Origin of the sequence: Streptomyces sp. NBC_00667, from assembly GCF_036226825.1 — a bacterium.
GTDB lineage: Bacteria > Actinomycetota > Actinomycetes > Streptomycetales > Streptomycetaceae > Streptomyces.
The window spans coordinates 1-57,671 of record NZ_CP109022.1 but is presented as its reverse complement, the minus strand read 5'-3'; the positions used below and the strand labels follow the sequence as shown (position 1 = coordinate 57,671).

The 57,671-nt window shown below is 68.2% G+C and carries 40 protein-coding genes and 6 pseudogenes (1 of these 46 running past the window's edge); 29 read left to right on the top strand and 17 right to left on the bottom strand.

Going from position 1 to position 57,671, the window contains the following annotated elements; all coding sequences use genetic code 11:
- The 5 genes from OHA81_RS00225 to OHA81_RS00205 all read left to right on the top strand — a co-directional run.
- Positions 1-401, top strand: the end of a protein-coding gene (locus OHA81_RS00225; protein ID WP_329191541.1) for a sensor histidine kinase. The gene continues 1,255 nt to the left of window position 1, outside the view; 401 of the gene's 1,656 nt are visible here — the last part of the coding sequence; its start codon lies beyond the left edge, outside the window; its stop codon occupies positions 399-401.
- 47 nt (positions 402-448) lie between these two features.
- Positions 449-1,072, top strand: coding sequence for a response regulator (locus OHA81_RS00220; RefSeq protein WP_443056738.1), 624 nt, complete (start codon positions 449-451; stop codon positions 1,070-1,072).
- A gap of 242 nt (positions 1,073-1,314) precedes the next feature.
- Positions 1,315-2,094: an ABC transporter ATP-binding protein gene (locus OHA81_RS00215; protein WP_329191537.1), complete on the top strand. Its 780-nt coding sequence runs from the start codon at positions 1,315-1,317 to the stop codon at positions 2,092-2,094.
- Positions 2,095-2,150: 56 nt separating this feature from the next.
- Positions 2,151-4,718: an FtsX-like permease family protein gene (locus OHA81_RS00210; protein ID WP_329191535.1), complete on the top strand. Its 2,568-nt coding sequence runs from the start codon at positions 2,151-2,153 to the stop codon at positions 4,716-4,718.
- Positions 4,719-4,821: 103 nt separating this feature from the next.
- Positions 4,822-5,805: an IS481 family transposase gene (locus tag OHA81_RS00205; protein ID WP_329191533.1), complete on the top strand. Its 984-nt coding sequence runs from the start codon at positions 4,822-4,824 to the stop codon at positions 5,803-5,805.
- Here OHA81_RS00205 and OHA81_RS00200 read toward each other — a convergent pair.
- On the bottom strand, positions 5,802-6,863 hold the full coding sequence (locus OHA81_RS00200; protein WP_329191531.1) for an outer membrane protein assembly factor BamB family protein: 1,062 nt from the start codon (positions 6,861-6,863) through the stop codon (positions 5,802-5,804). The genes OHA81_RS00205 and OHA81_RS00200 overlap by 4 nt on opposite strands.
- 812 nt (positions 6,864-7,675) lie before the next feature.
- Between OHA81_RS00200 and OHA81_RS00195 the strand changes: the two genes are divergently transcribed.
- Positions 7,676-8,398: a YoaK family protein gene (locus OHA81_RS00195; protein ID WP_329191529.1), complete on the top strand. Its 723-nt coding sequence runs from the start codon at positions 7,676-7,678 to the stop codon at positions 8,396-8,398.
- A 346-nt stretch (positions 8,399-8,744) separates the two neighbouring features.
- The gene (locus OHA81_RS00190) at positions 8,745-9,251 is read left to right on the top strand and encodes a hypothetical protein (RefSeq protein WP_329191527.1); all 507 of its coding nucleotides are present in this window, start codon (positions 8,745-8,747) and stop codon (positions 9,249-9,251) included.
- Between the two features lie 304 nt (positions 9,252-9,555).
- On the opposite strand, the gene OHA81_RS00185 is transcribed toward OHA81_RS00190, so the two are convergent.
- From OHA81_RS00185 to OHA81_RS00175, 3 genes are all read right to left on the bottom strand, one after another.
- Entirely contained in the window at positions 9,556-9,786 is a 231-nt protein-coding gene (locus tag OHA81_RS00185) for a hypothetical protein (protein WP_329191525.1), read from the bottom strand.
- A 218-nt stretch (positions 9,787-10,004) separates the two neighbouring features.
- Complete coding sequence (locus tag OHA81_RS00180; protein ID WP_330261939.1) at positions 10,005-10,655, bottom strand: DUF3223 domain-containing protein; 651 nt, start codon at positions 10,653-10,655, stop codon at positions 10,005-10,007.
- A gap of 316 nt (positions 10,656-10,971) precedes the next feature.
- The gene (locus tag OHA81_RS00175) at positions 10,972-11,973 is read right to left on the bottom strand and encodes a hypothetical protein (RefSeq protein ID WP_329191521.1); all 1,002 of its coding nucleotides are present in this window, start codon (positions 11,971-11,973) and stop codon (positions 10,972-10,974) included.
- A 182-nt stretch (positions 11,974-12,155) separates the two neighbouring features.
- Here OHA81_RS00175 and OHA81_RS00170 point away from each other — a divergent pair, with 182 nt between their 5' ends.
- The 7 genes and pseudogenes from OHA81_RS00170 to OHA81_RS00140 form a co-directional block, all read left to right on the top strand.
- A complete protein-coding gene (locus OHA81_RS00170) occupies positions 12,156-12,944 on the top strand; it encodes a DUF6461 domain-containing protein (protein WP_329191519.1) in 789 nt (262 codons plus the stop codon).
- Positions 12,945-13,243: 299 nt separating this feature from the next.
- The gene (locus OHA81_RS00165) at positions 13,244-13,699 is read left to right on the top strand and encodes an SseB family protein (protein WP_329201924.1); all 456 of its coding nucleotides are present in this window, start codon (positions 13,244-13,246) and stop codon (positions 13,697-13,699) included.
- Complete coding sequence (locus OHA81_RS00160; protein ID WP_329191518.1) at positions 13,699-14,268, top strand: hypothetical protein; 570 nt, start codon at positions 13,699-13,701, stop codon at positions 14,266-14,268. The genes OHA81_RS00165 and OHA81_RS00160 overlap by 1 nt, the downstream gene beginning before the upstream one ends.
- On the top strand, positions 14,268-18,926 hold the full coding sequence (locus OHA81_RS00155; RefSeq protein WP_329191517.1) for a putative T7SS-secreted protein: 4,659 nt from the start codon (positions 14,268-14,270) through the stop codon (positions 18,924-18,926). The genes OHA81_RS00160 and OHA81_RS00155 overlap by 1 nt, the downstream gene beginning before the upstream one ends.
- Positions 18,914-19,408, top strand: coding sequence for a barstar family protein (locus OHA81_RS00150; RefSeq protein WP_329191516.1), 495 nt, complete (start codon positions 18,914-18,916; stop codon positions 19,406-19,408). The genes OHA81_RS00155 and OHA81_RS00150 overlap by 13 nt, the downstream gene beginning before the upstream one ends.
- 2,063 nt (positions 19,409-21,471) lie before the next feature.
- Positions 21,472-21,747 (top strand): DUF6368 family protein, encoded by a 276-nt coding sequence (locus tag OHA81_RS00145; RefSeq protein WP_329191515.1) that lies wholly within the window; start codon positions 21,472-21,474, stop codon positions 21,745-21,747.
- 275 nt (positions 21,748-22,022) lie between these two features.
- Positions 22,023-22,268, top strand: a pseudogene (locus OHA81_RS00140) (hypothetical protein); the annotation flags it as partial.
- Between the two features lie 78 nt (positions 22,269-22,346).
- Here the strand turns inward: OHA81_RS00140 and OHA81_RS00135 are convergent.
- Complete coding sequence (locus tag OHA81_RS00135) at positions 22,347-22,922, bottom strand: hypothetical protein (RefSeq protein WP_329191513.1); 576 nt, start codon at positions 22,920-22,922, stop codon at positions 22,347-22,349.
- 244 nt (positions 22,923-23,166) lie between these two features.
- Here OHA81_RS00135 and OHA81_RS00130 point away from each other — a divergent pair, with 244 nt between their 5' ends.
- Positions 23,167-23,445: a hypothetical protein gene (locus OHA81_RS00130; RefSeq protein WP_329191512.1), complete on the top strand. Its 279-nt coding sequence runs from the start codon at positions 23,167-23,169 to the stop codon at positions 23,443-23,445.
- A gap of 205 nt (positions 23,446-23,650) precedes the next feature.
- On the opposite strand, the gene OHA81_RS00125 is transcribed toward OHA81_RS00130, so the two are convergent.
- Positions 23,651-24,574 (bottom strand): LuxR C-terminal-related transcriptional regulator, encoded by a 924-nt coding sequence (locus OHA81_RS00125; RefSeq protein ID WP_329191511.1) that lies wholly within the window; start codon positions 24,572-24,574, stop codon positions 23,651-23,653.
- A gap of 494 nt (positions 24,575-25,068) precedes the next feature.
- Here OHA81_RS00125 and OHA81_RS00120 point away from each other — a divergent pair, with 494 nt between their 5' ends.
- From OHA81_RS00120 to OHA81_RS00100, 5 genes are all read left to right on the top strand, one after another.
- On the top strand, positions 25,069-25,308 hold the full coding sequence (locus tag OHA81_RS00120) for a hypothetical protein (protein ID WP_329191509.1): 240 nt from the start codon (positions 25,069-25,071) through the stop codon (positions 25,306-25,308).
- A 48-nt stretch (positions 25,309-25,356) separates the two neighbouring features.
- Positions 25,357-25,653 (top strand): hypothetical protein, encoded by a 297-nt coding sequence (locus OHA81_RS00115; protein ID WP_329191507.1) that lies wholly within the window; start codon positions 25,357-25,359, stop codon positions 25,651-25,653.
- 243 nt (positions 25,654-25,896) lie between these two features.
- Positions 25,897-29,484 (top strand): LamG domain-containing protein, encoded by a 3,588-nt coding sequence (locus OHA81_RS00110; protein WP_329191505.1) that lies wholly within the window; start codon positions 25,897-25,899, stop codon positions 29,482-29,484.
- A gap of 100 nt (positions 29,485-29,584) precedes the next feature.
- Positions 29,585-36,184: an RHS repeat domain-containing protein gene (locus OHA81_RS00105; protein WP_329191503.1), complete on the top strand. Its 6,600-nt coding sequence runs from the start codon at positions 29,585-29,587 to the stop codon at positions 36,182-36,184.
- A gap of 42 nt (positions 36,185-36,226) precedes the next feature.
- The gene (locus OHA81_RS00100) at positions 36,227-36,682 is read left to right on the top strand and encodes a hypothetical protein (RefSeq protein WP_329191501.1); all 456 of its coding nucleotides are present in this window, start codon (positions 36,227-36,229) and stop codon (positions 36,680-36,682) included.
- Positions 36,683-36,739: 57 nt separating this feature from the next.
- Here OHA81_RS00100 and OHA81_RS00095 read toward each other — a convergent pair whose 3' ends face one another.
- The gene (locus OHA81_RS00095; protein WP_329191499.1) at positions 36,740-36,895 is read right to left on the bottom strand and encodes a hypothetical protein; all 156 of its coding nucleotides are present in this window, start codon (positions 36,893-36,895) and stop codon (positions 36,740-36,742) included.
- A gap of 462 nt (positions 36,896-37,357) precedes the next feature.
- Between OHA81_RS00095 and OHA81_RS34500 the strand changes: the two are divergent.
- Positions 37,358-37,548, top strand: a pseudogene (locus OHA81_RS34500) (hypothetical protein); the annotation flags it as partial.
- A 296-nt stretch (positions 37,549-37,844) separates the two neighbouring features.
- On the top strand, positions 37,845-38,048 hold the full coding sequence (locus OHA81_RS00085; RefSeq protein ID WP_329191495.1) for a hypothetical protein: 204 nt from the start codon (positions 37,845-37,847) through the stop codon (positions 38,046-38,048).
- 35 nt (positions 38,049-38,083) lie between these two features.
- Here OHA81_RS00085 and OHA81_RS00080 read toward each other — a convergent pair whose 3' ends face one another.
- From OHA81_RS00080 to OHA81_RS00050, 8 genes and pseudogenes are all read right to left on the bottom strand, one after another.
- Positions 38,084-38,428 carry a YybH family protein gene (locus OHA81_RS00080; RefSeq protein WP_329201922.1) on the bottom strand — a complete coding sequence of 115 codons (345 nt, stop codon included), beginning with the start codon at positions 38,426-38,428 and terminating at the stop codon, positions 38,084-38,086.
- A 69-nt stretch (positions 38,429-38,497) separates the two neighbouring features.
- Positions 38,498-38,764 (bottom strand): annotated as a pseudogene (locus OHA81_RS00075) (muconolactone Delta-isomerase family protein); the annotation flags it as partial.
- Positions 38,765-39,009: 245 nt separating this feature from the next.
- Complete coding sequence (locus OHA81_RS00070; RefSeq protein WP_329191493.1) at positions 39,010-39,849, bottom strand: MFS transporter; 840 nt, start codon at positions 39,847-39,849, stop codon at positions 39,010-39,012.
- A gap of 214 nt (positions 39,850-40,063) precedes the next feature.
- Positions 40,064-40,444, bottom strand: a pseudogene (locus OHA81_RS00065) (MFS transporter); the annotation flags it as partial.
- A 92-nt stretch (positions 40,445-40,536) separates the two neighbouring features.
- On the bottom strand, positions 40,537-41,280 hold the full coding sequence (locus OHA81_RS00060) for a thioesterase II family protein (protein WP_329191491.1): 744 nt from the start codon (positions 41,278-41,280) through the stop codon (positions 40,537-40,539).
- A gap of 11 nt (positions 41,281-41,291) precedes the next feature.
- Positions 41,292-45,317 carry an acyltransferase domain-containing protein gene (locus tag OHA81_RS00055; RefSeq protein ID WP_329191489.1) on the bottom strand — a complete coding sequence of 1,342 codons (4,026 nt, stop codon included), beginning with the start codon at positions 45,315-45,317 and terminating at the stop codon, positions 41,292-41,294.
- A gap of 66 nt (positions 45,318-45,383) precedes the next feature.
- Positions 45,384-45,743: pseudogene (locus tag OHA81_RS34495) on the bottom strand (ketoacyl-synthetase C-terminal extension domain-containing protein); the annotation flags it as partial.
- Positions 45,744-45,873: 130 nt separating this feature from the next.
- A pseudogene (locus OHA81_RS00050) lies at positions 45,874-46,848 on the bottom strand (polyketide synthase); the annotation flags it as partial.
- 154 nt (positions 46,849-47,002) lie between these two features.
- Here OHA81_RS00050 and OHA81_RS00045 point away from each other — a divergent pair.
- Both OHA81_RS00045 and OHA81_RS00040 read left to right on the top strand, forming a co-directional pair.
- Positions 47,003-47,752, top strand: coding sequence for a transposase family protein (locus OHA81_RS00045; RefSeq protein WP_329201918.1), 750 nt, complete (start codon positions 47,003-47,005; stop codon positions 47,750-47,752).
- 1,081 nt (positions 47,753-48,833) lie between these two features.
- On the top strand, positions 48,834-49,286 hold the full coding sequence (locus OHA81_RS00040; protein WP_329191487.1) for a hypothetical protein: 453 nt from the start codon (positions 48,834-48,836) through the stop codon (positions 49,284-49,286).
- A gap of 605 nt (positions 49,287-49,891) precedes the next feature.
- Here OHA81_RS00040 and OHA81_RS00035 read toward each other — a convergent pair.
- Complete coding sequence (locus OHA81_RS00035) at positions 49,892-50,296, bottom strand: type II toxin-antitoxin system PemK/MazF family toxin (protein WP_329191485.1); 405 nt, start codon at positions 50,294-50,296, stop codon at positions 49,892-49,894.
- A gap of 362 nt (positions 50,297-50,658) precedes the next feature.
- On the opposite strand from OHA81_RS00035, the gene OHA81_RS00030 reads away from it, so the two are divergent.
- On the top strand, positions 50,659-51,705 hold the full coding sequence (locus OHA81_RS00030; protein ID WP_329191483.1) for an IS701 family transposase: 1,047 nt from the start codon (positions 50,659-50,661) through the stop codon (positions 51,703-51,705).
- A gap of 10 nt (positions 51,706-51,715) precedes the next feature.
- Here the strand turns inward: OHA81_RS00030 and OHA81_RS00025 are convergent.
- A protein-coding gene (locus OHA81_RS00025) for an IS5 family transposase (protein ID WP_443056384.1) occupies positions 51,716-52,551 on the bottom strand; the annotation gives its coding sequence in 2 pieces (ribosomal slippage) (positions 51,716-52,194 and positions 52,194-52,551; 837 coding nt in all).
- Between the two features lie 82 nt (positions 52,552-52,633).
- Here OHA81_RS00025 and OHA81_RS00020 point away from each other — a divergent pair.
- From OHA81_RS00020 to OHA81_RS00005, 4 genes are all read left to right on the top strand, one after another.
- Positions 52,634-53,448 (top strand): IS5 family transposase gene (locus tag OHA81_RS00020; protein WP_329201916.1). Its coding sequence is split into 2 segments (ribosomal slippage): positions 52,634-52,976 and positions 52,976-53,448, totalling 816 coding nucleotides; the frame shifts between segments, so codons are not numbered across the junction.
- Between the two features lie 79 nt (positions 53,449-53,527).
- A complete protein-coding gene (locus OHA81_RS00015; protein ID WP_329191480.1) occupies positions 53,528-54,064 on the top strand; it encodes a GNAT family N-acetyltransferase in 537 nt (178 codons plus the stop codon).
- A 1,406-nt stretch (positions 54,065-55,470) separates the two neighbouring features.
- A complete protein-coding gene (gene gcvH / locus OHA81_RS00010) occupies positions 55,471-55,854 on the top strand; it encodes a glycine cleavage system protein GcvH (protein ID WP_329191479.1) in 384 nt (127 codons plus the stop codon).
- 954 nt (positions 55,855-56,808) lie between these two features.
- The gene (locus OHA81_RS00005) at positions 56,809-57,228 is read left to right on the top strand and encodes a hypothetical protein (protein ID WP_329191478.1); all 420 of its coding nucleotides are present in this window, start codon (positions 56,809-56,811) and stop codon (positions 57,226-57,228) included.
- Positions 57,229-57,671 lie beyond the last annotated feature (443 nt).

Here is a 57,671-nt window from a genome sequence, read left to right as displayed (position 1 = left end):
ACACCGCCGCAGGGACCCTAGCGCACGCTCCTCGGACCGTCAGGGCCTTGGCGTCCGGTCTGGGGGCCGTGGCGCTGTGGGTGCTGATGGCGCTCTCGATCAGCCTGGTGTACGGCCAGCCGAGGGGCGTCGTCCAGCCGCCGAAGCCCCGCCTCGGCATGAGCTACGAGGAGTTGAAGGGGGTCTTCGACAATCCGGCCGTACGTGCCGCGGCCACTGGACACGAACCACCGCGCCCCGTCGCCGCGACGGGGTGCGTGTACCCGCCCGCGGGAACCGGCCCCCGCCCCGGTGCCTTCGCCGTCACCCGCTACTGCTTCGACGCCTCGCAGCGCCTCATCTCCATCGACCGTTTCACCGTCGCGTCCGTACGGGACGCACCGCCCTGGGAGACCAAGTGAACCAGCCCACCGAGCCGATCCGCGTCCTGCTCGCCGACGACGAGGCGATGATCCGGCACGGGGTCCGGCTGATCCTGCGCCATGCCGAGGGCATCGAGGTGGTGGCAGAGGCCGCCGACGGCCACGCGGCGGTCGTGGAGGCGGCCGCGCACCGACCGGACGTGGCTCTGGTAGACATCCGGATGCCGGTGTGCGACGGGCTGGCCGCGATCGCGCCGCTGCTCGCCCTCGACCCCGCGCCCCGCGTGGTGATGCTGACGACCTTCGGTGACGACGACAACGTGCTGCGGGCACTGCGGGAGGGAGCCGCCGGGTTCTTGCTGAAGGACGAAGGACCGCAGGAGCTGATCAGCGCCGTCCGATCGGCCGCAGCCGGGGACGCCGTGCTCTCGCCGGGCGTGACCGGGACGGTCATCTCCCGGATGCTGCGCTCCGAGCCCGTGCAGGACGCCGAGGCCGAGCGGGACGAGCGGATCGGCCGGCTCACCACCCGGGAGCGGGAGGTCTTGGCGATGCTCGGGCAGGGGTTGTCGAACCAGGACGTCGCGCAGCGGCTCGGCATCGGGATCGGCACGGTGAAGACCCATGTGGGGGCCATCTTGGACAAGACCGGTTCGGCGAGCCGGGTCCAGGCCGCGCTGCTGGCGCACCGGGCCGGTCTGGCTTCCTGACGCGGTCGCGCAGGCCGGCAGCCCGCCCGCCGCGCCTCTGCCCCGGGGCGGAGTTCCCCGGCCGGGTCCCAGACCTTCGGCAGAGCTGAGGCGGCGCCGGCCGGTCCTTCGGCAGAGGCCGACTGCCGTCCGCAGGACGATGTCTGCGCAGTTCAGGGCCGTGAGGATGGAGGCGTCCCCGGCTCGCGGCGCTCGTCGCGGGCCGTCGCACGCCATGCCAGGCCACGCCAAGCGGAGTTCCGATGTCCACTGCCTCCCTCCCCTCCCCCAGCAGCTTTTCCCCGGAGCCGGCCGCACGTGCGTCCGGCCTGACCAAAACGTACGGCAAGGGGGAAACCCGGGTCACCGCGCTCGACGCGGTGTCCGTGGAGTTCGCGCGGGGCCGGTTCACCGCCGTGATGGGCCCCTCGGGCTCCGGCAAGTCCACGTTGATGCACTGCATGGCCGGCTTGGACCCGGTCAGCTCGGGATCCGCCCGGATCGGCGGTACCGAACTGTCCGCGCTGAACGACCGACAGCTCACCGAGCTGCGCAGGGAGAAGATCGGCTTCGTCTTCCAGGGTTTCAACCTGCTGCCCACCTTGACCGCACTGGAGAACATCCTGCTGCCGCTGAGGCTGGCGGGCCGCCGCCCGGAGGAGGCCTGGCTGGACACCGTCGTCGCCACCGTGGGGCTGGCGGGCAGGCTCTCGCACCGCCCGTCCGAGCTCTCCGGCGGCCAGCAGCAGCGGGTCGCGGTGGCCCGTGCACTGCTGCCCCGCCCGGAGATCGTCTTCGCTGACGAGCCCACCGGCAACCTCGACTCCCGGTCCGGGGCGGAGGTGCTGGGCTTCCTGCGCGACTCGGCGCGGGAACTGGGCCAGACCGTGGTGATGGTGACGCACGACCCGGTGGCGGCGGCCCATGCGGACCGGGTGGTCTTCCTCGCGGACGGCCGGCTCGTGGACGAGCTGCGTGACCCCACCGCCGACGCCGTGCTCGACCGGATGCTCGCGTTCGAAGCCCAGGGCCGCACCGCCTGACGCGTTCCCCGCTCGTCACCGACCTCCCGCACCCCCGCACTCCCGGAAAGCCCACCATGCTGCGAACATCCCTGCGCAACGTCCTCGCGCACAAGGCGCGACTGATCATGACCGTGCTCGCGGTCTGCCTCGGCGTCGCGTTCATCACCGGCTCCCTGGTCTTCGCCGACTCCACCACCGCCGCCTACCGCGCCTCCATGTCACAGGACTACGCGGGCATCGACGTCAGCGTGACCGCGAAGTCCCGTCCGGGCGCTCAGGAGAACGAGCAGTACGGCGCGCTCGACGAGCTTCTCGTACGCCGGCTGTCCGCCGTTGCCGGTGTGGCCTCCGTCAGCCCAGCGGCGGACGGTTCGGTCACCCTGGCCGCCAAGGACGGCTCACCGATGCGGGCCACGAGCATGATGGGCCGGTTCGGCGCCGCCTACGTTCCCGGGCCCGACGGCAAGGACGACCGCCACCCGCTGACCGCCGGGCGCGCCCCCCGCAACAGCGGTGAGGTCGCCCTGGACCGCGGGACCGCGGCCGCGGCGGGTTACGTCCTCGGCGACACCGTCACCCTCGCCAAGGACGGACCGGTCCTCAGGATGCGCCTGGTGGGCCTGGTGTCCACCGAGGACAGCCGGGTCAACGCCGGCGGCACGCTGGCGGTCTTCGACAAGGACACGGCGCAGAACCTGTTCGCCGCGCCGGGGCACTACGGGCGCATCGACCTGACCGCCACGGCCGGCACCAGCCAGTCCTTGCTGTCCCAGCGGGTCACGGCGGTGCTGCCGCCCGACCGCGCCGAGGCCGTGACCGGCGCCGCGCAGGCCGACCAGCAGTCCGTCTACGTCAACAGCCGGATCCACAGCTACGAACGGCTGCCGGTGCTCTTCGCCGTGGTCTCGCTGTTCATCGGCGCGCTGCTCATCGTCAACACGTTCACCATGCTCGTGGCACAGCGCGGCCGGGAGATCGCGCTGCTGCGCGCGATCGGCGCGACCCGCCGGCAGGTGGTCCGCTCGGTCCTCGCCGAGGCCGCCCTGGTCGGGCTCGCCGCGTCCGTCCTCGGGTTCGTGGCGGGCCTCGGGGTGGCGGTGGTGCTGCCGGGCGTACTGGGCACCTCCGGCGACCTGCTGCCCGACGGGCCTCTCGTGATCGGACCGGTCACGATCCTCGCCTCGCTGGTCGTGGGCGTCGGCGTCACCGTGCTCGCCGCGTGGCTGCCGTCGCGGCGCGCGGCCCGGATCGCTCCCATCGAGGCGATGCGCACGGCCGAGCAGGCGCCGTCCGCCGCGGCGTCCCGCGTCCGCGCCGGCATCGGGCTGGTCCTGGTCGCGCTGGGCGCGGGGCTGTTGTTGTCGCTCGGCGGCGCCACCAGCGCCACCGACGCGAACCTGCGGAACGCGATGTGCGGCGCCGGCCTCCTCGTGCTCGGTCTGATCATGAGCGCCCCGCTGCTCGCCGCCCCGGTGATCCGCTCCCTGGGCCGGTTTACCGGGCGCTTCGGCGTCGCGGGCGACCTCGCCCGCGAGAACACCCTGCGCGACCCGCGCCGTACCGCGGCCACCGCCGCCACCCTGCTGCTCAGCACGGCTCTGGTCTCCGGCCTCGCGGTCATCGACCGGTCCACCAGCTCGGCCCTCAACGCGCAGGCCGCCGCCGGGCTGAGCGCCGACTACGTCATCAGCGCCCGCGACACCACCACGGCCGTCGCCGCCGCCGACGTCCGGCGCGTCGCCGACGTGTCCGGGGTGCGGACCGCCTCCGCCGTGGCGGACTCCACCATCGACGCCGACGGCCGCGTCAGGACCATCTCCGGGATCGATCCGAAGACCGTCGGCGAGGTGATGGAGCTGCGCTTCCTCAGCGGTTCCGCCGCAGCCCTGCGCCCGGGCGCCATAGCCGTCTCCCAGACCTTCGCTCGGGACCTGCACGTCACCACTGGCGGGCGGATCCGAGCGGGCATCGGCCCCGGATCCGGCGACCGCGAGGAGTACTACACCGTCGTCGGCGTCTACCGGGACAACCCCACCGCCCAGGACGCGATCGGATACCGCGGCGACGTGCAGGGGCGCAGCTTCCTGCCCGACTCCGTGCAGCGCATCCTGGTCCGCACCGCCGACGGCGCGGTGTCGAAGGACCTGGAGAAGCGTCTACGCGCCGCGGTGAGCGACAGCCCGCTGCTGAAGGTCCAGAGCCGCGCGGAGCTCGTCGAGGAACAGGCCGGCGTCGCCGGCGACCTGATGGCCATGGTGTTCGGGCTGCTCGCGATCGGAGTACTGGTCTCCGCACTCGGCATGGTCAACACCCTGGCCATGTCGGTCTCGGAACGCACCCGTGAGATCGGCGTCCTGCGGGCCATCGGCATGGACCGCTCCGGTGTCCGCTGGATGATCCTCCTGGAGGCCGTCTGCGTAGCCGCCTTCGGCACCCTGCTCGGGCTGGCCGGTGGTCTGTTCGGGGCGTGGAAGGTCAGCGGACTGGCCAACGGTGCGATCCCGCAGTACTCCTTCACCGTGCCCTGGGGCACCCTCGCCTGCGTGGTGCTGCTCTCCCTGGGCGTCGGCGCCGCCGCAGCCGCCCTCCCCGCCCGCCGGGCCGCGGCCCTCAGCCCCCTACGAGCCGTCACGGAGGCCTAGGTGTATTGATCACGAGCGTTGTTGACATTCGGCTGGTCTTGAACATGACGAAGACCTCCGGTGAGGTGGGAGCTGTCTAGGAACTCACCGCACGGAGGCCTTCGTGTCCCACCGTAATGCCCGGTTGACTGTCTTCGGTAGGCGGCTACTGGTCGAACGTGTCCTCGCCGGGCGTCCGGTCGCCCATGTGGCGGCCGAGATGGGCATATCGCGGGCCACCGCCCACAAATGGGTCCGCCGCTGGCGAACGGAAGGCAACGCCGGGCTTCACGATCGCTCCAGCCGCCCCCGCTCGACCCCCCACAGGACGCCGCCCTCGACCGAGGCCCAAGTCTGTGACCTGCGACGAAGCCGCAAACTCGGCCCCGCACGAATCGGCCCGATCCTCGGCCTGCCCGCCTCGACCGTCCACCGGATCCTGACCCGGCACAGCCTGCACCGCCTGGCCTGGCTGGACCGGCCCACCGGAGAGCCGATCAGGCGATACGAGCGTGCCCGGCCCGGCGAGCTGGTCCATGTCGACATCAAGAAGCTCGGCAACATCCCCCACGGCGGCGGCTGGCGGGCAGTGGGCCGAACTGACGGCGACCACAACCGTCAGGCCACCACCACCCAGCGCAAAAACAGTACGCCAGTGATCGGCTACAGCTACGTCCACTCCGCCGTCGACGACCACTCCCGCCTTGCCTACAGCGAAGTCCTCACCAACGAACGGCAGGAGACCGCCGCCGGCTTCTGGCAACGGGCTCACGCCTTCTTCACCGCCCACGGCATCACCGTCGAACGCGTCCTGACCGACAACGGCGCCTGCTACAAGTCGAAACTCTTCACCCAGACCCTGACCGCGGCCGGCATCACCCACAAGAAGATCAGGCCCTACCGGCCCCAGACCAACGGCAAGGTCGAACGCTTCAACCGCACCCTCCTGGACGAATGGGCCTACCAGCGGCCCTACACCAGTACCAGCGAGCGAACCGCAGCCCTGACAGACTTCCTCCACACCTACAACCACCACCGCTGCCACACCGCACTCGACGGACACCCACCCATCACCCGTGTGAACAACGCTGCGAGTCAATACACCTAGGCCGTCTCTTTCGGATCTTGCCGAGTGGGCTCGCAGACGGAGAGGGCTCCCGCGCTGGCTGCTGATGTGGTTGGCCGCCGGGTTTTCGGGGTGAAGGTGAAGGAGCCGAAGGTGCCCTTCGCCGCGAAGAACAGCCCGCCGTCGCCGGCGGCGGCCAGCGCGTCCAGGCGCCGACCCGGCAGGGAACACCCCTCTACCGTCCGGCCGTCGGGTCCCAACCGCCGGATGCCGCCGTTGGCGTCCCCCACCAGGAGGCCGTCGGCGTACGGCAGCGGGTCGACCACCATCCGCCGATCCGCCTTGACCGACAACTGTGACGTCCCATCGGCGGGATCCACCGCGTGGAACCCCCTGCCTGACCGCAGCATCCAGACCGACCCGTGGACGTACCCGACCGCCCCGAACGGATCGTAGGATCCGAGCCGGGCGGGCTCGTCCCCGCCGATCCCGAAGGTCACCAGTGAAGAGGCCTCACAGACCGCCACCACCCGCTCCGAATCCACCGGGACGAACGCCTTCGTGTCGGGTCCCGCGAGCGGGTTCGGCAGCCGCCACCGCGCCAGGTCGCTCCCGTCGGCCGGATCGAGGAGCACCGCCTCGGACCCGCTGCCGGTCAGCACCCCGCCGGCCCACGCGAGAGTTCGTACGGACGCCACCGGCGACTGTGTCGTCCACCGGAGGCTCCCGTCGGCGAGGTCCAGGCCACTCATCGGGGTGTAGCCGCGCCAACCGCCTATCACCACCGTGTCCGAGTGGACCGCGAGGTTCCCCGTCCACCTCGGTGTCGGGGCGCTCCACAGCGTCGCACCCGTCCGCAGATCGATGCAGGACAGCAGGTTCGGTGCTTGCGGCAACCCCAGCACGCGGTCCCCCACGAGGACGATCCCGCGCGGCCAGGTACCGAGCGGGACGTCCCAGCGCACCGCGCCGTCGGTGCGCTCCAGGCAGACCAGCCGGGTGTGCCGTTCGTGCAGGACGACACAGTCCGGCCCCACGACGAAAGCGGAAGTGCCGCCCCGCTGGTGCAGTTCGCGCTCCCAGAGCACTGTGGCGATCATTGGGCCATCCCAGCACAGGCGGCCCCCGACGACGGTGTCCCAGGACCGGGATCCGGTCGCGGCCGCGTTCGTCGAGCACCCCGGGCCGCAGCGCGGCGCCGAGCTGCTCGTCGGTCATCTCGGGCAGGGTGCGCTCGTCGCCGGCGCGGACCCGCGCGGCCTCGAACGGGTCCGACCCCGGGCCGCTCGGCGTACCGGGGCGGCCCGCGGTGCCGCTCGCGTAGGGCCGAAGCGCAACACCCTGCGAGCGGATGGTTATGACCTGACCATCAACGGCATGCACCCCGCCCCATCTGGCCCCGGTAGCGGGCACCCGAGGTGCCGTGCTGACGCCTTGCGTCGAGTTCGTCGATGGCGCCGACGCGTAGTCGGAAAAGCCTGTCCTGTGTTTTCTGCGTGCTCGCCGGCCGGGACGTCCTGGTGCGCGCCGTACGGCTGCGCTGGGCTCTGGGAGCTCAGCGCAGCCGAAATCGTCGCCGAGGCGTCCCGCGGCGAGGCAGAGGAAGGTCCTCTGGTCTGGGCCGCGGGGACGCGCTGCGGCGCCACATCGGCGAGGAGGCCGCGGCCGACTACCTCTACCGGCTGGCTGACCCTGGCGGCCTGACCGCCGAAGCGACACGCGAGAGGAGGCGCCCCCACCAGCAATCGTGATGTGTTGCAGGTGTAGGTCGCTACGATCTCCAGGACCGGAGGCCCTTTCTCCCGCGCCCTCGCTCTCGCCGGGAGTCCACGAGTCCCGAGCCCCGTTCGCTCCGGCAGAGCCGTCATCCGGGACCCGACTCGCCCGCGCCATGACCAGAGGGGAGGACCCCATGACCCCCACCCGGCGCCGACGCGGGATCCTGCTGCCGCTGGCCGCGCTGCTGTTCCCGCCGGAGCCGGGCGGGGCGCGGTCCCCGCACGAGGTGTTGGCGCCGCTGCTGATCGTCCTCACCTTCGTGAGCGGTGTCGTCGACGCGGTGAGCTACCTCGGGCTCAGGCACGTATTCGTGGCCAACATGACGGGCAACGTCGTCTTCCTCGGCTTCGCGCTGGCCGGGGACCGGTCCCTGTCGGCCCCCGATTCCCTATTGGCCCTGGGCGCCTTCCTGGCCGGCGCCGCCGCGGCCGGGCGACTGCGGCGCGCCACCGGGGCCGCCCGGATGTTCGCGCCGCTCGTCGGAGTGCAGACCCTGCTTGTGGGCGGCGCGCTCGCGCTGAGCGCGGCCGGCGGCGGACCTCCGGGCATGATCGCCTTGCTCGCGCTCGGAATGGGGCTCCAGAACGCCGTCGTGCACCGGCTGTCCATCCCCGATCTGACCACCACCGTCGTCACCAGGGCCCTGACCGGTCTGGCAGCCGACCGGTGGGGGCCGGCGCCGCTGCGCCGGCTCGTGACGGTCGTGGCCCTGCTGCTCGGAGCCCTCGCCGGCGCGCTGCTGACGCTCCGCCACGGCGCCGCGTGGGCCCTGGCCCTGGCCGTCGCGCTGCTGGCCTGCGTGGTCCTGGCCAGGGCCCGGGAGAGCGGCGAGAGCGCCGCCGACGGCCCGGGGTGAGGACTTAAGGCCGTGCCACCTGGTGAAGTCTCGATCGCCCCTCTTGCAGACAATGGCCTGATTGCGGGGCCCTGGGCCGAACGGCAGGTCCGTCACCTGTTTCCGGACCTGACCTCGCGCGTCGAGCCGGACCGGCAGTTCCTGTCGCCCAGCAGCTGAAACCTCCCACCGGCGGGGCGGCGGCCCACGGAGCGGCCGCTGGCCCCGGCCTGCCGTTGCCGGCCCCGAAGCGGCACTGCGCACCGCGGCCAGCCCTACTTCGAGAGTGCTCCGATGCCGCCGCCTCAAGTCCGTGGGCACCGCTACTATCCGGAATGCCTCACGGGACGACGAACGGAGTCGGGGAATGAACGACGTCAACGAAGCAGCGCTCAAACGGAAGTTAGGCATCCCGAACTGGCGGAACCTGTCCAAGGACAAGGTGCTCAGGTTCGCGGCAGCGATGCCTGAGATGGCCGCTGAGGTGCGGCTCAAGCTCATCGAGCAGTTCCCAGCCTTCAAGGACCTGGGCAAGGCCGACATTGATGCGGTCACAGAGGCCCACAAGGCCACCCTCGCAGCCAATGAGAACAGTCAGAAGCACTTCTACCAGGCTTCACAGGACCAGCGGGACGCCCTGCGGGCCGACCTTGGTCGGGACGACCTCAGCTGGGAGCAGCGGGAAGCCCTCCACGACCGCCTCGATCAAAACGTGCGGCAGGTGAACGAGAAGGACAGCGAGAGCAAGCAGTTCCTGGGGGCGGGGATGAAGGTGGTCGCAGCCGCCGGTGTAGCCGCCCTCGGGCTGGGCGTTGTATTTGTCGGCGGCAAAATCGGTGGAGTGAGCGAGGGCGATCCCGAGGAATCCAAGTAGGACTGTCATGCAGTGGGGTGGCCTGCGAGACGGACTGAAATCGCTTCCACCCCGTCGCCTGGGCGTTCAAGATGTTCCTCATGACCCATCGTGCCGTATTCTTCCGGTCGTGCCCGAGTCCTTGGACAGAGGACTATGCGATCCTCGGCGGGCGGCCTGTTGTCTCGCCCTCTGGGGCTGCTGTGCCGGAGCTGGAAACCGATGCGGAGCTTGCGTTCGCGTTCCGTACGGCTGCCGACCTTCTGGCTGAACGCTGGTCCGCCAAAGGTATGGACGATTCGTTGGTGTTGGTCGTGTTGTACAACTATCGGCACGCTCTCGAACTGGGGCTCAAAGTAGTGTTGCGCGCCTTGGTCGACAGCATCAGGTCGAGGTTGCGCCGGGCGATGAGGCGCCCGAGATCGTGGAGAAAGTCGGCAAGAATCTCGCTAAGACTCATCAGCTGAGCGTCTTGGGCGGCTATCTCGTCGACCTCGCGCCGATGTTCCGGATGCGGCTGCAGGGCGACGTCACATCGCTCTGCGACGAGGTCCATTCCTTGGACCCGAGCGGCCAGGCTCTGCGCTACAGCATGGTCAAAGATCAGGGTGGAGCGATGGTACCGGGCCGCCCTGACCTCTCTACGTCGACGTCCCCGAGTTCGCCCGCCGAGCGGGTGAGGCGTGCACCGCGCTGGACCTGCTCTCGATCAGATCACCAACGTGCAGGACTAGCAGGCAACTGGGCCCGGATCACCTGAGGCAGCGGAGCTAGTCACCTGCGTGGGCGGCGCAGGTTCTCCTGTGAGGACAGCAGCCCGAGGACCGCGTGCTCCTGGTGGTACTTGCGCCACCGCTCAGCGAGCGCGCGGTCGGTGAACTGCCCCCGACCTGGGTCGCTCGACGTGGTCAGCTCGATCGCGCCCCATCCGCCGACTTCCTCAGTGAACGCCGCCGCGAGTTCCGCGAACGACGGGCCTCGGAAGTAGCTGACGTGGGTGTCGGTGATGTCCAGCTCCCTCCCAGATTCGTCCGAGACCAGGGTGTCCGCCGCCACCCGGGAAGTGAAGTAGGCGCTCACCTCGTCCTTGACTTCGAAACGCATCGCGGCAGAGACCTGCTGGCGATAGGTCGGCGGTTTCAGGCAGGCCAAGTAGGAGAAGTCGATCCGGGTGCTGTCGGTGCGGATCACTTCGAATCCCGGGTACGGCCCCTGCAGCGGTGGCGCGATCGCGAAGGCCTCCACGCCCACGCCGATCTTGATGTCGGCCTCTGCGTGCAGGTCGAGCAGGTCCAGTAGGAGCAGGTGATCCGCCTCCTGGTCCACAATGCTGCCCACGCTGTATCCGTACAGCACGTCGCGGACAGCTTCCTGCGCGGCCCTTTTCGACGGGTACTCCCGCGATCCGATCCAAAACTTGGGCAACGTGTCCCCTCCTAATCCTGTGTGCGGCAGTGTTGCCCACCCAGGCTCTGGTCTATTCGGCTGTCGCTGAGGGGGAGTCCAGCTGGGGTGTGGGGTAAGCGATTGAGCTGGGGTGTTGCAGGTTGGTTGAGAGGGGCTTGTGCACGCTCGGAGGGGGCTCGCCTGGTGTTGTTGCAGGTTGCCTGAGGATCCGGGCGGTGTTGGAGATAGCGCTTCGGTCTAAAGACACCGAAGCGCTTTTCCGGTTCGCGGACCGTGTTTGTGCCGGTCAGGAGGGTGATCGGCGGGTGTGTGGACTGGTGTCGCTTTCGAGCCGCTAACGCCAGGGGGCGTGTGCGCGTTGTTCTTCTTGTTTTGTGGTCTGGGCATCGGAGCGTGCCATTTGGATGAGGTGTTCCAGACGGCGTGCGGCACTTGTGGCCCACCAACAGCGGGCGTCTGGTGAGAAGGCCGCCTTGGGAACGTTGCTGATGGCTTCTTGGTACACGGCAGGGGAGTCCTGCCAGGTGGCGGCGCCGATCACTGCCAGGGACCGGTGCGAGAGGCTGTCGAGGAGAGTGAAGAGTCGGGGGACGGCTGTCAGGTGGTGCTGGGTTGTGCCGACATGGCGGGTGCCTCCGGGGTACTGAGCCCAGAGCAGGAACTGTGCCGGCCACGGGAGGTCGATCACCTCGCGCCCGTCGTAGACCACGACGACATGCTCGCTGGTTGAGGCCGCGATGCCGGTGACCATTCCGCGGCCTACGTCATGCAGGCGGTCGGCCAGCTTGGCTACCCAGGGCTCATCCGGAATGTCTTGCTTGATTTCGTGTTCAAGCGTGTGCCTGGCTCGTGCCCACCGGGCCGCGGTAGGTGAGGCGTGGCCCTGGGACTCGACCGGTGAAAGAGAGACGAGCTCCTCGAGCCACCTCTGGCACCAGCGATCGAAGTCGTACCGGAAGCCCGTCCGTGATGTGCCGATGGCCCCCTGCGTCAGCTCCCAGTGTGTGATGGCTTCGTCGCAGAGCTCCTCCCAGGCAGCCTGCCAAGGGCGTCGGAAGCGTCCTGGTTGACGTCGCTTGAAGTCATTGGTGAGGAGTGCTGCTGTGCCGATCACCAACAGCTCGTCCTGGGCCTGCGTGCCGCAGTAGGTACGGGCATGGTGTGCGGCCAAATCGCCGTGTGCGCTGTCCAGGGCGGTGAGCGGTTTGCGTAGCTGGCGGTCGAGGTCTTTGGGTTCGAGGCCTCCAGGTCCGTCGATCTTGAAGGGCAGTACCGCCGGGCCGCCCCAAGCCGGCTTGGGGCTGGGCAAGCCGGGCTTGCCCAGCCTTCCCTCCATGTCTGTCCCCTGTCTGTACCGCTGCCTCGACACCTCTCTTTCCACGGTCTTGGACGGAGGTCGGTGTCGATGCGGGGCGGGGAGGTGTCCGGGACGACGTCAGAACGTCAGTGGGTGGCGACGTGAGATGCCAGCGGTCGGCGACATGAGGTGTGTCAGTAGGTGCTGACAGGATGCGCTGCATGACTTCCGCCACCGCAGCCGATTACAGCTGGATACGTTCCCCGGCCTCGCCGTTCGCCTACGGGCTGGAGGTCGGGTACACCCTGACGCTGGTGCGTGGCCTCTCGCCTTCGGAGTTGTTCCGGATCGTGGGGGCCGAGCCGCGCGATGAGGAGTGCGAGGGGCTCGGCGATCTCATCTTCGAGCAGCAGGAGTTTCTCGACGGGTTCGAGGAGTGGCCCGATGCCTTCCTTGCGGGAGCGTTCACTGTGCCGGGTGAGGACGGCCAGTGGACGCTCGCTCTGGAGTTCGGAGGGGATCTGGGCACGCGCCCGCGCCTCATGGAGGCATTGTCCGCCGGGACGCGTGCTGTCTCGCATTCGAGCAACGGGGGGAAGCCCATGGACTTCTTCCACTGGTATGAGAACGGCGAGCTGCGGACCACCTTCGAATGGCCGGCGGACCGGTCCGGCAGCACCCCCGATGAACTGAACGCCATGATGGGGGCGGTCGGCCTCAACTCCTCAGGGGACACGGATCCGAGCGTCGACACGAAGGCGGCGGTCATGGCGCTTGCGGAGCGTCTCACCGGTGTTCGGGTGACCGCGCAGCTGCTGGCGGAGTCCGAGTACCAGTTGGGGGTAGTCCCGGAGGAACCCGTCGTGGGAGAGCGTCACTATCGACATCACGGACGCGCACGGCGAGCGGACATATACACAACTGCGGCGAGATCAGCTCTGACACACGAGGTGTCGCCAATCACCGACACTTTCGTGTCGCCCGACAGGAGGGGCACGCGGTGCCGGTGACGACAACACGCAAGTACGGCTCGACGGGCAAGACCCGGACCCAGGTCCTGGAGGCCGCGGCGGTGGTGTTGGAACGGCCTGTGCGGGAGATGGGCGGCACGGCGAAAGCGGCCGAAGGGGAACGTGACGCCGGCGACGTCGGCCGGCTCGTGTGGCAGGGCGACGCCGTACGGGCGCAGGCAGCGCTCGTCGGACCGGTCCGGTACCGGTCACGCAGCCGGGATGTCCTGGTATTCGCTGGGCTGGTTGGTCGGTGGCTTGTTCGTCTTAGTCGTTAATGTTCGGTTTTCGGGTTGTTGATGGCCTTGTGGGGGCGAGGGGTCGTGGGTTTGGCTGCGGAGATAGCGGCGTTCCGTTCGGGATCGGGGGATCCGGGGAGTTTGGTGGGGGAGTTTCGGCGGGCTCTGTTGCTCGTCCCGTTTGCCGTGGGATCAGCCGGTGGCGAGGACGGGTTGATGTCGGCGATGTCGGGGGGTGTGCGCTGGCTGTACGCGTTCACCGACGAGGAGGCACTGGCCCGGTTTGCCGTGGCGCGGGGGGACGCGGGCCGGGAATGGCCGTATCTGGCGGTCCTGGGTGCGCGTTTGGTCGACGCGATCGTTCCCCAGGTGGGTGGTCCTGCCGGTGTGGCGGTGAATGTCGCGGACGGGAACGGGTCGATGCTCTTCCCCCCAGTTGCCGGGATCGTTCCTGACGTGTGCGCCGTGGACATCGGACCCGAGGCCGACCACGAGGCTGCGGCGGGGGTGGCGTGATGGCCGCTGACGGTGATGGTGACCTTGAGGTGTCGCCGCAGGCGGTGGCCGCGATCCAGAAGGGGTTGCGGGCGGCGATCTCCGAGCTTCGCGAGTCGGGGGACGCGGCTGGCGCCGAGATGGGAGCGGGTTTCGAGAATCTGTCGATGACAGCGATGGAGACTGGGCACAGCGGGTTGTCGAAGGACTTCGAGGACTTCTGCGAAGGCTGGGAGTGGGGTGTGCGCTCCCTCATCCTGGACGCATCAGCGCTCGCCGCCAATCTGGGGATCGCCGCGGGGACGGTGTGGGAGGAAGACCACTATCTCCAGGGTGCGTTCAAGGTCGGTGCGAACTCCTTGTACGGCAATCCGCACGCCGCCGAGGACGAGATCGAGGAGAAGTCCTGGGGTGACATCTTCCGCGCCGACGTCTACAAGCCGGACCTGAGCCCGCAGTCGTTCCTCAAGAGCAACGAGGACATCGGCAAGACCTGGTCGGACACCAAAGACACGGTGACCTCGACGGGGAAGATCGGCTCGATCAAAGACCTGCTCGAGCAGGCCGAGAGGTATGGGGAAAACCGCTGATGGGCTGGGGTGACTACATACCGGACTTCGTCGAGGACATCGCGGAAGACAGCGCGGAGAAGGTCGGCGTCGTCGTCCAATGGGGCGGGAACAAGGTCGCCGACCTCGCCGATGACGTCGGCCTGGACGACGCCGGGAACTGGATCCGCGACAAGAGCCGCTCCGCCGCCAACCAACTCGGCGCGAACGTCACCGAACTCGAACTCGGGCAGACCCAGGATCCGAGGAAGCTGGTCTACGGCAGCGTGCCGAAGATCCGCGCACAGGTCTCCCACCTGAACGATTTCCAGACGGCGTTCGAGTCGGTCGGCAACGGGCTGAAGGCCATGACCGAGCCCGCCGGCCTAAAGGGCAAGGCGGCCGAGGCGTTCGCCAAGGCGGTGTCCAAGCAGCCGCCGCGCTGGTTCAAGGCGGCGGAGGCGTTCGGGAAGGCCGCCGACGCTATGGGCCGCTTCGCCGACACCGTCGAATGGGCACAAGGCCAGGCCAAAGAGGCCTTGGAGGAGTACAACCAGGCCAAGAAGGCGTCCCAGGACGCCTACGACGCGCACAAGAAACTCGTCGACACCTACAACGACGCCATCCGCGCCAAGAAGGACCACCTGCCGCCGCGCCCGTCGGAAACCTACGACGACCCCGGCACCGCCATGGCCACCGCCGCGCAGGACAAACTCGACAACGCCCGCAATCAACGCAACGAGCAAGCCCAGACCGCGGCCACAGCAGTCCGCGCGGCACGCGAGGCCGCCCCGCCCAAGCCCTCGTACGCCAAACAGTTCGAAAACGGCATGCTCTACAACAGCCTTGCCATGACCCACCTGGCGGGCGGAGTGATCAAGGGTGCGGCCGGCTTCCTCGACTTCGCCCGGGGCCTGAACCCCTATGACCCCTATAATCTGACCCATCCCGCCGAGTACGCAACGAGCCTCAACTCGACTGCCGCGGGCCTGGTCACGGCGGTCAACGATCCGTGGGGCGCAGGCAAGCAGTTCCTCGACGAGTTCATGAAAGACCCCAACGAAGGCATCGGCAAGATCCTTGCGGACGCTGCCGGATCAAAGGGACTGGACGCTCTCAAAGAGGCCGGCTCGGCCGCGAAATACCTTGACGAGAGGAAGCCGGGCGGTAGCCGTAGGGATCATGAGCAGAACCCGGACAGCAACGGTAAGCGGTGCAGTGAGACGGTGTGCAAGAGGGACCCGGTCGACATTGCGACCGGCCGCATGCTACTCCCCAAGATTGACATCGCCCTGCCCGGCTCGCTTCCACTCGTCTTCCGGCGCACCTTCGATTCCTCACGCCGCTCCGGGCGCTGGTTCGGCCCGACCTGGTCTTCCACTGTGGACCAGCGGCTGGAGATCGATTCGAAGGGCGTGATCTTCAGCTGTGACGAGGGAAGCCTCCTCGCTTATCCCCACCCGGCTCCTGGGGTCCCGGTCATGCCTACGCACGGTCGGCAGTGGCCGCTGGACCGGGTCCCGGGCGGTTACACCATCACCGATCCTGGCACCGGCAAAGTCTGGCACTTCACCGATCACAGCGACGAGCATGCGCTCCTCGCCCAGATCGACGACCGCAACGGCCGATGGATCATCTTCGAGTACAACGAGGCGGGTAACCCGACGGCGATCATCCACCACGGTGGCTACCACCTGAAACTCACCACGGACGAAGACCGAGTGACGGCCCTGCACCTCACGGGAGGAGGGTGGCAAGGATCCGACCAGGAGATCCTGCGCTATGGCTACACCGACGGCCATCTCACCTCGGTTACCAACTCCTCCGGCCGACCCCTGAGATTCGGCTGCGACGAACACGGCCGCATCACTTCGTGGACCGACACTAACGGTAGCCGCTTCGACTACGTCTACGACGATCAGGACCGCTGCACCTACCAGTCAGGCACTAACGGACACCTCGAATCCGCCTTCACCTGGGACGATGTCGATCCCGCAACCGGGCTCCGCATGACCACCGTCACCAGCGGTCTGGGGCACACCGAGCATCATTTGATCAATGACCGGTCCCAGGTGGTCGCCGAGATCGACTCTCTGGGGGCGGTCACGCGCTTCGAGTACGACCGCCACAACCGACTGTTGTCACGGACCGATCCGCTGGGCCACGTGAGCCGCGCGACCTTCGACGAACAGGGCCGCGTCACCGTGGTAGAGCGCCCGGACGGACGGGAGGCGCGGGCGAAGTACAACGCACTCGGGCTCCCGATACGCATCGTTGGTACCGACGGCAATGTCACGCGTCAGAGTTTCGACAACAACGGCAACCGGACGTCGGTAACAGAGCCGTCCGGAGCAACCACTCACTTCACCTACGACGAGACCGGCACCGTCACCTCCGTCACCGATGCGCTCGGGTACACCTCGACAATCGTTTCGGACAAGGCCGGTCTGCCCCTGTCCATCACCGATCCGCTGGGGGCGACCACGCGCTACGAGCGTGACGCTTTCGGCCGGACCGTGTCGATCAGCGACGCGCTCGGTGCCGTCACGCGCCTCGAGTGGACGGTCGAGGGCAAGCTCGCCCGCCGTGTCGAGGCCGACGGCAGCGTGCAGTCGTGGACCTACGACGGCGAGGGCAACTGCGTCGCCCACATCGACGCCGTTGGCGGGGCAACGACTTTCGAATATGCGGACTTCGATGTCCCGACCGCACGCACCGGGCCGGACGGTTTCCGCTACGAGTTCAGGTACGACACCGATCTCCACCTCATTCAGGTCACCAACCCCCAGGGCCTGACATGGGACTACGTGTACGACCCGGTCGGCCGGGTCACGTCGGAGAGCGACTTCGGCGAACGGACTCTAACGTACGAGAGGGACGCAGCGGGGCGGCTCATCTCCCGGACGGACGCCATCGGCCACACCACCCGATACGAGCGGGACAAGCTGAACCGCGTCATCCGCAAGGACGCCGCTGGCGCGGTGACGACATTCGCGTACGACTCCGGCGACCAGCTCGCGGAAGCGGTCAACGCGGATGCCACAGTCACGCGCCTCCGCGACCGGTATGGCCGCCTCAAGTTCGAGACCGTCGACGGCCGGACCACGGCGTACGCGTACGACGAACTTGGCCGTCGCACCGCCCGTACGACCCCGACCGGGGCGGTCAGCAGCTGGACCTACGATGCGGTCGGATGCCGCACGTCCCTGACCACGTCCGGCCGCACCATTGTCTTCGACTACGACGCGATCGGCCAGGAGATCACCCGCCGGATCGGCGACACCGTCACGCTGTTGTCCTCTTACGATCACGGGGGCCGCCTCACCACCCAACATGTCACTGGTACCGGTCACAGCATTCAGCGCCGCGATTACGCATACCGTGCGGACGGCAATCTGATCGGCCTGAACGACCAGCTCGCGGGCGCCAAAGCGTTCGACCTGAACGAGGCCGGCCGGGTCACTGCCGTCCGAGCGGAGGGTTGGACCGAACGGTACGCCTACGACGAGGCGGGCAACCAGACGACGGCCTCCTGGCCGTCGACCCACCCCGGCCAGGAGGCCGTGGGCCCTCGTGAGTACACCGGTACGACGATCACTCGCGCCGGTAGGACGCACTACGAGCACGACGCATTGGGCCGCGTCACGCTCCGCCGGAGGACTCGTTTCTCCAGCAAGCCGGACACTTGGCGCTATGAGTGGGACGCCGAAGACCGCTTGCGTTCGGTGACCACACCCGACGGTGCTGTATGGCGCTACGGTTACGACGCCCTTGGCCGCCGTACTTCCAAGCAGCGCCTCGCCGCCGACGGCACGACGGTCCTCGAACACGTCACGTTCACCTGGGATGGCGCGACCCTATGCGAACAGACGACGGAATCGCCGGACCTCTCTCATTTGATAGTCCTTACCTGGGACCACAAGGGTCTGCAGCCCCTGACCCAGAGGGAACGCCTTCTGGACCTGGAAACACCTCAAGAGGTTATAGACACCCGCTTCTTCACCATCATCACCGACCTGGTGGGCGCCCCCACAGAACTGATCGACGAGTCCGGCGCACTGGCCTGGCACACCCGCACCACCCTGTGGGGCACCACCACTTGGGCGTCCACCAGCACGGCGTACACCCCACTTCGCTTCCCAGGCCAGTACTTCGACCCGGAATCGGGCCTTCACTACAACTACTTCCGCCACTACGACCCCGAAACCGCCCGCTACCTCAGTCCTGACCCTCTGGGTCTCACCCCAGCGCCCAACCCGGTGGCCTACATCCCTAATCCCCACATGTGGGTCGACCCCATGGGGCTGGCAGGCTGTCCGGCCTTTACGCCTGGAGAAACGCTGGGGGACGTGAGCAAGATTCACGGTTGGGTACCCGAGTCCATCCCAGCGGAGGCCATGGAAGTCCTTCGGGATGTGGAGAAATACAACATGGGCTGGTGGGGCGGGCCAGGCTTCCATGGGCCGAAATGGTGGACCGAATCGTTCGCGAACGATGGCAGGAACGGAGGGCATGTACTCCCCACCCGTGAACCGTCTGGCAAGCCGATCACCTATCAGGAATATGGGACCTACCCATCACCGGACAATCCCGCGCCGGGCAACGAGCGCTGGGTGTTCGGCAGCGATGGGTCAGCGTACTACACTCCAACTCACTATCAGACGTACATTGTGGGCAGGAGTCCAAGATGGGTGGAGTGATGAAAGAAGAGGCATCGGCAATCCATATCGCCCCGTGGATGCATGTCATCACGCCAGGCGGTGGCGTACCTCTCGATGAACTCTTGCCCGCGTCGGGCAGCGTTTACGTGGCGTATCTAAACGGTCAAGATATGACCGACGAGATGGCAACGTTTCAGCACTTCTGGGAAGTGCTGAAATTTCCTGATTATTTTGGATGGAATTGGGATGCGTTCTACGATTGCCTTCGCGATCTCCAATGGCTTTCATCTGACCGGCACGTCCTGATCATCAAGTCCGCCGAAAACATCCTTTCCGAGGATGGCATTGCTCGCGAGGCGTTTTTCGCGGCCCTGTGGCGCGCTGGTCATCGATGGTCCTACATTAAGCGCCCCGAGGGCGTGACGCTCAGTAAACTGTCCATTATCCTGTCCTGCGACACAGAGTCCGCACCTAGTCTCGCGCGTCGGCTTGAAGAACTTCAGGTCCCAGCCAACTTTTAGCCCCTATATTGGCACCAGCTATGCCGCAACAGCAGCTGGGTTTCGACTCAGATTCCCGTCGCTGGCACTCTGCGCTCGCTGCGCGATCCGGACGCGCCCGAACTGGACGAGGACGGCGAGCCGGAGTGAACCAGTGGCCGACCAGAGCACCAAATCAGTCACCGAAGGCGCCGTCAGCAAGGCGCTCTCGCGGCTGACCGGCGACCGCTGGCTGGAGTGTAGCCTGCACGCAATGGAGACTCATTTGAACAGGGTGCATTGGAAGCAGGGTGCGGATGCCAGCCACCCAACTACGACGAGCTGTTCGGGGAGCTGACGAGCAGCCAGGCCAGCCGCGTGCTGCGAGTCGCCTGTCTTCGCCAAGCCCTGGTCCGCCAAGCCTCGGGCACGGTGGAAGAAGCTGCTCGACATCATCGAGCCCAAGCTGACCGCCCGCTCGGACCGGGAACTGTTCAAGACGGTACGCGCCTTCGCCGGGACCTCGGACAAGCTGGGCAGAGACAAGATTGCTCGGCTGGCTACCCCCCGGCGCGTCGTACGGCGCCCGAAGAAGTGAATGGGTGGGCTCCATACGCGGAGCCCACCCCCTCACCCACCCCCCGCTTCGCGAGGGCGGCGAGCTGGTCAGCAGTGAGCTTGTCGCGCCGACTCCAGGCGTTGGAGACCTCCACACCGAGTTTTCACGATGTCCGGCTCCGCGTCGCCCAAGACCGTGACTGGAGCTGCTGCTGGCCGGGGCTTTCGGTGTCCAGGCAGATCCGGCCACTGGGCTGTCGCATCGAACCACTCCGCAAGATGATCCTTCTCCAGTAACACTTCGCGATGTTCCCCAAGAGCTGCGCGAGAATCGGATAGTAGGAACCCCTGCTGCGGTTGGCATTTAGCCAGTGCACGTCCTGAGCCCCCGCCTAACGGCGCTGGCCCCGGCACCCTCGGTCCGCGGCCATTCAGGACGGCGACTCCCACCCTTTCGTGAGTGCCGTGCAGAATGTGCGCTATGGCAGACGCAGGAGCGCTGTACGCGCTGATGGGAGCAGTCGGCGGCGCTGTCGTCGGTGCAGGGGGCGCAGTCTTCGGGCCGCTACTGCTGCATCGAAGGCAAGCAGAGGAACGACGCCAAACACTGCTGCGGTAGGAGGAGCGGGAACAGGCTGCACAGCGTCGTGAGGAGAGCCTCCTGCAGCGTCAACAACAGTTCGAGTTCAGGATGGCCGAACTTGACCGCAGACCGGACCGAGTGGCCACTGAGCGCATACCGGTGCGCTAGTCCGGCACAGTGTGCACGGCACCATCGGTCGTGGCCGGCAGTTCGCGCACGGGTCCATGAACGAGCGGTTCCCGCAGAGCGAGCAGGCCCGGTCGGCCGAGAGCTGGGCTCGGCGGCATGGTCCGCACGTGCTGTGGCTCGGGCGTGGGCGAGTCTCCTCGCAGACAGTGCAGGGGCCGACGTTCGCCTGCGCGGCCAAGACGCCCTCGCAGCCGAGGCAGCCCCTGCCCCCGGGCACGGCTCGCCGTAGCGGTCTGACACGGCTGCACCGCAGACAGGCGGGTTGGCGAACGCTGGCGACACCAGCCTCGGCGAGGGTGTCGATGAGTGCCTGGACCGAGCGTGGCGCAGTGGACGCCCCGCTGACCAGCGAACAGAGTCCCGCCAAGCGGCCAGAACCCCTTTCCGGCCCCGCTTACGGATCTGTTCCACCCGGTCATCCGCCGCATCGAAAAGCGTCTGGAGCTCGTCGTAGGTGAACGCGCGCCTGCCCGGACGGCCTTCGTAGACGGCGACGTGCTGGGCAGTGTTCCAGTCGTGGCACACCTGGACCGGGAACCGGCCGAACTCCTCCAGGCAGCCCGCCGCCCAGCCGTAGCGCCCATCGGTGATGAACGCGCAGAACATCTCCAGAGAGCCCTGCTGCCCTCGCACGGTCGACCAGGCGAGTTCACCGCGGGAGAGCCGAGTCGAGAAGTACGCCTCGACGTCCTCGGGCGTCCAGTCCCACGGATACGTGCCAGTGAACTCGGCGAACCGACGTACCAGGCCCAGTCGATTCACGATCGTCTTGCCGGTGAACCACACTCTGCTCGGCCACCTCGCTCTTGCCCTCGCCCGGCAACTCAACGTGATGATCGACTTCGAGGGAATCCTTGGATATACCCCTGGCGGTCGGAGGCAGGAAGCTGCCGACCTGGACCGAGCGCGGGCGATAGTGGCATCGCTCCCGGGCATCCTCAGGGAAGTCTCCTACGACACTGGCGGGGGCGACCGCTGGATCCGACATGTCGGTGACCAGGAGTTCCTCACCGCCTGGCTGCACCACCCAGACTTCCACCTCATCAAGTAGGCACACCCATGCACCGCACCTCGGCGTGGCGCGGCCTCGAGGCGGTCACTCTCCGGTCGTCCAACTGGGCACGTTCATCCGTAGCTCAGAGCATTCTGATGAGTACGCGGACACCCAGGATGACCCAGCTCAGCAGGACGATGATGGCCGGCACGGTGTAGGTCGTCGCGCCGAGATTCCCCCGCACGGGCCGGCCGCCATGCGCCGGCTGCCCGTCCAGCGCAGCGTATGCCGAGGCTGCCGCGCCGCACCGAACCGGCCACGACGCCCGCCAGGCTGGCTCCTGCTTTCTCAACCCCACCGTCACCCACGACCAGGCCGATGCACTACGCAGCCAGGGCGCCCCGGTCTACCGCACGCCCACGCACAGGTGGCGAGCCAGCGTGGGATGGCTGCTGGAGGCCTGCGGCTACCGGCCCGGCGCCGAGGCCACCCGTGGCGTCCGCTGCTCGACGCGGCGCACCCTCACCCTCACCGCCCAGGCCGAAGCCACCGCGCACGACTTCCGCACCGGCCTTTGAAGCGATGGCCGCGAGCATACTCACGAGCGCAGGCGTCGGCCTCCAACCGGAACCCGTTCTCGTGTGATCAGGGACCCCTCACTCGGGGATGAAGTCCAGGCACCTGGCGGCTGCGAGCCTGTCGAGGGGCGGATTGTTGCGTTCCCTTCCCCAAGGCCCGTAGTTGTGTATCTGGACGTCAGCGTGCCGCACAACGGCAGCCAAGGCATCCAGCACTCCGACGACGCGGTTGATCCCAAGATGCACGCGTCCGCCAACGTAGGACTGCTGGTGTAGGTCGGCGTCTGCCTCGGCCGCGGCATCCCGGAACTCGTCGAGCGCCTTCTGGACGCGCAGCTCACCGTTCTGGTGAGTCAGGAGATGACGCAGGTCCCTGGCCCACACGACGCCGGGCGTCGCGACGGTGCTTCCGAGAACGGAATGACCGGTGGTCATGGTCTTCCACATCGGAGAGGTGAGGCCCTGCGGCGTTTTCAGGCGTGGCCGATGCCGTCCCTGCTTGCCCTCGATCTCAACACTCCAGTGCTCGATGACCTCCCGGAGTCCCTTTTCGAGGTACACCTCGAACGCCGTCACAGCATTCTTCAACGCGGAGGCCTCCACCATCCACTGATGGGAATAGGGCCACAGTCCACCTACGGCGTCGTCGAACATGTCAACGTGCTCGTCGCCGTAGTGGATCTCAGGGTCGAAAACCCGGCTGAAGGACTCCTCGTTCTGCTTCCACCGGCGCTCGTAGCCTTCCTCCGACCACTGGGCGGTTAGCTTGAGGAACGCTCGGTTCTCCTCATCGGCCTTGCGCCAGTCATCGAAGGCTCGGCTGACCGTTCCGTGAGCCTCGTTCCACGTCGTACAGGGAGCCTAGGAGCAGCAGCCCCGCCGGCATACGGAGTTTCTGGTGTCCCGTTCCGTGGCCACGCTGCCGAGTGAGATCACCGGTACGTGCTGTGGCACAGCTGCGTCGGTGATGGCGGTCGCGCAGCACGTCCTGGTGCCGGTCTCCGCGGACCGCGGGGACGTCCTGCGCGAGCTACTGCGGGCGCGTGCCAGTTTGCGGGAGATCGCGGTCCGCCTCGACGCTCTCGATGCCCACGGCACGACCGCGGTGGGGCTGGAGGGGTCCTGGCCGACGCCCGTGCGGCGGTGCTGCGAGTGGATGAGGCGACGGTGGCGGTGATGCAGGAGAGGCGGGCTCGGTCGTGATGATGGACCTCGAAGAACTCCCCGACCTGCGCGTCCGCGTCCTGCTCGAACTCGCCGCCGCATGACTTGCATCCGGCCAACCTGATGCCCGGCTCCCACCAACTCTTCGAGGTGCCCCGCCAACGCCAGGTCATCGACCGCCCCTGCCGCCGCGCCGTGCTATCAGCCTTGTATCGGCGCTACAGCCATCCGCGCCTTGTGGCGTTCACCCCTGCCTGGAATCTGCTGACCGCCTCGAGTCTCTCCATCAGGTTGGACATCATGCGGCTGACGGTGCGGGGGGAGACGGAGAGCGTGCGGGCCGCGGCTTCGTCCGTGTCACCCGCGGCGGCGAGGGCCAGGAGCGCTCGTTCTGTGGGGGTGCAGCCGTTGGAGTCGGGGAGAGGAGGCGCCCCAAAGGGTGTACCTGCGGACCAGCACTGCTCGAACAGCGCACGGAGGGCGGTGACGATGCCCGGGCTGAGGATTTCGAGTGCGCCCGCGCGGGGGTTCTCGGGATCGACGGGGATGATGGAGACACGGCGGTCAATGATGATCATTTGTATGGGCACGGTGGGTATGGTGCGCATCTGACCACCGCGCTCCGTCAGCCATCGGGCGTACGCGAAGGTGTCGGGGTCGTTGCGGAAGCTGTCGCGGCACACGGCTCGGATGACGACTCCGCGGCGCAGCGCCTCTTCATTGAGCGGAGTGGCGGCGCTGCGGGCGTCCGGGCGGTGGGCACCGCCGGGGTTCAGTGACAGGCATTCGAAGTGGGTGGTCCGCTGGAGTTGTTCCAGTCTTGTGCGGATCGCGTCGAGGCCTTCGAGCCGGGTGGCGCTGTCGGACAGCCTCGTGCCGAGGTGGGCGGCGGCGATGGCTGCTATCTCCGCTCGGGCGCTTTCCACCTGGGCCTGGCGTTCGGCGATCTCCGCCTCGGCGGAGGCCAGCAGGGTGGCGAGTCCGACTTCGGGGCTGACCGGGCGGAGGCCGGCCGCCGTCTGGCCCGACGGTTTGAGTAGGGCGAGGCGGGCGAGTTCGTCAAGGGCGCTCCGTGTCGCCTGCTCGTCCAGTCCGGTGTCCGCGACGAGGGCGGCCACCCCGTGGTCAGGTCGCTCGAGCATCGCCCGATAAACAGCTTCTGCGTGGGCAGACAAGCCCAACCACTGCAACATGAGATCCCCCCGATACGAAGCCTTGATCCTAAAGGATGTTGCAGGCAATTTTCGGAGGCAGTTTTCCCCAAAAAGGTGGAGTGTTGTGGGCTGAGACGATGTGGGTGGAGAAAATCACGGGCTGGCGGATCGACCGATTTGCGATGCATACCCACTGTTCGGGGGAGCGGGGCGTATGAGTACGGGTGGCTGCGTGCTGCCGCACCGACGCCATACGCGAACTGCTTGACCCGCCTACGTATCTCCCCGCCGCCTGCCGCTTCGTCGAGCGACTGCTTCCGCTCCTGACGCTCGAGCCTGGCGTGGTCTGCCTGCAGGCCGGCACCCAGGTGGCGTCAAGGCGCCAGGCGCCTTGACGCCACTCGCATGCTAGTGACACCGGCTCACGGCGCGCACAGGCTTGCTCCATCGCTCACGGCATCTCCCTGAATGGGGGAGATGAGATGAATCCGTCGACCAGCACGCCTATTGGGGTTGAGTTCTTCATGTCCTACGTTGCCGCACGCCTGCTCGTGCCCGCCGCACTCCTCGCCGCCGTCGGATCTGGTGTGTCCGTTCTCGGCCTCTCGGAAACGCGGCACACGACTGCGGGCGATGGTTTCGGGTGGAGCAGCACGCACCAAGTGCTGGCCGGCGATGGCTACGGATGGAGCGCGCCGCGAGACGGTATCGCCCACCCGTAGCTTCGCTTTCGATGCAGAGCGAGAAAGGCAAACCCGCCGGAAGTCGCCATGTATATGATCACATTCAAGTTGATCGGCTCCTGTGGATCAGTCACAGCCCCGAACGATGTCAGAGACCTGCTTACGGCCCACTTTGCTCCTGCGGACGGCATTGAGCACGTGACCGCAACGGGGGTTGCGGGGGGCGATCGCATCGATCTGGTTTTCTTCTCCCTCGCCAACTCGGAAGCCGAGGCCATGCTCACTGCTCGCGCAGCGTGTCTGCGCGCCCTTGAGCGCGCACCCGAGCTCATCGCCTGGCGTCTGTCGGACGGTGCTGCTGGCAACGGGCCGGGCATTCGCTGAGCACTCCGGTATTCCGTCAGGAAAGCCCCGGTCGATCGCCTGTCGAAATCAAGTGGACAGGTTCGGATCGAGCACCATGCGTTTTCACGTTCAACCGCCATAGCTGGTGAGGGCATGGCGCGGCGCCCGGGGAGATCTCCGCGTCATATGAAATGGGAGAAAATGTCTGCAACCCTTGGTCGGCGGCTTTGCCCTGCCGTGGCGACAACGCTCGGCTTGGCCATGGTGATGAGTGTCGCTTCGGTGTACACGCCGGTAGCCGCCGTTGCAGATGCGCTGCCGGTGAATGAGGGCGAGAAGGCGCTCAAAGCGGCAGCCGCATCGGGCAAGCCCGTCGAGGTGCTCGGTGAACGGACCGAGTCCACGACTACGTACGCGAATCCGGACGGCAAGTCTTTCCGTCTGGACACCTCGGCCGTCCCGGTCCGGGTCAAGGCGAAGGACGGCGTCGGCTGGGTCGCGCCCGACGCCACACTGGAGGTCCGCTCGGACGGCACGGTGGGCCCGAAGGCCGCCGGGGCCTCGGTCGGTTTCTCTGGCGGCGGCGATTCGAGCCTGGTCACCATCGAGCACGGCGGACGGTCGATGGCCCTGGGCTGGCAGCACGGCACGCTGCCCAAGCCGGTACTCGACGGTGAGAGCGCCGTCTACCAGGAGGTGCTGCCCGGGGTCGACCTGCGGATGACGGCGACCTTGAAGGGGTTCCGCGAGGTCCTTGTGGTCAAGACGCCGGAAGCGGCGAAGAACCCGAAGCTCCAACGCGTCGAGTTCGACCTCGAGGCGAAGGACGTCCGGCTCAACTCTGCCAAGGATGGCGGTCTGTCCGCCACGGACGCCAACGGCAAACCGGTGTTCAAGGCGCCCCCAGCTTTGATGTGGGACTCGAAGGGCGTGTCCACCGCGCCGGTCATGTCACCGAAAGAGAGGATGGCCGCAGCCAAAAGTGAGGACGGCCCGCTGCCCAAGGCGCCCGTCGGCGGGGATCCCGGCAGCCGTCCCGTCGACGGTCCGGCCCTCGGCTCCGGGGCGGCGAACATGCCCGTCCAGGTCGACGCTGACTCGCTGGCCGTCGTACCGGACTCCTCGCTGCTGCAGCAGAGCGACCCTGCGGCCTTCCCCCTGTACATCGACCCCTCCGTCGCCCTCGACGACGGGACCGAGCACACCGCGCTTCGCAACGATGGCGTCTCTTTCTGGAACTGGGACAACGGCAGCGACGGCCTGGGCAAGGGCATGGGCAAGTGCGGATCGTGGAACGGGTACTACTGCGGTCCGGGCTACGTACAGCGCCTGTACTTCGAGTTCTCGCCGAGCAAGCTGGTCGGCAAGGAAGTCCTGAACGCCCGCTTTCGCGTCACCGAGCCGTGGGCGTTCCAGTGCGACCTGCGCAACGTGTGGCTGGTCCGGATGGACGGGGAGATCGGCCCGTCGACGAACTGGGGCAACAAACCCAACTACGCCGACCTCATGGGAGACCGCTGGCTGTCGGCCGGCCGCGGCTCCGCATGCGATCCCAATTCGCCCGCAGCGCCGGTCGAATTCTCGGACAACCTCCCTGACGAGCCGGACGAGAACCTCACCCCCACTGTCCGCGACTTCGCCAACGGCCGGTACAACCGACTGAACCTGGAGCTGCGCGCGGAGGACGAGTCGGACACGGCCGCGTGGAAGCGTTTCCGCAACGACGCGGTCCTGTCCGTCGACTACATCGGCAAGCCCAACACCCCGATCTACGTCGGCCTGGTCACGGGTGCGGGGGAGATCTGCTCGAACGACCCGGCCAAGCCGTCGATCGTCTCCGACCCGACGCCGGCCATGACCGCGATCACCGAGACGGTGTGGGGCGGCGAGTCTGGCGCCCAGCTGCGGATCCTCATGCAGACCGAGAAGAAGGAGACCAACGGCACCTGGACCCCGGTCAAGGCCAACGCGGCCGACGCCGACTACGTCAGTCGGCCCTCCTCGGGATTCGTGGGGGACAACGTCAAGGTCACCAGTGACCCGCCCGCCACGCTGACGGACGGCGCCCAGTACCGCTTCCGGACCTGGACCCGGTCGTACGCGGACGGCAACGAACGAACCAGCGCTCCCAGTGCGGACTGCTACTTCAAGGTCGACTCCAGTGCCCCCAAGGCCCCGACGGTCGCCTTCGGAGCTCCGTACAGCCAGTGCACCAGCACCGCGTGCACGGCAGCTGGCAAGCCCGGCCAGGCGGGTCAGTTCACCTTCGCTCCGGCGAGCGGCGACACCGTCACGGCATTCCAGTACAAGCTGTCCACGGACACCACGTGGACTGAGATCGCCGGCTCGAACCCGACCGTCTCGATCACTCCGCCGCTGTCGGGGACGATGAAGCTGAGCGTGAAGGCCAAGGACGCCGTGGGCCGCTGGGGCGCGACGAAGATCGTCGACTTCGTGGTCAAGGAGGGCCCCAACCCGATCGGCTACTGGACCTTCGACGAGGCCTCCGGCCAGGCCATCGACACCTCGACCACCGACCCGGCGCTCAGGAACAACATGTACCTCGCCGCCGGAGCCCAGCGCCCCGCAACCGGCCGACGGGGCTGGGTGCAGACGCCCACCCCGCACGAGGACCGCGCGCTCCAGCTGACGAACGGCCAGTACGCGAACAGCGACAAGCCGGTGTTCGACACCCGTAGCTCCTTCACCGTGGCCAGCTGGGTCCGCCTGGACCGCACGGACGGCACCTTCTCCATGCTGGCCCAGGGCGGCAAGAACTTCAGCGGTGTCGCCATCACCGCCGCCGCCGGCCAGCCGTGGTCGATGCAGATGGCCACGGACGACACCGCGGGCGGAACCGGCGCAATCAAGAAGCTGAGCGGCCTGAACCCGGCGCAGGCCGGGGTGTGGACCCACGTTGCCGCCACATACAGCGAATCCACCGACCTCGCGAAGCTCTACGTCAACGGGCAGCTCCAGGGCCAGATGACCGTCACCAACCCCATCGCCTCCACCGGAGTCATGGGAATCGGCGCCGCCAAGCAGTCCGCCGCCTGGACAGAGCAGCTCCCGGGCCGGATCGACGAGGTCAAGGTCTGGCAGGACGAGAAGAGTGCCGTCGAGGTCAAGCAGGACTCCTCGCTCTTCGACCCGGCGACCGGCAAGCCCGCCGTCGACTTGGCCGGAGCCTGGGACCTCACCATGGCCGGCCCCGCCTTCGCCGACAAGTCCGGCAACGGCCGCGCCCTGACCGCGACCACCGGTACGCCCGTCACGGGCGGCGCCCTGGTCCTGAACGGCTCCACCCAGGCGGCCACCGTCGCGGGTCCGGTCGTCGACGACACGGGTTCGTTCACGGTGACGGCCGAGGCGAAGCTCGACAACACCGCCCTCCTCGCCAAGCCGAACGGTTACAAGGCCCAGGTCATCGGCCAGCGTACGGCCACCGGTTCCTCCTGGAGTCTGTGGTTCGAGAAGACCGGCATCCGCCAGGAGCCGGACGAGCAGGACCCGACCAAGATGCTGGACTTCGTCGAGGGCAGCTGGCACTTCGGCCGCCTGACGGCCGACGGCACCGGGACCTCGGTGGCCAGCGACAGCCCGGCCGCGCTCAACGCGGGCGTCCAGGTGACCGGTGTCCACAACGCTCAGGACGGCACCATCACCCTCTACGTGGGCGCGGCCGGCCAGGCCCAGCCCAAGGCCTACACGGCCAGCGCCGGCAGCGGCGAGCTCGCCGTGGGCAAGGGCTTCACCAACAGCGCCTGGGGCAACTTCCTGCCCGGCCAGATCAAGGACATGCGCCTGTGGTCCGGCGCAATGAAGGACGCCCAGCAGGTCACGGACACCGTCTTCGGCTCCGGTAGCTGACCCTCCGAACCACCCACTTCACGGACTTGCCGTGGCCGCCCCGAACTTGGGGCGGCCACGGCCCACCTGTACCCAAAACCCCAACCCATATGGAGTGTTCATGTCCAGCCGATCACCAGGCGGAGGAATCCGCCACCGGCTGCCATTGGCAGCCGCGCTAGCCCTGGCCCTCGCGGTCCCGGGGATCACCACCCCGATGGCGGAGGCCGCCGACCTCCCCGGCGCCCCGAAGATCGCCAAGCACAAGGACGCCAAGGTCCGGGCCGTCAACGCCCGGGGCGCCAAGGAGGCCCGGGAGCTCGTCGCCAAGAACCAAGCGGAGAACAAGGTCCAGGCCGACCGGGCCCGCGCCGAGGCCAAGGCCGACTGGCCGAAGGCCGCCACCCTGGAAGGCTCGCCCGCTGGCTCCCGCCCGCTGATCGACGTACGGTCCACGGCGCGGGCCAAGAGCCCGCTGCTGCGCCCGGCGGTGCCCAAGGGCCCGACCGCGCCCGCCGCCGCTCCGGACAGCGACGGTGGAAAGTCCACCGTCAAGGTCCTGGACCAGAAGGCGGCGGAGAAGGCCGGGATCACCGGCGTCCTGTTCACGGCAGCCAACACCGCTGGCGGACCTTCACAGTTGACCGTGAACTACGGGTCCTTCGCCTCCGCGGTCGGCGGTGGCTGGTCCACCCGCCTCGGGTTGGTCAGCCTGCCCGCGTGTGCGCTGACCACCCCCGAGAAGGCGGAGTGCCGCAAGACAACGCCCCTGCCCTCGGCGAACAGCATCAAGAACCAGACTGTGACCGCCGACGTCGCCTCACTCCCCGCCGGAACCTCCTCCGCGGCCAAGTCCAAGGCCCCGGCGCAGGCTCCGGCGGTCTTCGCGGTCATGGCCACGGACACCGCATCGCCCAAGGGCGCCGGCAACTTCGCGGCGACCCCGCTCGCCGCCTCCTCCACCTGGGGATCCGGAACCTCCAGCGGAGGCCTCACCTGGTCGTACACGCTGGCCGTCCCGCCCGCCGCGGCGGGGCCCGTGCCCGCGATGTCGTTCTCGTACAGCAGCGGTGCCATCGACGGCCGGACCGCGAACTCCAACAACCAGGGCTCCCAGGTCGGCGAAGGCTTCGACCTGACCTCCTCCCACATCGAGCGCAAGTACGGCTCCTGTGACGACGACGGCCAGACCGACAAGAACGACCTCTGCTGGAAGTACGAGAACGCCTCCCTCGTCCTGAACGGTAAGGCCAACGAGCTCGTCAAGGACGACACGACCGGCAAGTGGCACCTCAAGGGCGACGACGCCTCCCAGGTCACCTGGGGCACCGGTGCGGACAACGGTGACAACGACGGCGAGTACTGGAAGGTGGTCACCGGTGACGGCACGACCTACACCTTCGGCCTGAACAAGCTCCCGGGCGCCGGCTCCGAGCGCACCAACTCCACCTGGACCGTTCCCGTGTTCGGCGATGACTCCGGTGAGCCCGGCTATACGAAGGGTTCCACCTTCGCCGGCCGCTCCGAGACTCAGGCCTGGCGCTGGAACCTGGACCTGGTCCAGGACGTCCACGGCAACGCCGCCACCTACTGGTACGCGGACGAGACCAACAACTACGCGAAGAACGGCGACAAGACCAAGCTCGCCGCATACGACCGAGGCGGCACCCTCTCCGAGATCCGTTACGGCCAGCGCGCCGACACCCTCTTCTCGGGCAAGCCCTCGCACAAGGTCACCTTCGGCTACGGGGAGCGCTGCTTCGCGACGAACTGCGACAGCCTGACGAAGGACACCTCGGACAACTGGCCCGACGTCCCCTTCGACTCGATCTGCGCCGCCGACATCACCGACTGCAAGGCAACAGGTCCCGCCTTCTTCACGCGCAAGCGGATGACGAACGTGAAGACCTTCGCGTGGTCGACGGCGAAGGAGCCGGACGACTATGCGCTGATCGACACCTACGACCTGACGCAGGAGTACCTGGACGCGGGCGACCTCGGCGACACCAGTGACCAGACCCTGGTGCTGAAGTCGATCAAGCGCACCGGCAGCAACGGTGAGGCGGTCAAGGTCCCGCCGGTGGACTTCACCTACCACATGCGCCCGAACCGGGTGGACGTGGACGGGGACAATATCGTCCCGCTCAACCGTCCGCGCATCAATACGATCACGTCCGAGACGGGCGCGATCACCACCTTCACCCTCTCGGACCCGGAGTGCGTGCGCGGTTCGAAGATGCCGGTCGCGGAGGACGACAACTCGCTGTCCTGCTACCCGGTCTACTGGCCGATCAACGGCGGTGACCCCACGCTCGACTGGTTCCACAAGTACAACGTCACCGCGGTGACCGTCGCCGACCCGTCGGGCCAGAACGACCTCGTCGAGAACTCCTACGAGTACGCGAACCCGGCCTGGCACCACAATGACGACCCGCTGACCCCCGAAAAGGAGCGCACCTGGTCCGACTGGCGCGGCTACGGCAAAGTTACCGCCTACACCGGAGCCGTCGGCAAGACCCGGTCCAAGACGGTCAAGATCTTCATGCAGGGCATGCGCGGCGACACCCGCAAGGGGACGACCGACACCCGCACCACCACGGTCACGGCCCTCCCGGTCACCGGCCTGACCATCCCCGCCATCAACGACGACGACCAGTACTCCGGCTTCCAGCGCCAGGAGATCACCTACGACGTAGCCACCCCGGTCACCGTCTCGGTGACCGACCCCTGGAGCAAGCAGACCGCCAGCCAGCAGAAGTCGTACGCCAACACCAAGGCTCACTACGTCCGTACGGGGACCGCTTACACGCACACCTTCCTGACCGCCTCGAACACGTGGCGCACCACCCGCACCGACACCGGCTACGACGACATCTACGGGATGACCACCCAGGTCTCGGCCTCCGGTGACACGACCACGACCGGCGACGAGACCTGCACCCGTACCTGGTACGCGCGCAACGACGCCAAGGGCATCACCAACCGCACCTCACGCACCCGCACCGTCGGGGCCCTGTGCTCCGTCACCGACGACAAGCTGAGCCTCCCCGCCACCTCGGCGACCCGCGGCGACGTCCTGTCCGACACGGCCACTGTCTACGACGACCCGGCCGCCACCGGCTGGACCGCCAACCAGACCCCGACCCTGGGCCTGGCCACCTGGACCGGGCGCGCCCAGTCCTACCCGGCGGCCAGCGGCGCCGCCGACCGCAACCCGGCCGGCGCCGCCGGCTGGCAGACCGTCACGAAGACCACGTACGACACGGATGCGGCCAAGCTCGGCCGTCCGCTGACCAGCACCGACGCGGCCGGCAGCACGACCACGACCAGCTACGCGCCCGCCGCGGCCGGCCCGCTGCAAGTGACGGTGAAGACCGCGCCGAAGCTCGCGTCCAATGGTCAGCAGCACAAGTCGTACGCCTACACGGACCTGCGCGGCTCGATCGTCCGGTCCATCGACGCGAACATGGGCTCGACCTACAACACCTACGACGGCCTCGGCCGCCTCACGGCAACCTGGCTGCCCAACCGCGGCCAGTCCCAGACCCCGAACGTCAAGTACGACTACCTGCTGGAACGCGGCAAGCAGCCGTGGACCTCGGTCGGCACCCTCGCCGCCGACGGGAGCTACAAGACCGTCTACACGATCGCGGACGCACTGCTCCGCCCGCTGCAGACGCAGACCCCGTCGCCGAACGGCGGCCGGATCCTGACCGACACCCGCTACGACTCCCGCGGCCTGGCCTACGAGTCGTACGCCGACATCTGGGACAAGGACAAGGCGCCCGAGGGCGTCTATGCCCGGGCCGAGTACGGCAGCACCCCGAACCAGACCGCGACCGTCTTCGACGGCCTCGGCCGCGCCGTCACGAGCACCCTGCTCGTGTACGGGGTGCAGAGGCAGTCCACGACCACCACCTACACCGGTGACTCCACCGCCAGCACGGCCGTCCAGGGCGGCAACGCGACCCGCACCATCACCGACGCGCTGGGCCGCACCACGGAGACCCGCACTTACGACGGGACCACCCCCAACGACCCCGCGTACAGCGGCACTTCGCCGGGCACGCCGTACACCAGCGTGAGCCAGACCTACACCGTCGACGGCAAGCAGGCCGCGGTCACCGGCCCCGACGACGCGAAGTGGACGTACGTCTACGACCTCTTCGGCCGGACCGTGACCACGACCGACCCCGACAAGGGCAAGGTCACCACGACCTACACGGCCCTGGACCAGATCGCGACGTCCAAGGACGCACGGAACACGGTCCTGGAGTACGGCTACGACGAACTGGGCCGCAAGACGGGCCTGTGGAAGTCGCCGAAGTCCGACGCCAACAAGCTCGCGGCGTGGACCTTCGACACGCTCCGCAAGGGTGCCGGCACTGATTCCATCCGCTACGAGGGCGGTCTGACGGGCAAGGCGTACACCAAGTCCGTTACCGCCTACGACACCCTGGGCCGTCCCGCGACGACCCGCCTGACCCTGCCCTCCGACGACCCGCTCGTCACCTCCGGCGCCATCGCCGCCAGCACCGACACCACGGTCAACTACCGGCTCGACGGCACGCTAAGCTCCACCTCCACGCCGGCGGCCGCAGGGCTGCCGTCGGAGATCACCCAGCTGAACTACAACGAATTCGGTCTGCCGAAGGGCTTTTCGGGGCTGACCGACTACGTGCAGAACGTCGCGTACTCCCCGCTGGGCGACATCGACCAGCTCACCCTGGCCCGTTCCGCCGCCGCCGGTGTGCGCAAGACGTTCATCGGCAACATCTACGAGGAGGGCACCCGCCGTCTGCTGAAGTCCACGGTCAACGACCAGACCCACAACGGCATGCTCCAGGAACTCACCTACAACTACGACCAGGCCGGCAACGTCCTGTCGATCTTCGGCTCGGCCCCGCTCAGCGGCTTCACCAAGGCCGACAACCAGTGCTTCACCCACGACGCCCAGCGCCGCATGACCGAAGCCTGGACCCCGAAGACCGCCGACTGTGCTCCGGCCGGGCGCACCGCCGCCAACCTCGACGGCGCCGCCCCCTACTGGAACAGCTACACCTACACCGCGTCCGGCCAGCGGGCCACGGAAAGGATCAACACCGGGACCCCGAGCACCCGTACCTACTGCTACGACCCGGCACGCCCGCACGCACTGGCGGCCACCACCACCGGCGCCACCTGCACCGGCCTCACCCCCCAGTACACCTACGACGCCACCGGCAACACCACCAAGCGCACCGAAACCCCCGGCAGCCCGACCTCCCAGACCCTGAACTGGGGCGCGGAAGGCAAGCTCACCAAGACCACGGAGGGCGCCACCGCCACTGACTACGTCTACGACGCCGAAGGCGAACTCCTGATCCGCCGCGACCCGGCCGGCGAGACCGTCCTGTACGCGGGCCTCAACGAGGTCCACCTCAAGGGCACCAAGAAGTGGGCCACCCGCTCCTACACGATCGCGGGAACCAAGGTCGCGATCCTGACCAACGAATCCGGCACCGCCAAGCTCTCGTTCGTGGCCGGCGACGCCCACGGCACCTCGTCCCTGACCATCTCGGCCGACGACACGCAGACGGTGTCCAAGCGCTACACCACCCCGTTCGGCTCCGCACGCGGACCCGCCGCGGCCAACTGGCCCGACGACAAGCGGTTCCTGGGCAAGCCCGAAGACACCAACACGGGCCTGACCCACGTCGGCGCACGCGAATACGACGCGGCCCTCGGCCAGTTCCTCAGTGTCGACCCCGTACTGAGCCTCGATCAGCACCAGTCCCTCAACGGCTACTCCTACGCGAACAACAGCCCGGTCACCAACAGCGACCCGACGGGCCTCGAGAGCTGCGGCAGCTACGGCTACTGCGGTGGCGGCGGCTGGACCAACGGCAAGCACATCGAGGACATGCCGAAGGACGAGGGCGACGGCGGAGGCGGCGGAGGCGGCGGCGGAGGCGGCGGCTGGGGCGGCGGCGGAGGCGGCGGCGGCCGAGGAGGCGGCGGAAGCGGCGGCGGAGGCGGAAGCTGGAGCGGCACCTCGTTCGGTCGCGGCGACATCTTCAACCCCATGCCCTTGGGGTGGAACCCGGCCCTCGCCCCCCTGTTCGCGACTCCCCGGGAAAGGTTCGGGATCGTGGACGAAGGCGGTCCGTACAATAGCTGGGAGAGTTCTCGGGGCTTGTTCTTCGGATGGCTCTGGGGTGGCGGTTACCCGCTCGGACCCAGCCAGAAGTTCAAGGGCGGAGACACTTTCACCAGAATTCTGGCCGCAGACGACACCATTGCGGAAACCCGTTCCAACCTGCTGGGACAAGCCCTGAAGAGCGGAATGGACGCACCCAACGCAAAAGATACCCTGAATTTCGGATACAAGGACAGGGGGCCGGAACCGGGGAGCCCGTGGTACAAGGCCAACACGGTACGCGGGATCTACAATGATATCGCCAGCGTGTTGACCAATGGCACGCTCGGTCACGCCAACAGTGCCGACGCATACCTTGGAACCTATTCCGGGACCGCCCGCATCACCAGCGTGGACAAAAAGAAGGGCGACGTGCGAATCCAGTTCACCGTTCACAACCAGAGCGACTGGAACTCCGCCACACACGCGATCCCCAGATCTTGGAATCCCTTCTTCACCGAGACCTTCGGCGCCGCCACTACGCAGGACTTCTCGTGGCAGGAGAGAATCCCGCTCAACATGTGCGGATGTTCCCTAAGGTAGAAGCTCACTCACATCGCCAACTCAGAAGACTGTGGAGATCACATGCGCGGCCGTCGACTATTCCTCCTGGCATTCGTTCTGCTTCTCTCGGCGTGCGGCGGTTCAGGAGAGAGCAAAGGCACGGCGGAGGCGGGCGACATCGAAGGGGACTGGTCAACTGCAGCCGGCGTCCACCTGTCTTTTGCGGCGGACCACACCTTCACCTCGCAGGGACTGAAGTTCGACCCTTCGCTCGTGAAGGGCTGCCCCACCGGAACGGGGCGCGGGAGCTGGGGCTTCTATGTGGACAAGGGGGCCCCGGGCGGGTTCGTGGCGATGTCAAAGGAAGCAACGGCCGGCGATACGATCGGAGTGAATTTCACCGAAATCTCCCAAGGTGACTGCAGCATCATGCTGAGCGTGCTCAAGAGCGGAGAACTCTGCGTCTCGGTAGACTTCGATGAAGTCTGCACTTTCAGCGACCGGTTCATGCGGACCAAGGAAACAACGACTCCGTAAGTCGAGTTGGCATTTCGTGATGGCCCGTCGGTTCATCCGGCGGGCCATTTCGGCCGTTCAGAGTTCGACGAGCATGACGTCGGCGGCCCTGCGGCTGGTCCAGATGTCGGAGCCGTCCGCGAGGTCGAGGTCCGCGGTGGCCTGCGGGGTGATCTCGGCGAGCAGGTCGGGCGTCCGCTCGGACGTGATCAGGATCCGCAGGCGGCTGCCCACGACGGTGATCTCGCGCTCTGGCCCTGGAGGCTCATCGACTCGACGGCGAACAGCTGCGCCGCCCGACCCCGGGCGACGACGACCAGGTGGTGGGGCCGTTTTCCTGGCTGGTCTCGCTGTCTTTGCGGCGTGACCACACTTCAAGTAGGCGCGTTGGTGGCCACCGTCATGCCCCTGATGAAGATCGCGTCTTGACTGGAGGGCGCAAATCTGAGCGGCTCGGTGCCGGCCCCCGGACATCCCTGGGAGGGCGCCACGTTCGCCGCGACCTGGGGGTCCCGTGACGTCCTGGACGTGCGCCTGGTCCGCCCCGACCTGGTGGCCGAGATCAGCGCCGACCGGGCCGTGGACCGGGGCGCGGTGTGGCGGCACCCGCTCCGCTTCCGGCGGCTACGCCTGGACGTGGCCGTGGGGGCGTTCCTTGGTTCGGGGAGGGGCCGGCCGCCGCAGCCGGCTGACCGCGCCCTCTTGGTTTGGCTGCGCGCGGACGGCTTCGAGGTCCGTGATCAGGATGCTGCCCGGCTCTCCTGCTCGCCGACGCGCCGTTCGTGCGCCACCGTGTCAACGTGCTCGGCCGGTACTCCGTCCGGCCGCCGGAGCTGCCGGGCGACCTGCGGCCCCTGCGTGATCCGAACGTAGACGAGGCAAGGTGAGCGCCGCTGGCACGCCGGGGCACCGACGTGCACCCGCAGTTCGACCACCGCCAGATCGTGGCGTGGCTGCTGGCCCATGACAAGATCGAAATCCCCACGGGACCCACGGTGCCGCTCGCAGACACCGGGGGCGCCACGCACCGGTTCCGGCTCGATGACCCGTGGCTCACCCTGGCCGACGACGCCGAGGGGGAGGACGAGTTGTCCGGCTGGTCCACCGACGCGGATGCTGATCGTCTACCCGCCCGACGAGCAGGGCGGGCGCCGGGTGCGCTACGACGGCCTCGCCATCGGCGTTGCACACCCGGCCGGCCGACATCCGGGTCTTCCTCGCGGCCGCCGGGCTGGAGAACGCCGAGGACGTGGACCTCACCGACTCCGACTGCGTGGAGTGGCGAGGCGCCGGCCCGGAGGCCCTCCCGCTGATCTCTGCGAGGTTGCACCGGGAGTGGGCATCTTCTGACCACGTGGCGCAGGTGGCCAGGATCGGAATCCCCTGAGAGGGCGAGCGTGGCGGCGACCTAGCGGGCCGGCGTCAACCGAGCTTGGATACCTGGTAGTGGCTGATGTACCAGCGGTCGGCCGCCTGCTTGACCACCAGGCTCAGGTTCACCGTGAGCGTCGGCCGGTCGGTGAACGAGAAGTCGACACTCGTGTAGCCGAGCACCACACCGTCGACCAGCTGCCTGGTTTCGAGGATCCGGTAGTCGGCGGTCATCCCGAGCGGCTGGGAGCCGTAGTAGTCGGCGATGCCGCGGCGACCGACGGTGTACGGATGGAGGCCCTGGAAGATCGCGTCCTCGGCGAAGCAGGAGGCGGCCCGCTCGGGCTGGTGCGCATCGACGGCCGCCTTCCACTCGTCGAGGACGCGACGAAGGATCTTCCCGTTGTCCGCTGTGCTGCTCGTCGGAGTCGTGGCGCCGCCAGCGTGGCCGGGGTCGCTCGGGTGGGGCGAGAGCGGGGTGACCTCGTCGGTGCGCCAGATACGCAGCGGCATGGAGGCCAGGACCTCCTCGAGCCGACCGCCGTCGGCAGCGGCGAAGAGCCCGAGAGTGCGCCACTCGCCCGGTCGCAGGGGAGGGCGCCACAGGCGGAGCAGGTGTCCCTGCGTCGCGAGCTCACGCGCCCGTGCGGCCTCGCGAGCGCGGATGTCCTCGACAGCCTGCTCCGGGGTCCCGTCCGGGACGTGGGTGGTCATCGTGACGAGGAATTCCATGATCGCCTCTTTCGGGGAGCTGGCCGTACGGGAGCCCGCCGTGCGGTTGGCCGACGCGCCTCTACCCAGTCTGCTTCAGCCAGATCGGGCGGTCCTGACGAGCAAGCCCCCAGACGGCCTCGTCAGCTCGGCAGGGGCCAGTGTCCAGGGCCCGTCCTCGCGCTCCCATGCGCCGCTGGTAACGGCGGGGTGTGAAGCGGAGCGCTGGTTGGCCACTGGGTTCGCGCGCTGTACAGCTCAGAGGATCAAGAGTCCCAGCGGAGTGGGGAATTCTTTGAGCGGGCGCGGCGACCAGGAGTCGTGCGGAGGGAAAGGATCCGGCTGTAGGAGACGGCAGCCAGGGCGGCGGCTGTCAGGGTGACCGCGCCTGCGGTCAGAGCCGTGGCGGTGAGGCCGTCGATGAAGGCATGCCGGGCTGCCAAGTTGGTTGAGGGGAGTGCGGTAGTCGGGGTGACTCCGGGTGGCGGAGTGCCGAGGTGGTTGGTGATGACGGTGGTGAGGACTGAGCCTTGGACGGCGACGCCGAGGGCGGCGCCGATCTGGCGGGTGGCGTCGTTTACTGCCGAGCCCAGACCGGCTTGGGCGGGTGGGACTGCACCCATGACGGCTTCCGTTCCGCAGGCCGCGACCAGACCGGCGCCGAGGCCGCCGATGAGTTGGAAGATCGCCAGGTGGCCGTACCCGGACGTCGCCCGGGTGTCGGCCAGGACGGCGAAGGCCGCGGTGACCAGGGCGAGTCCGGCCACGATCGGGGGACGGCAACCGTGACGGGCCAGCAACGGCAGTGCGGCCGCCGAGCCCACGGCGAGGGCTGCGGCCATGGGCAGGGTCCGCACGCCCGCCTCCAGAGGGGTGAAACGCAGGACGCCTTGCAGGTAGAGCGTGTTGACGAACAGCGCGCCGTAGAGGGCGAAGGAGAGCAGCGCCAGGGAGGTGGAGCCGCGTAGCACGCCGGGCCGGCGCAGCAGCGACCGTGGCAGCATCGCGCGCTCTGCACGGCGGCTTTGGTGGGCGGTAAAGGCGCTCAGGAGGGCGGCGGCCGTGGCGAACGCGGTCAGCACCGATGTGCTTGTCCATCCCTTCACCGGGCTTTCGATCACTGCCCAGACAAGGATCAGCAGACCGCACGCCGACAGGAGCGCGCCCACGACGTCGACCCGTTCCCCGCTCCCGGTTGCACGGCTTTGCGGAACCACACGCAGGGCCAGGACCAGGGCCAGGGCCACCAGTGGGACGTTTCACCCAGAATCCCGCGCGCCAGGACCACCGTTGGACCAGCATCCCTCCGATGACCGGCCCCATCATGCCGCCCAGGCCGAGCGTGGCCGCCCACAGGGCGATGGCCCGGCGCCGAAGGGCGGCTTCGGGGAAGAGGTTGCTGATGATCGACAGAGTGGCGGGCATCAGCAGTGCCGCTCCCGCCCCCATGCCGCAGCGGGCAGCGATCACAGGTCCCGGCGTCGGGGAGAGTGCTCCGAGTACCGAGGCCGCGCCGCACACCGCCAAGCCACAGATGAACGCGCGGCGGCGGCCAATCCGGTCCGTGGCGGCACCGGAGGTCAGCACGGTGCCGCCGAGGACCAGGGCGTACGCGTCGACGATCCACTGCACCTGGGCCATCGAGGGTCGCAGCTCGCGTTGCAGGTCGGGGACGGCGACGTTGAGGATGGTCAGATCCATGCCCAGGAGGAACAGGCCCAGGCAGACGACTGCGGGGGCCGCCCAGCGCTCGCGGGCCCGGCCCGGGTGGCCGTGGCGCCGGTCGTCACTGATCACCGGACCGCCATCTGCAGGTCCTTGGTCAGCTGCCGCACCAGGGCTGGTGCGTTTTCCTGCGGGTAGGTGTGACGGCCGGGGGAAAGACAGGGAGTGGCGGGGCCGGTGAACAGGTCGTTCCAGCCCTCCAGCTGGTCCGGCGGGACGAGGGGGTCCGCGGCGCCTCCGTACAGGGCCAGGTGGGTGTCCAAAGGCGGTTCCTCGTGGTGGCGCTGGTGCAGGCAGAGGACCATGTCGGCGAGATGTGGGGTGAGCAGGTGGGCGACCGTGTCCGGGTCCTTGAGCAGTTCGTCGGGGACAGGCCCCACCAGGTCGGAGAAGGCGCCGAGGCCCGACTTGAGCAGACCGGCCACGAGGCGGGTGACGGCTCCTCGGTGAGGTGCGGGCAGCGCGGACAGCGCGACCAGTACGGGCTGTACCCGCCCTGTGCGGCGCAGGCGACGGGCGGTCTCGTAGGCGAAGAGGGCGCCGAGGCTGTGTCCGAAGAGGGCGAACGGCCGCCGGTCGGCGGGGTTGTCGATGAGGGTGGCGAGTGCGTTGGTAAGGGCGCGGGGATCGGTCGTCGACGGTTCGTCTCGGCGGCTGCCGCGGCCGGGAAGGGCGATGGCGTATGCCTGGACGGTGGGCGGCAGTAGATCGGCCCAGGGCAGGTAGAACTCGGGGCCGGCGCCGCCGGGCGGCAGGCAGTACAGGCGTACGGCCGCGTCGGGGTGGTGGGCGAGGGGGAGGAGTGCGGGCATGGCGGGAGTCCTTAGCGGCGGGTTGTTTGAAGGCGGCCGAGGACGCGTTGGGCGAGCGCGGGGAGGTTCGGTGCGCCCATCAGTTCCAGGGTGGACAGGTCGCATCCGAGCCGTTGCTGGAGCAGGGTGGTGAGTTCGACGGCCAGCAGGGAGTCCATTCCCAGCTGGTCCAGGCGCCGAGCTGCTCCGGTCACTGGACCAGGCAGCGGCCGAAGTCGCGGCCTCATGACAACGATCTCCCCCTCGGCCGGCTCGTTGACCCTGCTGGGCCGCCAGCCGAGCCGGTAGCGCAGGCCAGGGTCGTCGAGAGTGAGGGTGTACGGGCCCGTGGCGGCCAGCGGCTGCGGGGTGTAAGGACGCACCCTCGTCACGAAACGCCCCTCCGCGGTGAGCAGCACCTCGTCGTCCGTCGAGCGGGCCGCCAGTTCCGCGGCGAGGCGGTGCTCGGCGCCCGGGGCGAGGGCGATCCGCCGTACGGTCAGGCGTGGCTGTTCGTTGGCGAGACTGCGTGCGGCTCCCCATAGGGCCGCTCCCGCCAGGGGCGGAGCGGCGTCGGCTCTGCACACGACGAGCCAGAGGGTGACCTCGCTTTCCTCGGCGGCGTGCCGGGTCGCGGTGGCGAGGGCACGCAGCGCGGCGCAGTCCCGCACAGCGCTCTCGATGGCATCGCACGCATCACCCCCGCCGCTGAGCAGGACCACCTCGTCGGTGTGGGCGAGGAGGTCGGCCCAGTGCTTGGGGTCCTCGCTCGCGGGCCGGCCCTTCGAGCCCAGTGCCGCGGCGGCAGCTGCGGCCAAGGGGCCGTCGGCCACGTGGGCGATCACCCGACGCGGCTCGGCGGGCGTCGGGAGCGGGTCGGCCGGGCGGGGCAGGCGCGCGGAGAGGATGACCGAGTGGTCTTCGTACGTAGGCTCGGTGGCTTCGCCGGGCTGGATGGTTCCCGTGTACCCGCATTCGTGGAGCACCGTGGGCCATGTCTCGCGTGCCAGCAGCGGTCCCTGGGGCCGCAGCTCGCTGTCCTCGGCGCTCCAGTAGGAGTCCAGCAGCCCGAAGATGGGGTCCAGCAGAGCACGGTTGTGGATTTCGACCGCGAGCAGCTGCCCGCCGTCGGCCAGCAGGTCGCCGATCCGGTGCAGGGTGTCTTTGACGTTCCGCGTGGCGTGCAGCACGTTCGCGGCGACGACGAGGTCATACGATGCGGGGGTGAAATCCTGGACGAGGGGATCCGCGTTGAGGTCGAAGCAGCGGTAGTCGACGAAGTCGTAGGCGGCGAATCGCTCCTGGGCCGCCGGGAAGAACGCGGACGACACGTCGGTGTAGGTGTACTGGGTGCGCTCGGGCGGCAGGCAGGCAAGCAGAGCGGACGTGAATCCGCCGGTGCCGGCGCCGACCTCGAGGACGCGCAGCGGCCGCCCGTCGGGCCTGGCAGCCAGGGACGCCGTCATCAGATGCCGGGCGATCTTGTACAGATGACGAATCGTGGGCGTGCTGTCGTAGAAGCGCGCGGCCAGGGCGTCGGGCTCGGCGAACAGCAGCGTGAGTGGATCGGTGTGGCCGCGCAGCACGTCCGCGAGGTGCAGCCCGCAGACGCCGTAGGCATGCAGGGTCGTGCCCTCGGTGGGATTTTCCAGCAGTGCTTCCCGAAAGAAGCGGTGCGGTTGCGGTTCCTCGGCGATGTACCAGCGGCCTGCCCCCACAGCAGTGAGGATGCCTTGGCGTACGGCGTCGGCGAGGAGGTGAGACAGCAGCTTGCGGTGCCGTGGTTCGACGCCTGCCGCGAACAGGTCTGCCATGGTGAAGTCAGCTGCGTCGGGAATCAATTTGCGTACGGCTGCGACCGTCATGTGAGCGGTCAGCCTCAGCCTTTGCGCCGTGAAACGGTGGTGGGGGAGTAGCCGCCACTGCCGGTCGGCCTCTGCCAGCTGTGGAGCACTGGCGGCGAGCGTCTCGGCGGGCGTCGGCCAAGGGGATGCGGTGAGACTCGCCGGGAGTGCGGCGGCTCGCTGGACCTCGGTCAGCTGCTGGGGCGCAGGCGCGCGGGAGGCGTCGTAGCGGCGCAGCCGGCAGCCATGTGCTTCGAGGACGACGGTGCCGTCGTCCGCCATGACGGTCAGGTCCCAGACCACCTCGCGGGCGGTGCGCATGCGGAGCTGGACGTGGATGAGGCCGGTGGCTGGCAGAGGTTCCCAGCAGCGGACGGTGTCGATGCCGGCGGGCAGGAAAGCGACCGCCTCGCCGCTGGCATCCGCGAGCAACGGCAGTCCCGCCTGGAGCGCGCCGTCGAGGACGGTCGGGTGGGCGAGGTGGCCTCCGGTGCCCTCGATGGCGGCTGTGAACTGGGCCAGCGCTTCGCTGCCGTCGGTGCGCAGGGCGGTCAGCGTACGGAAGGCGGGGCCGTAGGGCAGCCCGGCGCGGGCGCAGAGCGCGTAGTGGTCGGCCGCGTCGATCGTGCGGGGCAGGCGGGCGCGCAGGGCTGCCAGGTCGACGGCGGCCGGCCGGTCGCGCAGCAGCTTGCGTACCTTCCCGCGTGCGTGCTCGGTCCAGGTCTCGCTGCCCGGTTCCCGGCTGGAGACGGTGAAGCTGCCGTCGGGATCCAAAGCGGTGTGGACGTGCACGGTCCGGTCGGTGTCCAGGGCAGGCAGATCCAGGGCTCGGCCGATCGCCAGGCGGCTCAGCTCGGCGGGCGCGTCATGGGCGGCCTGCCCGCAGGTCAGGGCCATGTCCACGTAACCGGCCGCCGGCATCACCACGGTCTCGCCGACCCGGTGGTCGGCCAACCACAGCGGCGCCCCCGGAAGGAGTTCCTGCTGCCATGCGGGCCGTGGCCCGGACAGCCGCACTCCGAGCAGGGCATGCGCCGCCTGTTGCTGCCCGGACGTTCCCTCCTCCCCGTGCGGGCCTTCCTCCCACCACTGCGGACTGCCGTTCCAGTGCCGCTCGCGCTGCCACGGGTACGCGGGCAGGTCCGCCACCCGGCCCGGGCGCGGAAAAGAGACGTCCCAGTCCGTCTCGGCCCCGCACGCCAGCAGCTCCACCGTAGCGGTGTCCAGCGCACCGGGTCCCGACCCGGTGCGGGTGAGGGTGGGGACGACGGCTACCTGGCGCGGCCCGTTCGCCGTGGTGCGCCGCAGATAGGCGCCGAGCACGGGGTGCGGGCCGAGTTCCAGCAGAACGTCGCAGCCCGCCTCGTCGACGAGGACGCCTGTCGCGTCCGCGAACCGTACCGGCTCACGGACGTTGCGCCACCAGTACGCGGCATCGAGGTCCCGGCCGTCGGAGATGCGTCCGGTGACCGTGGAGACCAACGGAATGCGGGCGGATTGCGGGGCCAGTCCCGCCAGTGCGTCCGCGAGGGGACGGCGCAACTCGTCCATGGCCGTGCTGTGGAAGGCGTAGTCGAGCCCGAGGTCGCGGAAGAACACGCCGCGCTCGTCCAGCAGTTCACCCAAGGCCGCGAGCGCCTCGGCGTCCCCGGCGACCGTCACATCCCGGCCGCTGTTGATTCCCGCGACGACCAGCCGCCCCGTACATCCGGCCTCTGCGATCAGCTTCCCGGCGTCCTCGTCGGCGAGCCCGACGGCCGCCATTCGCCCGGAGCCGGCCGTGGTGCCCTGAGCTCGGCTGCGGGCGGCGATGACCTGGCAGGCGCTCGCCCGGTCCAGCGCTCCCGCACAGTAGGCGGCCGCGACCTCGCCGACACTGTGGCCGCAGATCGCGGTAGGCGCGAACCCACGCGCGGCCAGGGCCGCGACCAGGCCGGCCTGGACCGCGAACAGCATCGGCTGCGCGATCTCGGTGCGCTGCCACGATGCCGGATCCCGTGGCGCGGCCATCTCCTCTCGAACCGACCAGCCGAGCAACGGCCGCAACACGCCGTCGACGGCGTCGACCTCGGCCGTGAAGTGATCGTCGGTGCCGAGGAGCTCCGCCCCCATACCGACCCACTGCGCCCCGTTGCCGCTGAAGACGAAGCCGACGCGGCCGTGCTCCACCGCGGTGGCGCGGGCCGCGCCCGGCGCGGGGTCGCCATCTGCCATGCGGCGCAGCGTACGGGCGGCCTCGTCTGGGTCTGTCGCCAGCAACGCGATCCGGTGCTCGTAGCGGGCCTGGCGACGGCATGCGGTGAAGGCCGTGTCGTAGAAGGCGTCAGCCGGCAGAGCGTCGAGGTGCGCGGCCCAGTGGGATGCGGCGGCTTCGAGCGCGGTCGACGTGCGGGCGGACAGGAAAAGGGGGAGCCGGACGCCGCGGGTCGTGGCGGGTTGCCCAACCGCGGTCGGGGCCGACGCTGGAGCAGTGTGCAGGGCCCGGGCGGAATCGGGGACGAGAGACGGAGCAGGGGCGGGGGCAGGGGTGGGCGCGGGAGCGAGCACCACGTGAGCGTTGGCGCCGCCGAACCCGAAGGAGTTTACGCCGACCACGGCGTTCGCCGTTGGGGGAGGGCGTCCCGGCAACCTCCTGCGCATCGAACGAACGCGCCTCGGTCACGGGCTCCAGTCCCAGTCCGGCGAAGTCGATCCGCGAGCTGAGCGGCGCCGCGTGCAGGGTCGCCGGAATGGACCGCTCGCGCAGCACCAGCAAGGCCTTGAGCAGTCCGGGCACGCCGGACGCCGCCTCCAAGTGGCCCAGGTTCGACTTCACCGAACCGATCGGCAGTGGCCGACCCGACGTGCGCTGCCGCCCCAGTACCTCGCCGAGCGCCGCGCACTCCACCGGATCGCCGGCCTGGGTCCCCGTGCCGTGCGCCTCGATGTACGCCACCTCATCGGCGCAGACACCCGCCTCGACATATACCCGCTCCAACAGGGCCGCCTGGCTGCGCGCGCTCGGCAGCGCCAGCCCCGCCGTGCGACCGTCCGCGTTGACGGCGCTGGCGAGGATCACGCCATGGATGCGGTCGCCGTCGGCGCGGGCCGCCGCGAGAGGCTTGAGGACCAGCACTCCGGAGCCCTCGGACCGCACATAGCCATCCGCGCTCTCGGAGAAGGGATGACACCGTCCGGTCGGCGAGAGCATCGACGCCTGAGCGAAGCCCACGCTCTCCCAGCGATCGAGCAGCACGTTCACGCCGCCCGCCAGCGCGAGCGAGCTGCGTCCGGAGCGCACCGCCTCGCACGCCTTATGCACGGCGCTGAGCGTCGACGAGCACGCGGTGTCCACAGCGAGCGACGGGCCGCGCAGATCGAAGACGTACGAGACGCGGTTCGCGGTGTTGCAGGACGCTGAGCCGCTCATGGTGTAGGCGTTCAACGTGCGCGGCCGCCGCTGCTGCAGTGAGCTGTACCCGTGCGACGACACGCCCACATACACCGCCGTGTCACTGCCGGCCAGCGCCGCCGGATCGATGCCCGCGTCGCCGAACGCCTCGACAACGCATTCCAGGATCAGACGCTGCTGCGGGTCGATGCGCGACGCCTCCTTCGGTGAGATCCCGAAGAAGTCCGCATCGAACGAGGAGACGTCATCCAGGAAGCCGCCCGCGGCCGTGTACACGCGCCCCTCGCGCAGCCGCCCGTCGGCCGACACGAAGCGCGCCACATCGAACCTGTCGCCCGGAACCGTCCCAACCAGGTCCTGGCCGTTCGCCAGCGTGGCCCACAGGGCGTGCAGTGGGCCTTTTCAGAGTGGCCACCGGTCGGGTGAGGCCGGTGTCCCACAACGCACGAGGCTCCCGTGCCGTTGAGAGAGGTGTTCGATGTCTCAACTCATCAGCACAGGAGCCTCGTTGGTTCCCTATCCTGCCGCACTCGACCTGCCTCACGCCCTGGTCGAGTGGGTAACCATGCTCATCGTCACCCGTGAGGGTGACCGACGCTGCAAGCTCCCGCCCCACCAGCGTGCGCTCGTGGGTCTGGTCTACCTTCGCCGACACGACACGCTCGCGCAGATCGCCGCCGGCTGCGGCATATCCGTCGGCACGGCCCACGCCTACGTCACAGCCGTCGTCGTTCACCTGTCCCGCCGGGCACCCGGACTGCTGCGTGTCCTGCGAGAGGCCGATCCCGATCACGTCCTGCTCGACGGGACGCTCGCCGAGTGCGACCGCGTCGGCGACAGCCGGGCCGACTTCTCCCAGAAGCACCGCCGTCACGGCGTGAATGTGCAGGTCGTGGCCGATCCCGCAGGCAAGCTGCTGTGGATCTCGCCCGCACTGCCCGGCCGCACCCACGACCTGACCGCGGCCCGCACCCACCTCATCATCCGGATCTGCGAACGCCAGGGCGTGCCCATCCTCGCCGACCGCGCCTACATCGGGGCCGGCTCATGGGTGACCACACCGATCAGACGGCTACCCCATCAAGACCTCACCGCGACCCAGCAGACGATCAACCGGGCCCTGTCGGCGGCGCGAGCACCGGTCGAACGAAGCATCGCGCGACTGAAGTCCTGGCGCGTCTTCCGCAGAGCCCGCTGTAGCCCCAACCGCATGACCGTCATCGCCGCCGCCATCCTCACCCTGGAGCGTCAATGCTGAAAAGGCTCAGTGAGCGGATCCCGCCCGGCAGCCGCAGCCCCACACCCACGATCGCCACGGCACCGCCGTCGGCTTCCTCAGACAAGGGCAAGGCATGGTCGGTAGAAGTCACGGGCGTTCTCCAAGGAGTCACCGAAGCTCAGTTCGAGCGTGCCCACGTTCATGGGACACGTCTCCAACAACTTCCTGGACCAGCTCGCGGTTACTGGGCGCCAGTGCTCCGACCTCCGTGAACGCCGCGCCGAAACAGCGCAGCGACGCCTTGGCGGAAGCGCGCTGGTGTACGGGCCGCCACGTGGCTGCCCGCCCCCGGCTCGTCCCGCTCTGACTGGCCGGCCGCGTGGGCGGCTGCCGGGCTGCCCGGTTCCCCGGCGTCGCCCCGGCCGTTCAAGGGCTGGATCATTTTGCCAGTGGTGCGGCCGATCGGGCGAGGCCGACCCAGGACGCCATGGGAGCTGGGGTGTGGGGCGCTACACGCCGGGTGTGTGATCAACCGGCACCGGGGTGGGCCCAGCGCGAAAGCGCGCTGGGCCCACGACTTCGGGGTGTCTCCCAACGGGTACTCGGGTACGCCACGACCGCTCGGTATCGGCCCGCCTGGAGGCCGCCGATTAGCGTGGGCCAGGTGGTGAACGCGTCGTCGGACCAGCGGGGAACCACGTAGGCTGTCCAGGACCGGGAGCAGCGTGGCCAGCAGCCGGAGGGGCCCGCGATCTCGACCTGGCGCCACAGCTCGGCGCCAGAGTGAGTGCCGTCCAGTCGGCGCGGCGTGGAGGTCTGCACACCAACCAGGGCGGCCAGCTCCCACCACTGCGCGGTGCCCTCCTGTTCCCGGGCGGCGTCGGTGGCTACGTTCTTCTCGGCCGGTTCATGCTGGCGTGCGGTCTCGGCGCGGGCATGTGCTGGCGCGACGGCGGGAATGGCGTCAAGGCGCTACTCCCGGGCCACGCCGTCACAGTCGGCGAGCACGCCTCGCTGCTCTGGCGTCCTTTCCTCGTGCAGGGCTGGTACCCCGAAACACCTCAAAGCGGCCTGGTTTGCCCGATACGCTGCCCTCCACCGGCAACCCGAGGAGCACGCCTTGACCCGACTTCGGCACCTTCTGACCGCCTCCACCGTGATGGCCGCGTCCCTGCTCACCGCCGTCCTGGCCACCGCGCCGGCCGAAGCAGCCGGAAAGTCCTGGGGCAAGCTCTATGCCCGCGACGACTCCGGGAAGCTCGCCCGCGCCTACGGGGACTTCGCCAACAACGGCGGCGTTTACGCCACCGTCGGCGCCAACTGGGACGATCTGCGTCGCAGCGACCACAACCCCGTCTACGTCGAAGCGGAGTTCTTCTTCCTCAAGAACGGGAAGTGGGAGAGCGCGGGGACGACCCAGACCCCGCGCACCGACACCTCCGCCAGCGGCTCCATGTCGCGCAAACTGCGCCACGACGCCCACGCCGCACGCGCGGTCATCAAGGTGTGTGTCGACCGGGCGCACTGGTCCGACATCTGCTCGCCCCAAGCGGTCGTCTCGTTCAGCTACTGACGCTCAGGGGATGACGGCGTTCGCGTCAGTGCCGCGCAGTCGTTGCAGCCGATGCCGCAGGGGCCCCCTCCCCGAGATGACGCCCGACGAACTCTCCACCCCGACTACATGCGCGCCACCGGCGAGTACCCGCCCCACTTCTAGCGGGCCCCTGGCGCGTGGCGCCTGGTAGGGGCGGGGCGTGCCGCGGGGTGGCCATGGCATGCGCGGAACCACTGCGGAGGAGCCGACGCCCGCTTCGACCCCAAGCCCAACGCAGCAGACAGCCTCGCCACCTTCGTCAACGCCCTTGCTACGCGGCGTTTAGTTGTCTATGGGGCCGCCGCGGAGGCTGTTTGGTGGGGTCGGCGCTTGGTTTGTGCTGGTCAGGTCGGTACGCGCGCCGCGTCAGGGACGGTGTGATGCAGCGAGGCTGGTGTCACTGTGATGAGTTGGCCTGGACAACGGAGCGCGGCGTAGCAGGCGAGGCACAGCGCGTCTTGGCCCTAATACTCCAGCCGTAGATCGTGTTCTCGAGGGTGAGGGGCGTCGAGGCGGCAGGTGTCCAGCGTGGATCATCTCGCCCGAGATCGCCCAGCCGTCGCGGGCGTCAGCTCCTTCTCCGTCTACCCGAGTTCACCGCGACGGAGGGCGTCCCTTATCTCGCTGAGCTTCGCGGTCGTTGCCGCGGTCTGCTCCTGTGCTTGTTCAGCGAGTCGGATGGCATCGTCGATCTCGCTGAGCTTCCTGGAAGACAGGACGGCCGCCCGCTCTACCAGGTCGTCCCGGGACACGGTGGTCAGCCACGTGCACGGGGTGAAGCCTGGACGCGGGAACGCGAGCCGCACCACGCCTTCGAGCGGCAGCCCTTCACCGGCGCCGACCGTCACTTCGATGCCCAGACCGCTGATGTCGAAGCCCGCCGGAGCGACGACCTGCATCACCTGGAACCCGGACGCGTCGTCTCCTGACAGCAGTACGACCAACCTCCGCTCGTCGAACTGGACCCACCAGACTTCGCCACGTTGCACAAGTCCTCCGATACACAGGACGGCAGGCCGACGCTGCGCGACCTGACGCGGTGTGGATACGGGTGCGGCCACCGTTGATCATCGGTGTGTGAAGACAAACGATCATGCGGTGGCTGCAGGTCACAGCGTAGACCCTGCCTCGCTGGCAGGAGGCGTTCGAGGGCCTGATGAGCCGGATAGCGGGGCGCTTCACACGGGTCGAATCCCGCCGCCGGGCCCGGAAGTTGGTACTCGGCATGTTGTCGGACCTGCCGCGCAGGAACTGCTGGACCATCGCCGAGTGGGCCGGGGACAGGACCCCGGACGGCATGTAGCACCTGCTCGGGAGAGTGAAGTGGGATGCCGACCGGATCCTTGACGAGGTGGGTGACTACGTGGTGGGGCATCTGCACGACGGCGAGGCGGTGCTGGTGGTCGACGAGATGGGTGACGTGAAGAAAGGCACCGACACCGTTGGAGTCCAGCGGCAGTACACCGGCACCGCGGGCAGGATCGAGAACGCCCAGGTCGCCGTCTACCTGGTCTACGCCAGCCGCCGCGGGTACGCCGCAGTGGACCGGAAACTCTATGTTCCTCGTTCCTGGACCTCCGATCCCGACCGCTGCCGGGCCGCCGGCCTCGGTGACAACACAAAGTTCGCGACCAAGCCGGAGCTGGCCGCTCGCATGGTCACCCGATGCCTCGACGCCGGCCATCGGGCCGCCTGGGTCGCGGGAGACGAGGTCTACGGCGGCAACCCGAGGCTGCGCACCGCGCTGGAGGAACGGGGCACCGGCTACGTCCTCGCGGTGGCCTGCTCGCACGAAGCCACCACAGGCGCCGCGCCGGGAGGTTTCGCGCCGACATGTTGGCCAGGAGGGTGCCCAAGAGGGCCTGGCAGAAGCTGTCCGCAGGGGCCGGAGCCAAGGGCCACCGCTTCTATGACTGGGCCGTCATCGACCTCGCCGATCCCCCGGCCCGGGAGCCGGCAGCTGCTGATCCGCCGCAACCGCAGCACCGGCGAACGTGCCTACTACCGCTGCTACTCGCCTGCCGCAGTGCCGCTGACCACCCTGGTGTGCGTCGCTGGATCAAGGTGGCGGGTCGAGGAGTTTTTCCAGTCCGGCGAGGGCCTGGCGGCCCTGGACGAGCACCAGGTCCGCCGCTACCCGTCCTGGTCCCGCTGGGTCGCCCTGGCCATGCTCGCGCATGCCTTCCTCGTCGTCCTCTGTGCGAACGAACACGAGGGTCATTGCTCGCCCGACGAGCTGATACCGCTCACTTGTGACGAGATCCAACGACTGTTCATCACGCTTGTCAACCGGACCGTCTTTGACCCTGTCCACCGACTTCGCTGGTCCCTCTGGCGACGCCGCCACCAGGCTCGATCCCAGACCAGCCACTACCGGCGTCAAGCCGCTCAAGCATGAAGATCACGATCTACGGCTGTGGTACTAAGACGTCGTTCCATTTGGTGAGGCGGCGGTGGCAGATGAGGGCGGCTGCTATGCCAGCGAAGGCGAGGAAGTGTTCTGCCTTGCGTTCGTAGCGGCGGTGGAGTCGGCGGCAGCCGGCGAGCCAGGACACGGTCCTCTCGACGACCCAGCGGTGGCGGCCGAGCCGCTTTGAGGACTCGATGCCCTTGCGAGCGATGCGGTGGCGGATGCCGCGTTTGCGGAGCCATCGCCGCAGGTGGTCGTAGTCGTAGCCCTTATCTGCGTGGAGCTTGCCGGGTCGGCGTCGACGCGGTCCTCGCCGGGACCGGATCGGCGGGATCCCGCGCACGAGCGGTTCAAGGCCCAGGCTGTCGTGCATGTTCGCGCCGGAGATGCCCAGCGAGAGAGGCAGTCCGTTCCGGTCGGTGATCAGGTGGATCTTCGATCCCAACTTGCCTCGGTCGGTCGGATTCGGTCCTGTCAGTGGCCCCCTTTTGCCGCCCGGAGGCTGACGGAGTCGATCGCACACCGGGACCAGTCCAGTTCCCCGCGGGCGCCGAGTTCGTCGAGTATGACGCGGTGGAGCCGGGCCCAGACACGGGCCCGGCTCCATTGGGCGAAGCGTCGGTAGACGGTCTGCCAGCTCGGGCCGAACACCGGCGGCAGTTGCCGCCACGTGCATCCTGAGGTCGCCACGAAGACGATCGCGGCCAGGGCCTCGCGGTCACCCGCCCGGCGCCGGCCGCCGCCCTGCGGACGTATCACCTCTGTCGGAGGCACCACCCGCCGGAACAACACCCACAACTCAGCCGGCACCAGCCGCTCAATCAGATCCGCCATGCACGGTTCAACGAACGATCACGCCATAAGAAACGCTGTCTAAGACCGTGTCCTACATGGCTGGTTGTCCGTTGTGCTCGTCATGGGGAGTGGACGGTGGGGATGGATCGTTCCGGACGGGCTGTGGGAGATAGCGAAGCCGTTACTACCTCCTGCTCGCGTGCGGCCGCAGGGTGGTGGGGTCGCGAACATCGATGACGAGGCGGTGTTCGCCGCGATTGTCTACGTGCTCGTCAGTGGATGCGCGTGGCGGGCTCTGCCGCCGTGTTTCGGGGCGTCGAAGTCGACCGTGCATCGCCGGTTCTTGATCTGGTCGCGTGCCGGTGTCTGGGGCCGGCTGCACCAGAAGGTGCTCGAGCTCCTGGACGGCCACGGTCTGGTCGACCTGTCCCGGGCGGTCCTCGACTCCGCTCATGTCCGCGCTAAAAAGGGGGCGAACTTGCAGGTCCGAGCCCCGTGGACCGGGGTAAGTCCGGTTCCAAGATGCATGTCCTGTCCGACGCGGCAGGACTGCCCCTACGCGTCGGACTCTCCGCGGCCAACACCCACGACAGCCAGGCCCTGAAGCCGATGCTGTCCCATTTCCACATGGGACACGAATCCCACGCAGCCGATTCCAAGCCCCAGCGCCTGCATGCTGACAAGGCATACGACATCCCTGAACTGCGGAAATGGCTCTGGGGCAAGCGCATCGGCGTCCGTATCGCACGGAAGGGCATCGAGTCCAGCGAGCGACTCGGGCGACGCAGGTGGGTCATCGAACGGACCATGTCCTGGCTCACCGGCTACCGCCGGCTCAACCACCGCTACGAACGAAAACCAGGCAACTACCTGGCCTTTCTTGGCCTCGCCGCAGCCCTCTGCTGCTACAAGCGGTTCCTCAAACTGACCATGTAGGACACGGTCTAACGGGGGCCCTGCAGTGTCGGTGGAGAATCGCTTGGCCAGTGCTCGGCGGAGAGATCATCATGTGGCAATGTCTGAGAACCGATTCTCTGTGGCACTGACCGTGATGCGGCTCCCCCAGTACACCAAGGCGGACCAGGAAGAGATCCTTGGCAACAGCGATGATCCCTTCGGTGTCTCCTCGACCGGTTTGACCTGGCTGCCGAAAGAAGAACACTTCGGCATCAGACACGAAGACCGGCTCGTGGCACACGCTGGCCTGCTGCGACTGCCTGTCGCGATCGGCGACGCCGCGACAGAGGTGGTGGGCGTCGGCGGGGTGGCCGTCGCACCCAGCATGCAAGGCCATGGCCTTGCTCGGCTCGTCGTCAACGCTGCCCTGGAGCACGCCCGCACGATGGGTCCTCAGCACGCACTCCTGTTCTGCCGTCCTCCCCTCGTGTCGCTCTACAAGCGCCTCGGATGGCACCCGCTCGACACCGACGTACTCGTCGAACAACCCGAAGGCCGCCTGGTGACCATGCCGCTGCGGACTATGGTGACGCCCCTGCGCGACGACGCCCGCTGGCCGTCAGGGCCAGTACGGCTGTTCTCGCTCCCTATGTGACAGAGGGCCGCCCGGCCCGGCGACCAAGGGTTCACCCATGAGTGTCGGGTCTCGGTTACGAACCCAACCCGCCTCACCAACCAATCCAGTCGCCGCAGGTCAACAAGAACAGAACGACTAACTTCACTGTCAAAGGACAGCCCCGGGGGTCACGACGTCCCGGGGCCTCCACTTCGCTGCCTGCTACACCGAAGGTGCTTGTCCAGCGGGCCGCAGCTGGTGCCCCTCCTGGCATCGTTTGGTTTTGGGCTGGGTCAGGTCGGCGTGACGGGCGTCGTGGATTCTGCATCGGCTGGCGACAGCGACTTGCACCGCGTTGCGGTGTTCTGAGCTGGGCTGGGAGGGGAGGACGTGTCGTCCGCTTGGTGCAGGTGCGTGTCGTTTCGCGGGTAGAAGGCGTGACGCCTGTGTAGGGACGGAGGCGCCGCGGGGCGGCCGACTTCGCTACTGCGGCCATTCCCTCCCGAGCTGGCGAGGTGATGTGCGAGGGCGGCGTTCAGCGCGACGGCGAGCTTGCGGATCCGCCTTCGCCCTGCACAGTCGTGCAGCAGCGGCCCCGCGGTGGGTGTGCTCCCGCGACGGTGCGTGCCCCGGATGCCGCTGTCACGGTGCGCGCTACGGGACGTGGTTCCAAGCTGAGGGGTGGGTGCCGGAAGCGGTCCGGCACCCCATGGTTGAGAGGAATCCGTCGTGGAGACAGCAGAGCTGGAGAGCTAGGTCCATGAGCTGGAGAAGGCCTTGGCTGTGGCGGAGGCCACCCAGTCCGGCGCGCAGGCCGCGCAGGCAGGCACGCAGGCCGGTATGACCTCGATTTCTCCGCGGCTCACGCCGGAACCTGGGCCGTCATGGGTGCCGGGAGCGTCGCCCTGGTGGTGGGTCTGTTCCTGGGCATGGCCATCAGCAGGCAGAACGCCTGAGTAGGGCACGGCAGCTGCTGATCCTGCCGACCACGGTCTCCCGCAGGCTGCGCCTGTGGGAGACGGTGCTGTATGGGAAGGCTGCGGTCGTGCTGGCCGGCGACGCGGAGGGGGAGGACCGAGTCTCCGGCTGGTCCAGTGGTGGAATCCGTTGCACCGGAATTGACCCGCCGGTATGTCGGCGCCACCACGGCAGCCGATCCCGCCGACGGCGCCCGGTGAGCATTCAGGCGGCCTGGTGTCACGGGACCAGGAGCGGCTGACTCCGGGAGTCCCGGTGGCTCGGTCGCGCGCCGTATGGTCGGCGTCCCTGCCCTTGCTCCGTTCGAGGGCGACTGCCTCTCCTCCGAACAGATGCACATGTACGAACAGATGCACATGTACGACTGTGGACACCACTTTGTCCGTTAGTTTGAGGAAATTCGGCGCGAGCTGGGTGATCTCGGGCATGCTGGGTCCGCTGATCATTTACGACCCTGTGGAGCGAGCATGTCGTATGTTCCTGCCGGCCTTCGGTTCGCCAAGTCGCATGAGTGGGCGCGTTTGGAGTCGGACGGCACGGTGACGGTCGGGCTCAGTGACCATGCCCAAGAGATGCTTGGCGGCATGGTGTACGTGGAGCTGGCAGAGGTCGGCCAGGTCTTGGCGGCCGGCGCTGGTGCGTGTGTCGTCGAGACGGTGCAGGCCGCGTCGGACATCTACGCGCCGGTCGGTGGTGAGGTGATCGCCGTGAACGACGAGTTGACCGGAAGCCCGGAGCGCCTTAACAAGGAGCCCTACGCATCCTGGCTCTTCAAGCTCAAGCCGTCTGACAAGTCCGAGCTTGACAAGCTCATGGACGCGGCCGGATACAAGGCAGCCATCGACGAGTGATCTGCACGGCTGCCAAGCCTTGGGCGGGGTCGGTTGTCACTCGGATGGACGGGGCACCTATCCACAAACATCTTGGAAAAGGTCCTCATCCACATCCCCCGGCTCCGTCCGAGCAGCGCCCCGGCTTGGACGGTTCTCTCCGCACCTGTGTCTCGGCCTTCGTCTGCTCAAAGCTCACGGGCAGTGAGGCTTTCTGAGCCCGCCCGAGGCCGCTGACACGGGAGTCCGCAGTTGTAACTACGAGCGCGACGCCATGTGCCGGGTCATCACCGGTCGTGAGGCATCGCAGCCGACCGCCCGCAGCCGGGCGGGGCGCGTCCCGGTGGAGGTGGCTCCACGGAGCCGCTGGTGGGGGATCAGGTTCTGACTGGCGGTCGTCTGTCGGCCGTCACTGACCTGCGCTACCGGCCACGGCGTCACCTGCACCGTGATCTTGGACAATGGCCGCGTCACCGTCGCGCACTCGCCGGGCTGGTGAGCGGCTGGCGGCCGTGTTGGCTCATTGAATCTGCGCAGAGAACGGGGTGGGAGAGCTTCTGATCTGCGGGTTTCTAGCTCGGCACCCGAGGGGAGCAACTGCGCACCGGGGGTCTGAAACCAGAGTTGATCCGCGTTCCAGAATGAAGCACTACCTCCGGGCGGCGACCGTCCAACTCTGAGTGGTGAGGTGCTGGCCTTTCCTAGGGCGGGGTGCCGACCACCTTGCCTGCTCCAGTTCCCCTTTGTTGGCGGGCTGTGGAGCGGCCGTTGCCTCGGTATAGAGGGGGGTCGTTCCTCGTGGTTGGCCGGGGTGGGGTTGTGGTCGCTCGTTTGGCATATGCCCGGATTGATAGGGCGGGCACTGTGGGTAATGGGTGGAGGCCACAGGCTCCCCGTGTAGAGGGGTGGGTGTGTGGCTTGGCGGCTCCGGTGTGGGGTCGTTTGTGGTGTTGGACTGTGACAGGAGGAGTCGGGATGCCTGAGAGCAATGCTGGTGACGGAATGGAGTATGGGATGTACCGCCCTCCCCTTCCTCCGGAATTCGGCTTTGAGCCGGACCGGGCCCGAGGGGATGGGATGGAGGAGGACGATCTTGAGATCACTGTCAGTGAGCTGCGGGCGAATCCCGAGACGGAGGTGCGGATTGTGACCCTTTCTGGGGGTGGGAATCCGAAGTTCGATGACGGGATCGTTCGGGAGGTGAAGTGCGTGAATGCCGATGAGGACATTTACGCGGTCACGTTGTACAGCCCGGTGTGCAACAGGGAGACGGTCATCTATCCGAAGGGTTCGGCTCTGGTCACGGTGCCTTCGCGGACTGCCAATGCGGTCCTGAATGCGGAGGGGCAGCATGAGCGTGACATGGAGGAGAGGAAGCCTGGTTGGGGGGCGTGAGCGGCTTGGCTGCGTAGCCGGCTGCAAGCCTGGGGCGCAGGAGAAGGCAGTCATGGGCCTCCGGGGGCGGCGTTCAGCCTTGCCTGGCCAGCCTTGAGAGCTCCGCAGGCCAGGAGCCGACTGACACACCCCTCTCTGCCGCCAGCCAGCCCGCGGAGTGGGCTGGCTGGCGGCAGAGAGGGCAGGGCCCGGGTGGGGGAGCGGAGCGGACCCGCCTAACGGGCCGCAGGTCCCGACCCCGTGAAACGGGGTCACGCAGGCCTGCGGAGCAGGCCGTTCGGGGTGGAGCGAAGCGGAACCCCGAACTAGTCCGGAGCGAAGCGCAGGACTCCGGCCCGAAGGGCAGGCCACTGCCCGGAGCGAAGCGGAGGGCCTAGGCGCCGAAGGCGCCCAGGCCGAGCGCAGCGAGGCCATTCTCTCCTGAGCGCGCAGCGCTCAGGTAC

Coding starts and splice junctions, on each gene's coding strand:
- OHA81_RS00055 (WP_329191489.1), bottom strand. CDS start 45,317: ATGGCAGATGGCGACCCCGCGCCGGGCGCGGCCCGCGCCACCGCGGTG.
- OHA81_RS00155 (WP_329191517.1), top strand. CDS start 14,268: ATGGGCTGGGGTGACTACATACCGGACTTCGTCGAGGACATCGCGGAA.
- OHA81_RS00165 (WP_329201924.1), top strand. CDS start 13,244: ATGGCCTTGTGGGGGCGAGGGGTCGTGGGTTTGGCTGCGGAGATAGCG.
- OHA81_RS00170 (WP_329191519.1), top strand. CDS start 12,156: ATGACTTCCGCCACCGCAGCCGATTACAGCTGGATACGTTCCCCGGCC.
- OHA81_RS00150 (WP_329191516.1), top strand. CDS start 18,914: ATGGGTGGAGTGATGAAAGAAGAGGCATCGGCAATCCATATCGCCCCG.
- OHA81_RS00215 (WP_329191537.1), top strand. CDS start 1,315: ATGTCCACTGCCTCCCTCCCCTCCCCCAGCAGCTTTTCCCCGGAGCCG.
- OHA81_RS00005 (WP_329191478.1), top strand. CDS start 56,809: ATGCCTGAGAGCAATGCTGGTGACGGAATGGAGTATGGGATGTACCGC.
- OHA81_RS00105 (WP_329191503.1), top strand. CDS start 29,585: ATGTCCAGCCGATCACCAGGCGGAGGAATCCGCCACCGGCTGCCATTG.
- OHA81_RS00160 (WP_329191518.1), top strand. CDS start 13,699: ATGGCCGCTGACGGTGATGGTGACCTTGAGGTGTCGCCGCAGGCGGTG.
- OHA81_RS00210 (WP_329191535.1), top strand. CDS start 2,151: ATGCTGCGAACATCCCTGCGCAACGTCCTCGCGCACAAGGCGCGACTG.
- OHA81_RS00175 (WP_329191521.1), bottom strand. CDS start 11,973: ATGGAGGGAAGGCTGGGCAAGCCCGGCTTGCCCAGCCCCAAGCCGGCT.
- OHA81_RS00190 (WP_329191527.1), top strand. CDS start 8,745: ATGAACGACGTCAACGAAGCAGCGCTCAAACGGAAGTTAGGCATCCCG.
- OHA81_RS00060 (WP_329191491.1), bottom strand. CDS start 41,280: ATGCCCGCACTCCTCCCCCTCGCCCACCACCCCGACGCGGCCGTACGC.
- OHA81_RS00200 (WP_329191531.1), bottom strand. CDS start 6,863: ATGATCGCCACAGTGCTCTGGGAGCGCGAACTGCACCAGCGGGGCGGC.
- OHA81_RS00185 (WP_329191525.1), bottom strand. CDS start 9,786: ATGGACCTCGTCGCAGAGCGATGTGACGTCGCCCTGCAGCCGCATCCG.
- OHA81_RS00135 (WP_329191513.1), bottom strand. CDS start 22,922: ATGTTCGACGACGCCGTAGGTGGACTGTGGCCCTATTCCCATCAGTGG.
- OHA81_RS00015 (WP_329191480.1), top strand. CDS start 53,528: ATGTCTGAGAACCGATTCTCTGTGGCACTGACCGTGATGCGGCTCCCC.
- OHA81_RS00120 (WP_329191509.1), top strand. CDS start 25,069: ATGAATCCGTCGACCAGCACGCCTATTGGGGTTGAGTTCTTCATGTCC.
- OHA81_RS00195 (WP_329191529.1), top strand. CDS start 7,676: ATGACCCCCACCCGGCGCCGACGCGGGATCCTGCTGCCGCTGGCCGCG.
- OHA81_RS00125 (WP_329191511.1), bottom strand. CDS start 24,574: ATGCTCGAGCGACCTGACCACGGGGTGGCCGCCCTCGTCGCGGACACC.
- OHA81_RS00100 (WP_329191501.1), top strand. CDS start 36,227: ATGCGCGGCCGTCGACTATTCCTCCTGGCATTCGTTCTGCTTCTCTCG.
- OHA81_RS00220 (WP_443056738.1), top strand. CDS start 449: ATGATCCGGCACGGGGTCCGGCTGATCCTGCGCCATGCCGAGGGCATC.
- gcvH (WP_329191479.1), top strand. CDS start 55,471: ATGTCGTATGTTCCTGCCGGCCTTCGGTTCGCCAAGTCGCATGAGTGG.
- OHA81_RS00115 (WP_329191507.1), top strand. CDS start 25,357: ATGTATATGATCACATTCAAGTTGATCGGCTCCTGTGGATCAGTCACA.